58 protein-coding genes (1 of these 58 running past the window's edge) are annotated in these 55,160 nt (G+C 62.6%); 47 read left to right on the top strand and 11 right to left on the bottom strand.

Going from position 1 to position 55,160, the window contains the following annotated elements; translation table 11 throughout:
• Positions 1-216: the 5' portion of a DUF7674 family protein gene (locus tag NKH49_RS21015; RefSeq protein ID WP_352472071.1), read on the bottom strand. Its footprint begins 207 nt before the window's first position; only the first 216 of its 423 coding nucleotides appear in the window; the start codon lies at positions 214-216; its stop codon lies beyond the left edge, outside the window.
• Positions 217-314: 98 nt separating this feature from the next.
• Here NKH49_RS21015 and NKH49_RS21010 point away from each other — a divergent pair, with 98 nt between their 5' ends.
• The 13 genes from NKH49_RS21010 to NKH49_RS20950 all read left to right on the top strand — a co-directional run bounded on the left by NKH49_RS21010 (position 315) and on the right by NKH49_RS20950 (position 15,810).
• Positions 315-1,223 (top strand): hypothetical protein, encoded by a 909-nt coding sequence (locus tag NKH49_RS21010; protein ID WP_352927613.1) that lies wholly within the window; start codon positions 315-317, stop codon positions 1,221-1,223.
• 23 nt (positions 1,224-1,246) lie between these two features.
• Positions 1,247-2,236, top strand: coding sequence for a Coat protein (locus tag NKH49_RS21005; RefSeq protein ID WP_352755556.1), 990 nt, complete (start codon positions 1,247-1,249; stop codon positions 2,234-2,236).
• Positions 2,237-2,445: 209 nt separating this feature from the next.
• A complete protein-coding gene (locus NKH49_RS21000) occupies positions 2,446-2,691 on the top strand; it encodes a hypothetical protein (protein WP_352472067.1) in 246 nt (81 codons plus the stop codon).
• A 283-nt stretch (positions 2,692-2,974) separates the two neighbouring features.
• Positions 2,975-3,577 carry a phage connector family protein gene (locus tag NKH49_RS20995; protein WP_352770674.1) on the top strand — a complete coding sequence of 201 codons (603 nt, stop codon included), beginning with the start codon at positions 2,975-2,977 and terminating at the stop codon, positions 3,575-3,577.
• The gene (locus NKH49_RS20990) at positions 3,574-6,027 is read left to right on the top strand and encodes a phage tail protein (RefSeq protein WP_352927609.1); all 2,454 of its coding nucleotides are present in this window, start codon (positions 3,574-3,576) and stop codon (positions 6,025-6,027) included. Before NKH49_RS20995 ends, NKH49_RS20990 begins: the two co-directional genes overlap by 4 nt.
• A gap of 205 nt (positions 6,028-6,232) precedes the next feature.
• Positions 6,233-6,883, top strand: a complete 651-nt coding sequence (locus NKH49_RS20985) for a hypothetical protein (protein WP_352927606.1) — start codon at positions 6,233-6,235, stop codon at positions 6,881-6,883.
• 2 nt (positions 6,884-6,885) lie between these two features.
• On the top strand, positions 6,886-7,377 hold the full coding sequence (locus NKH49_RS20980) for a hypothetical protein (RefSeq protein ID WP_352927603.1): 492 nt from the start codon (positions 6,886-6,888) through the stop codon (positions 7,375-7,377).
• Complete coding sequence (locus NKH49_RS20975; protein ID WP_352927600.1) at positions 7,377-9,998, top strand: hypothetical protein; 2,622 nt, start codon at positions 7,377-7,379, stop codon at positions 9,996-9,998. The genes NKH49_RS20980 and NKH49_RS20975 overlap by 1 nt, the downstream gene beginning before the upstream one ends.
• A 7-nt stretch (positions 9,999-10,005) precedes the next feature.
• On the top strand, positions 10,006-10,302 hold the full coding sequence (locus NKH49_RS20970; protein WP_352472061.1) for a hypothetical protein: 297 nt from the start codon (positions 10,006-10,008) through the stop codon (positions 10,300-10,302).
• Positions 10,303-10,467: 165 nt separating this feature from the next.
• Positions 10,468-10,830, top strand: a complete 363-nt coding sequence (locus NKH49_RS20965) for a hypothetical protein (protein WP_352874774.1) — start codon at positions 10,468-10,470, stop codon at positions 10,828-10,830.
• A gap of 1,089 nt (positions 10,831-11,919) precedes the next feature.
• On the top strand, positions 11,920-12,294 hold the full coding sequence (locus NKH49_RS20960) for a hypothetical protein (RefSeq protein ID WP_352927597.1): 375 nt from the start codon (positions 11,920-11,922) through the stop codon (positions 12,292-12,294).
• 156 nt (positions 12,295-12,450) lie between these two features.
• Complete coding sequence (locus tag NKH49_RS20955) at positions 12,451-15,192, top strand: SGNH/GDSL hydrolase family protein (RefSeq protein ID WP_352927594.1); 2,742 nt, start codon at positions 12,451-12,453, stop codon at positions 15,190-15,192.
• A gap of 33 nt (positions 15,193-15,225) precedes the next feature.
• On the top strand, positions 15,226-15,810 hold the full coding sequence (locus NKH49_RS20950; protein ID WP_352927591.1) for an acyltransferase: 585 nt from the start codon (positions 15,226-15,228) through the stop codon (positions 15,808-15,810).
• Positions 15,811-15,838: 28 nt separating this feature from the next.
• Here NKH49_RS20950 and NKH49_RS20945 read toward each other — a convergent pair whose 3' ends face one another.
• From NKH49_RS20945 to NKH49_RS20930, 4 genes are all read right to left on the bottom strand, one after another.
• Positions 15,839-16,585, bottom strand: coding sequence for a hypothetical protein (locus tag NKH49_RS20945; protein ID WP_352474245.1), 747 nt, complete (start codon positions 16,583-16,585; stop codon positions 15,839-15,841).
• A 243-nt stretch (positions 16,586-16,828) separates the two neighbouring features.
• A complete protein-coding gene (locus NKH49_RS20940; protein ID WP_352452704.1) occupies positions 16,829-17,002 on the bottom strand; it encodes a hypothetical protein in 174 nt (57 codons plus the stop codon).
• A 154-nt stretch (positions 17,003-17,156) separates the two neighbouring features.
• Positions 17,157-17,324: a hypothetical protein gene (locus NKH49_RS20935; RefSeq protein WP_023675755.1), complete on the bottom strand. Its 168-nt coding sequence runs from the start codon at positions 17,322-17,324 to the stop codon at positions 17,157-17,159.
• 502 nt (positions 17,325-17,826) lie between these two features.
• On the bottom strand, positions 17,827-18,012 hold the full coding sequence (locus tag NKH49_RS20930; protein ID WP_352474196.1) for a hypothetical protein: 186 nt from the start codon (positions 18,010-18,012) through the stop codon (positions 17,827-17,829).
• Positions 18,013-18,164: 152 nt separating this feature from the next.
• On the opposite strand from NKH49_RS20930, the gene NKH49_RS20925 reads away from it, so the two are divergent.
• The 6 genes from NKH49_RS20925 to NKH49_RS20900 all read left to right on the top strand — a co-directional run bounded on the left by NKH49_RS20925 (position 18,165) and on the right by NKH49_RS20900 (position 20,427).
• Positions 18,165-18,962 (top strand): N-acetylmuramidase family protein, encoded by a 798-nt coding sequence (locus NKH49_RS20925; RefSeq protein ID WP_352686278.1) that lies wholly within the window; start codon positions 18,165-18,167, stop codon positions 18,960-18,962.
• A 1-nt stretch (position 18,963) separates the two neighbouring features.
• Positions 18,964-19,176: a hypothetical protein gene (locus NKH49_RS20920; RefSeq protein WP_352474200.1), complete on the top strand. Its 213-nt coding sequence runs from the start codon at positions 18,964-18,966 to the stop codon at positions 19,174-19,176.
• A complete protein-coding gene (locus NKH49_RS20915) occupies positions 19,176-19,445 on the top strand; it encodes a hypothetical protein (RefSeq protein ID WP_352927587.1) in 270 nt (89 codons plus the stop codon). The genes NKH49_RS20920 and NKH49_RS20915 overlap by 1 nt, the downstream gene beginning before the upstream one ends.
• On the top strand, positions 19,430-19,633 hold the full coding sequence (locus tag NKH49_RS20910) for a hypothetical protein (protein WP_352755538.1): 204 nt from the start codon (positions 19,430-19,432) through the stop codon (positions 19,631-19,633). Before NKH49_RS20915 ends, NKH49_RS20910 begins: the two co-directional genes overlap by 16 nt.
• The gene (locus NKH49_RS20905; protein ID WP_036245970.1) at positions 19,633-19,956 is read left to right on the top strand and encodes a hypothetical protein; all 324 of its coding nucleotides are present in this window, start codon (positions 19,633-19,635) and stop codon (positions 19,954-19,956) included. The genes NKH49_RS20910 and NKH49_RS20905 overlap by 1 nt, the downstream gene beginning before the upstream one ends.
• A 171-nt stretch (positions 19,957-20,127) precedes the next feature.
• Positions 20,128-20,427: a hypothetical protein gene (locus NKH49_RS20900; protein WP_352927584.1), complete on the top strand. Its 300-nt coding sequence runs from the start codon at positions 20,128-20,130 to the stop codon at positions 20,425-20,427.
• Between the two features lie 14 nt (positions 20,428-20,441).
• On the opposite strand, the gene NKH49_RS20895 is transcribed toward NKH49_RS20900, so the two are convergent.
• Complete coding sequence (locus tag NKH49_RS20895) at positions 20,442-20,717, bottom strand: hypothetical protein (protein WP_352927581.1); 276 nt, start codon at positions 20,715-20,717, stop codon at positions 20,442-20,444.
• A gap of 168 nt (positions 20,718-20,885) precedes the next feature.
• On the opposite strand from NKH49_RS20895, the gene NKH49_RS20890 reads away from it, so the two are divergent.
• From NKH49_RS20890 to NKH49_RS20875, 4 genes are all read left to right on the top strand, one after another.
• Complete coding sequence (locus NKH49_RS20890) at positions 20,886-21,182, top strand: hypothetical protein (protein ID WP_352474209.1); 297 nt, start codon at positions 20,886-20,888, stop codon at positions 21,180-21,182.
• A gap of 330 nt (positions 21,183-21,512) precedes the next feature.
• Positions 21,513-21,818, top strand: coding sequence for a DUF1236 domain-containing protein (locus NKH49_RS20885; RefSeq protein WP_352474210.1), 306 nt, complete (start codon positions 21,513-21,515; stop codon positions 21,816-21,818).
• 124 nt (positions 21,819-21,942) lie between these two features.
• Positions 21,943-22,155 carry a hypothetical protein gene (locus NKH49_RS20880; RefSeq protein WP_352452715.1) on the top strand — a complete coding sequence of 71 codons (213 nt, stop codon included), beginning with the start codon at positions 21,943-21,945 and terminating at the stop codon, positions 22,153-22,155.
• An 86-nt stretch (positions 22,156-22,241) separates the two neighbouring features.
• Positions 22,242-22,472 carry a DUF2934 domain-containing protein gene (locus NKH49_RS20875; RefSeq protein WP_352927578.1) on the top strand — a complete coding sequence of 77 codons (231 nt, stop codon included), beginning with the start codon at positions 22,242-22,244 and terminating at the stop codon, positions 22,470-22,472.
• 137 nt (positions 22,473-22,609) lie between these two features.
• Here the strand turns inward: NKH49_RS20875 and NKH49_RS20870 are convergent, their stop codons facing one another.
• Entirely contained in the window at positions 22,610-22,924 is a 315-nt protein-coding gene (locus tag NKH49_RS20870) for a hypothetical protein (RefSeq protein WP_352474216.1), read from the bottom strand.
• Positions 22,925-23,355: 431 nt separating this feature from the next.
• On the opposite strand from NKH49_RS20870, the gene NKH49_RS20865 reads away from it, so the two are divergent.
• On the top strand, positions 23,356-24,048 hold the full coding sequence (locus NKH49_RS20865; protein ID WP_352927683.1) for a hypothetical protein: 693 nt from the start codon (positions 23,356-23,358) through the stop codon (positions 24,046-24,048).
• A 141-nt stretch (positions 24,049-24,189) separates the two neighbouring features.
• On the opposite strand, the gene NKH49_RS20860 is transcribed toward NKH49_RS20865, so the two are convergent.
• The gene (locus tag NKH49_RS20860) at positions 24,190-24,522 is read right to left on the bottom strand and encodes a hypothetical protein (protein WP_352474220.1); all 333 of its coding nucleotides are present in this window, start codon (positions 24,520-24,522) and stop codon (positions 24,190-24,192) included.
• A gap of 275 nt (positions 24,523-24,797) precedes the next feature.
• Between NKH49_RS20860 and NKH49_RS20855 the strand changes: the two genes are divergently transcribed.
• From NKH49_RS20855 to NKH49_RS20845, 3 genes are all read left to right on the top strand, one after another.
• Positions 24,798-25,052 (top strand): hypothetical protein, encoded by a 255-nt coding sequence (locus NKH49_RS20855; protein WP_352927575.1) that lies wholly within the window; start codon positions 24,798-24,800, stop codon positions 25,050-25,052.
• Between the two features lie 200 nt (positions 25,053-25,252).
• On the top strand, positions 25,253-26,503 hold the full coding sequence (locus tag NKH49_RS20850; RefSeq protein ID WP_352927572.1) for an aconitase X: 1,251 nt from the start codon (positions 25,253-25,255) through the stop codon (positions 26,501-26,503).
• A complete protein-coding gene (locus tag NKH49_RS20845; protein WP_352927569.1) occupies positions 26,500-26,922 on the top strand; it encodes an aconitase X swivel domain-containing protein in 423 nt (140 codons plus the stop codon). The genes NKH49_RS20850 and NKH49_RS20845 overlap by 4 nt, the downstream gene beginning before the upstream one ends.
• Here the strand turns inward: NKH49_RS20845 and NKH49_RS20840 are convergent.
• The 3 genes from NKH49_RS20840 to NKH49_RS20830 all read right to left on the bottom strand — a co-directional run bounded on the left by NKH49_RS20840 (position 26,919) and on the right by NKH49_RS20830 (position 31,411).
• Positions 26,919-28,001: an SIP domain-containing protein gene (locus tag NKH49_RS20840; protein WP_352927566.1), complete on the bottom strand. Its 1,083-nt coding sequence runs from the start codon at positions 27,999-28,001 to the stop codon at positions 26,919-26,921. The two genes, NKH49_RS20845 and NKH49_RS20840, sit on opposite strands and share 4 nt — an antisense overlap.
• A gap of 2 nt (positions 28,002-28,003) precedes the next feature.
• On the bottom strand, positions 28,004-30,136 hold the full coding sequence (locus NKH49_RS20835) for a TonB-dependent hemoglobin/transferrin/lactoferrin family receptor (RefSeq protein ID WP_352927563.1): 2,133 nt from the start codon (positions 30,134-30,136) through the stop codon (positions 28,004-28,006).
• A 243-nt stretch (positions 30,137-30,379) separates the two neighbouring features.
• Positions 30,380-31,411 (bottom strand): LacI family DNA-binding transcriptional regulator, encoded by a 1,032-nt coding sequence (locus tag NKH49_RS20830; protein ID WP_352927561.1) that lies wholly within the window; start codon positions 31,409-31,411, stop codon positions 30,380-30,382.
• A 373-nt stretch (positions 31,412-31,784) separates the two neighbouring features.
• On the opposite strand from NKH49_RS20830, the gene NKH49_RS20825 reads away from it, so the two are divergent.
• From NKH49_RS20825 to NKH49_RS20730, 20 genes are all read left to right on the top strand, one after another.
• Positions 31,785-33,398, top strand: coding sequence for an extracellular solute-binding protein (locus NKH49_RS20825; protein ID WP_352474231.1), 1,614 nt, complete (start codon positions 31,785-31,787; stop codon positions 33,396-33,398).
• 78 nt (positions 33,399-33,476) lie between these two features.
• Positions 33,477-34,337 (top strand): carbohydrate ABC transporter permease, encoded by an 861-nt coding sequence (locus NKH49_RS20820; protein WP_352541114.1) that lies wholly within the window; start codon positions 33,477-33,479, stop codon positions 34,335-34,337.
• Positions 34,334-35,293 (top strand): carbohydrate ABC transporter permease, encoded by a 960-nt coding sequence (locus NKH49_RS20815; protein ID WP_352836236.1) that lies wholly within the window; start codon positions 34,334-34,336, stop codon positions 35,291-35,293. Before NKH49_RS20820 ends, NKH49_RS20815 begins: the two co-directional genes overlap by 4 nt.
• On the top strand, positions 35,290-36,381 hold the full coding sequence (locus NKH49_RS20810; protein ID WP_352686258.1) for an ABC transporter ATP-binding protein: 1,092 nt from the start codon (positions 35,290-35,292) through the stop codon (positions 36,379-36,381). Before NKH49_RS20815 ends, NKH49_RS20810 begins: the two co-directional genes overlap by 4 nt.
• 1 nt (position 36,382) lies before the next feature.
• Positions 36,383-37,444: an ABC transporter ATP-binding protein gene (locus NKH49_RS20805; RefSeq protein ID WP_352505507.1), complete on the top strand. Its 1,062-nt coding sequence runs from the start codon at positions 36,383-36,385 to the stop codon at positions 37,442-37,444.
• A 50-nt stretch (positions 37,445-37,494) separates the two neighbouring features.
• Positions 37,495-38,583, top strand: a complete 1,089-nt coding sequence (locus tag NKH49_RS20800) for a Gfo/Idh/MocA family protein (protein ID WP_352687650.1) — start codon at positions 37,495-37,497, stop codon at positions 38,581-38,583.
• Positions 38,584-38,609: 26 nt separating this feature from the next.
• Positions 38,610-39,524 carry a sugar phosphate isomerase/epimerase family protein gene (locus tag NKH49_RS20795; protein WP_352541111.1) on the top strand — a complete coding sequence of 305 codons (915 nt, stop codon included), beginning with the start codon at positions 38,610-38,612 and terminating at the stop codon, positions 39,522-39,524.
• 37 nt (positions 39,525-39,561) lie between these two features.
• Positions 39,562-40,503: a sugar ABC transporter substrate-binding protein gene (locus tag NKH49_RS20790; protein ID WP_352927556.1), complete on the top strand. Its 942-nt coding sequence runs from the start codon at positions 39,562-39,564 to the stop codon at positions 40,501-40,503.
• A 61-nt stretch (positions 40,504-40,564) separates the two neighbouring features.
• On the top strand, positions 40,565-41,569 hold the full coding sequence (locus NKH49_RS20785) for an ABC transporter permease (protein ID WP_352474237.1): 1,005 nt from the start codon (positions 40,565-40,567) through the stop codon (positions 41,567-41,569).
• On the top strand, positions 41,566-42,348 hold the full coding sequence (locus NKH49_RS20780) for an ATP-binding cassette domain-containing protein (protein WP_352835234.1): 783 nt from the start codon (positions 41,566-41,568) through the stop codon (positions 42,346-42,348). Before NKH49_RS20785 ends, NKH49_RS20780 begins: the two co-directional genes overlap by 4 nt.
• A gap of 34 nt (positions 42,349-42,382) precedes the next feature.
• Positions 42,383-43,564 carry an aldose 1-epimerase family protein gene (locus NKH49_RS20775; protein ID WP_352819332.1) on the top strand — a complete coding sequence of 394 codons (1,182 nt, stop codon included), beginning with the start codon at positions 42,383-42,385 and terminating at the stop codon, positions 43,562-43,564.
• A 91-nt stretch (positions 43,565-43,655) separates the two neighbouring features.
• The gene (locus NKH49_RS20770; RefSeq protein ID WP_352503654.1) at positions 43,656-44,744 is read left to right on the top strand and encodes a fatty acid desaturase family protein; all 1,089 of its coding nucleotides are present in this window, start codon (positions 43,656-43,658) and stop codon (positions 44,742-44,744) included.
• A gap of 44 nt (positions 44,745-44,788) precedes the next feature.
• Complete coding sequence (locus tag NKH49_RS20765) at positions 44,789-45,103, top strand: MocE family 2Fe-2S type ferredoxin (protein ID WP_023675786.1); 315 nt, start codon at positions 44,789-44,791, stop codon at positions 45,101-45,103.
• Positions 45,104-45,140: 37 nt separating this feature from the next.
• Positions 45,141-45,941, top strand: a complete 801-nt coding sequence (locus NKH49_RS20760; RefSeq protein WP_023675787.1) for a 3-methyl-2-oxobutanoate hydroxymethyltransferase — start codon at positions 45,141-45,143, stop codon at positions 45,939-45,941.
• 226 nt (positions 45,942-46,167) lie between these two features.
• Positions 46,168-47,610 (top strand): DHA2 family efflux MFS transporter permease subunit, encoded by a 1,443-nt coding sequence (locus NKH49_RS20755; RefSeq protein WP_352927551.1) that lies wholly within the window; start codon positions 46,168-46,170, stop codon positions 47,608-47,610.
• A gap of 280 nt (positions 47,611-47,890) precedes the next feature.
• A complete protein-coding gene (locus tag NKH49_RS20750) occupies positions 47,891-48,877 on the top strand; it encodes an ABC transporter permease (protein ID WP_352452739.1) in 987 nt (328 codons plus the stop codon).
• Positions 48,878-48,934: 57 nt separating this feature from the next.
• Positions 48,935-49,960 carry a sugar ABC transporter substrate-binding protein gene (locus NKH49_RS20745; RefSeq protein ID WP_352927548.1) on the top strand — a complete coding sequence of 342 codons (1,026 nt, stop codon included), beginning with the start codon at positions 48,935-48,937 and terminating at the stop codon, positions 49,958-49,960.
• Positions 49,961-50,177: 217 nt separating this feature from the next.
• Positions 50,178-52,301 (top strand): ABC transporter permease, encoded by a 2,124-nt coding sequence (locus NKH49_RS20740; protein ID WP_352927545.1) that lies wholly within the window; start codon positions 50,178-50,180, stop codon positions 52,299-52,301.
• Positions 52,298-53,356 (top strand): hypothetical protein, encoded by a 1,059-nt coding sequence (locus NKH49_RS20735; protein ID WP_352474242.1) that lies wholly within the window; start codon positions 52,298-52,300, stop codon positions 53,354-53,356. The genes NKH49_RS20740 and NKH49_RS20735 overlap by 4 nt, the downstream gene beginning before the upstream one ends.
• Complete coding sequence (locus NKH49_RS20730) at positions 53,356-54,852, top strand: sugar ABC transporter ATP-binding protein (protein ID WP_352927542.1); 1,497 nt, start codon at positions 53,356-53,358, stop codon at positions 54,850-54,852. Before NKH49_RS20735 ends, NKH49_RS20730 begins: the two co-directional genes overlap by 1 nt.
• Positions 54,853-55,160 lie beyond the last annotated feature (308 nt).

The following is a 55,160-nucleotide window of genomic DNA, read 5'->3' as shown; positions in this document are numbered from 1 at the left end:
GTCGCTGAAGCGATCTGTCTTTCCAGCTTCGAGATGGTGAATCAGGTGGAGAGCCAGCTCCGACAAGGCAAGATACAGCGGCTCTTCCGCCTCATCGCGCCATTCATCGTGGAATCTGTCCCATTGCCCACGGAACGACGGATCGGCCGCCATGAGCGGCTCGAACATGTTCGAGCCGTCGAAGGCGAAATCTGCGGCCTCGTTCTCTCCGGTCATGCTGCCTCTTTTCGCGCGGCAGCTCCGGACTGGCAAGCTTTAAGCCCGGCTGAACCAGCCGGCACTTTTCATTGAACCCTAAGTAAAGGAATCTTCTCATGACAGATCTGGCAGACGCCGGGTCCGTGGTGGCGGCGCCACCGGCGGGCAACCTTGCACGGCCACCGGCCAACGGGGACAACGGGTCCGCCCCGCCTGCGGCCAAAAGTTGGTTTGACGGTCTTTCCGAAGGCAACCGCAAGCTTGCTGAAACCAAGGGCTGGACCAAGCCTGAAAGCCTCGATCGGGTCTTCGCCTCCTATGCGGAGCTGGAGCGGCAGCAGGGCGAGTGCCTGCGCGTTCCGGCAGCCGATGCAGCCGCGGAAGACTGGGACAGGTTCCATGCCCGGCTGCCCGAGGCGATGCGTCCGCTGACCTCACCCGAGAAGGTCGAGTACCGGCGCCCCGACGGGCTCCCCGAAAACTTCGCCTATTCGGACGAGCTCGCCAATGCGTCCAAGGCCTGGGCGGTCGAGGCAGGTGCTACCCCGAAGGTCGCACAGGCCTATCACGACCGCTTCGTCGGCTACATGGCCGAGCAGGCCAAGGCACAGCAGATCGCCCTTGCCCGCTCGGTCGAGACGACGCATGACGACCTCGTCAGGGATTGGGGACCGACCGGCAGCGATGGCTTTCGCCAGAAGCTCGAGGTCGCCAACCGGGCGATGAAAAAGCTCGGACTGGTCAATGCCTACAAGGCGAAGGGTATCCTTCTGCCGGACGGCGCCTTGACCGACCCGCAGATCGCCAAGGCGTTCCACGCCATCGGCGAGGCGATGTTCCGCGAAGACACGATCGACGGCAATGCTGCCTTGAGCGGAGGCAATCCCTTCAAGCGCAATGCCGCCGGCGAGCGCAACCTGACTGGCATCTCGGCGCTCGTCAAAAGCGACCCCGCCCGCGCCCGGCGGCTGGCACGCGAGGGCGGCGAAAATCCCGACCTGTGGATGCCCAACAATCCTCTTTAACCCAAACCTGAAGGAAGACAAAAATGGCAGACGCCTATACCCGTATCGCGGACGCGATCGTTCCGTCCGTCTATGCGCAATACTCGTTCGAGGAGCACGTCCAGTCGCTGGAGATTTACCAGGCCGGGATCCTGTTTTCCGACCCGTCGATCGCCTCGAAGCTCAGCCTGGGCGGACGTTCCGTCGACATGCCCGGCTGGAAGGACCTCGGCAACGATCCGTCCGAGCCGGTCAATGACGACCCGGCCGACTCGATCGAGATGAAGAAGATCGGTGCGCGCCGCGAAGTCGCGGCCCGCAATGTGCGTGCGCAGGCCTGGGGCATCCCGGATCTGACCTCGATCCTTGCCGGCGACGATCCGCAGAAGCTTATCGTGCGCCGCCAGACCGACTACTGGCAGCGCGCCAACAAGCTGACGCTGCTGGGCATACTGAAAGGCGTGCTGGCCGACAACATCGCCAATGACGGCAGTGACCTGGTGCGCGTCACCGGCGCCTCCATCGTCGACACCGACATCATCGAGGCCGCCTACCTGATGGGCGACCGCGCCGACAAGTTCAAGACGATCTGGATGCATTCGAAACAGATGAAGGCGCTGAAGCTCGCCGACCTCATCGACTATGTGCCGTCGTCCGAGCAGGGCGGGCCGCTGATCCCCTATTACATGGGGCTCAGGGCCGTCGTCGACGACGACATTCCGGTTGCCGGCGGCGTCTACACGGCGTTCATGTTCAAGGACAAGGCAATCCTGTGGAACGAGCTGCCGGTCAACACCGAAGGCGGGCCGCTCGAGTTCGACCGCAAGCCGCGGCAGGGCCATGGCGGTGGTGTCACCGAAATGGTCGGCCGCCGGCATTTCGTGCCGCATGTGCCGGGCACCCGCTTCCTCGATGCGTCCTCGGCCGGCGAATTCGCCACCGATGCCGAGCTGGCACTGGCGGCAAACTGGGACCGCACGGCGTCGAGCGTCAAGCACATGACGTTCATCGCGCTGAAGACGACCGAGGCCTGATCGGGCGAAGGGGCGGGCATCAGACGTCCCGCCCCTTCTGGACGCCAGGTCGGCCACCGTGGCGAACCGCAAGTTCAACCGCTGCGCTGCGTCGGAGTGATCTGAATTTGGCGTTCGCTACAACATTCATGTTGCCTTTCGCTCAATCGACGGCACCAAACAGTTACAAGAAAGGGCGATGCTGCCTTGTCTTGGTAAGGGAGGTCACCATGAACATGAAGTACAAAACAGTTCAGGAAGTGCTCCGAAAAGCGGGCATTGTCATGAGTAAGAAGGGGGAAGTTCATCGCATAAACTTCTTCAGCGGCCTGGAAGACACCGCCTACTACACGCCAAGTCTTCAGGATGCCCTGGACAGGGGCTTGGCTTTGGCGGGAGGTGCCGGAAGGGTGAAAGCAAGCGTCTTTGCCACGTCAGCTGAAACAGGGATCTCGACCGGCGCACGCATCGGCTGACACAATTCATGCAAGACATCGCCGCGTTGCGCGGCAATATCGTGAACCGCAATAGCCGAAGCATTGCTTCCTTGCTTCGAACGGAAAAGACACGGATCACGCAGCGCCTGCCACCCGTGTCCTGACGGGCGGTTGGCGTTGTGACGCTCTATGCACGAGACGTGCAACGTTCTGCCCAAGCCACAAATCACAAAAAATCCCCAGCCGCTTCGAAGCGGCTTTTTGCCGTGGAGGCACCATGCCCCGTTTTCTCCGACCAACCATACAGACAGAGGACTGAGCCATGGCCATCACCCCGCTCGACATCGCCAACATGGCGCTCGCCGTGCTCGACGAGGCGCCGATCGACAGCCTCGACCAGGACGCCAAGGCGGCGCGCCTGCTCAATCTGCATTTCGACCTGACCCGCGAGGCCGAATTGACCAAGCATGCCTTTGTCTTCGCCATCCTGGCGGCCTCGGTCGCCGGCTTCGACACCTGCGGCGGGGCTGGCACGCTGAACTTCGCCTATGAGCTTCCCGCCGATTGCCTGCGGCCCTTGCCGCTGACCCATAATGGCGAGCCGGATGGCGTGCCGCTCTCATGGCGGCAGGAGGCCGGGCTGATCTATTCGGATCAGGCCGGACCGCGCGTCATCCGCTATGTCGCCAATCTGACCGATCCCAACGACTGGGACGCGCTGTTCAGCGAAGTGCTGGTGGCGGCGCTCGCCATCAAGATCGCCCATCCGTTGACCCACAAGGCCAGCATGATCGACGTCGCCCGCAGCGCCTATGACAGGGCGCTGGACGCCGCCTATTCAGCCAATGCCATCCAGCGCGGCGGCAGATTTTCGACGACGTCCTGGGCTTTCCAGCGCGGCGACAGCCGGGGCGTCGGCCGATGACCACGCTCTATCCGGTCCAAGATGCTTTCATCCGCGGCGAGATTTCTCCCCGCTTGCATGCTCGCGCCTCGCTCGATCTTTACCGGGCGGCGCTGTCCAAATGCATGAATTTCGTCACGCTGCCGCATGGCGGTATCAGGAAGCGTGGCGGCACCTATTTTTGCGCGGAGGTGAGGGACTCATCAAAGGCGACACGGCTGATCCCGTTCATCTTCTCGGCCGATCAGGCCTATGCGCTCGAATTCGGCGATCTCTACATCCGCGTCTATGCCTATGGCGCGCGTGTCGGCACGGTCGAAGTCGTTTCGCCTTATCCCGAGGCCGATCTGTTCGACCTGCAATTCGTCCAGTCGGCAGACCAGATGTGGATCACCCACAAGGGTCATCCGGTCAAAGTGCTGACGCGCACCGCGCACACGACCTGGACGCTGGCCGATTTCGTCTTTCTCGACGGCCCTTACGGCAAGATCAACACCACGGCCACGACGCTAACGCCGGCCGCAACCGGCAACGCCATGCCGGTCATGGCCTCGAATACGCTGCCAAGCGGCACGGTCAGCAACAGCAACGGCTCATCCGACGTGTGGCAGGTGTTCGATGGCGACAAGCAGAAGGGGGAGAACATAGCGGGCTTTCCGAGCGGGTATCTGCGCTACCAATTCGGCGGCGGGGCCAAGACGGTCGACGCCTACTGGATTACCGCGACGAATGATCACTCTGACACTGCATCGCCGACCCAGTGGCAATTGCAGGCCTCGCACAACGGCACCGACTGGACGACGCTCGACAGCCGGGACGGAGAGACCGGCTGGTCCAAGTCGGAAACCCGCTTCTTCGACGGCTTCAACAACACGGTTGCCTACGAATATTATCAGCTGCTGTTTTCAGGTGGCGGCAGCGACGGAACCGCTATCGCCGAACTGGCCCTGCACGAATACGCGCCGTCGCAAACGCCATTTGATCTCTCGGCCTCCTCGATCGTCGGCATCAATGACGGCATCGGCTTCCAGACCAGCGATGTCGGCCGCGCCATTCGTCTGCTTGGCGCGGATGGCTTCTGGCGCTGGGCCAAGGTCGTTGGCCGGACCAGCACGACGGTGGTCACGGTCCAGTTGTACGGGCATGCTCTGCCCGATCTCAGCCCGATCATCCGCTGGCGTCTCGGCACGTTCGTGCCCGGCAAGTATGTCCAGAGCGGTTCGCTTTACGAGGAGCGCCTGGCGTTCAGCCGAAAATTCTCGGTCTATGCCTCGCAAACCGGCGATTTCGACAACTTCGCCACCGGTGAGAAAGACACCGACGCGCTGGAATTCGTGCAGGCAGGTGGCGGCCAGGCCAACGACATTACGTGGGTGGCGGAATCGGACGGCGCGCTGATCATCGGGACGCTTGGCGGGGTGAGGGCGCTGTCGGGTTCCGGCATCGACGAGGCGCTGACGCCGTCCTCGTTCAAGAACCGCCGGTCCCGGACTTTCGGTTGTGCCCCGCTGCGTCCCGTCGATGCGGGGCAGTCGTTCCTCTATGTCACCCGCTCCCGCAAATCGATCGCCGAGCTGACGCAAAACGCCACCGGCCGCTTCACCTCCGACGATGTCGGTCAGATATCGGAGCACATTCCCAAGAAAGGCGTCGTCGAACTCGCCTTCCAGACCGACCCCGATCCGCTGCTCTGGTTCCCGCTCGGGGATGGCGAACTCGGCGGCTACACGCACCAGCCGTCGCAGGACGTTCGCGGCATGCACATCCACCAGATCGCCGGAAGCTTCGCAGGATCGAACTGGGCCGTTGTCGAAAGCGCCGTGGTGACGCCCGGCCAGGACGGCAACGACGATCTCTGGCTGATCGTCAAGCGCACGATCGGCGGCGTGACCAGGCGCTATATCGAAATCAAGACCGCGCCGTTTGAGTATGGCGGGATCGGCGATGCATTCGAAGTCGACTGCGGCCTGACCTATTCGGGCGCCGCTGTGGGCACGGTCTCAGGGCTTGATCATCTCAACGGCGAAACACTCGACGTCTTGGCCGATGGCAAGGTCTACAAGGGCCTTGCTGTGGCTGCTGGCGCGGTTTCGCTGCCCGGTGGGGCTACGGCAGCCAAATGGCAGGTCGGGCTCGGCTACCAGTCCGAAGCCAACACGCTGGAGCTCGACGTCGGCGGTCGCGACGGATCGATCGTCGGGCGGCGCAAGAAGGTGGCCAAGCTCATTCTTTCGCTGCTGGAAACCGACACAACCGGGCTTCAGGTCCAGTCGTTCATCCGCGGCCGCTGGGAGCAGGTTCGCATTCCGTCTGTGGTTGCACCCGACGGCATGGCGAAATTGTTCACCGGCAATGTCGAGGTGCCGATCGACGATAGCTGGGAAGGGCAGGGGCGGGTGAAGATCCGCCACGTCAATCCAACGCCCTGCACGATCAGGGCGATGACACCGGTGTTCGACGCCGAGCCTTAGAAACTGCTGATCTCCCCCCTCGAGGGGGAGATGTCGCCGAAGGCGACAGAGGGGGTCGGCACGTCCTGACGCGGCCTCCCATCGCAAACTGAGGGGGTTGGAGCTCCACGCGAGACGACCCCTCTGGCCTACCGGCCATCTCCCCCTCGAGGGGGGAGATCACCCGCTCCGTCTTCCATCGCTTCCCCAACCAAGGAACCCACCCGTGACCCCAACCCATGCCGAGCAACTCGGCAAGGCGCGGACGGCTGCCGATTTTGTAGCCATCCGCGCCTTGCTCGACACCGACCTCAACGATGCGATCGCCCGCAAGGGCGAGCTGGAAACGGAAAAGTTTGAGGCGATCTTCGGCGCCGGCAATTTGACGGCGGCGCGTGCCGCATTGGACGACTGCAACGCTGAAATCGCGCTGATCGAGAAAACCATCGAGGACGCGGACGAGCGCCGCATTGGCGCCCCCGCCGAAGCCGTCGCCGCCACGCCGGCGCCGGGCGACGCGGTCAGGACAAAGGCCGAGGCGCTCGGCGAGCGCTGGCGCACGATCCACTGGCTGATCGAACAGCTGCGCCAGGAACTGTTCGCGGCCGATGCCTTGAGCCGCGCCATCATCGCCAACGGCATGTTCGATGCCGACGGCGCTGCCGGGGTCAGAGTCAACCTGACCACCATCCGGCGCACTGCCATGGCCGGCCCGCGCGCCGCCGCGCCATCGCGTCTCAGCCGGCCGGCGATCCAGGCCGACCGACTGCTTTTGTCCTTCCTCAGCCCGGGCGGCGTGCTCGACCGGCGGCCTTCGATCGGTGCGCCGGTCGACGGCATCAAAAGCAAATTCATTCCCGCCGGCGAACGAGGCTGACCATGTGCACACTAGCTCTTATCGGTACGGCGCTTTCGGTCGGCGGCGCGCTGGCGGAAGGCCAGCAGTCCAGGCAGATGGCCGAGTACCAGGCCAAGGCCTATGAACAGCAGGTGCGGGCCGACGCCCAAAGCTCGGCCTTCGAGCAGGGCCAGGAGCGCCATAAGCAGGATCTGCTGCAGGCGCAGGCGCGCGCCCAGGCCGGCGCTTCGGGCGTCGCTATTTCTGGTTCGCCGACCGAGGTGATGGCGGCCAATGCAAGGCAGGGCCAGCTCGACCTCAAGGCGATCCAGTACGGCTCGCAGCTGCGCCAGAACGGTCTCGCCACGCAGGCGGCGATCGCGCGCTTTTCCGGCAGGCAGGCGGTCGGCGCCTCGATCTTCAAGGCCGGCGGCAACCTCGTGTCGGGCATCTCCGGCCTCTACGACCCGGCCAAGGCGGTGACGTTCGGCAGAAGCGCCTTCCCGCCGGCGCCGGGTGGAGGCCTCTACTGATGGCCACCATCCCGCTCCAGCTTGCCCAGCGCCGCCTCGATACCGGCACTGTGGCCTCCTATCCCAGCGGCTCGCCGGTGGGCGCCGCCATGCAAGGCTTTGGTGACGAGCTGTCGGCGATTGCCGAGCGCTTCAAGCAACAGAAGCAGCAGCAGGACGCTTTCGATGCCGACATTATCGGCCGCGAGCTGAACGCACGCATCGCCCACGCCGAGGCCGTGGCGGTGCAGACCGCGCCGGCCGACGGCAGCGGCCTGCACGACTTCATGTATGGCCAGCTCGATCCGCGCAGCGACGGCGTCGTCAAGCCCGGCCTGTTCGACCAGATCTTCGACGACACCGTAGCGAAAGTGCCGGAGGGCGAACGCGCCAATTTCCTGGCGCAGAAGCAGGCGTTGCGGCTCGCCGGCTCGGCCCGCATGGCCGCGCAGCAGCACGCGCGGCGCCAGAATTATGAGCGGGCCGAGTGGAGCAAGGTCGAGGACGGCTACACAAGCGCTATCGCGCAGGGCGATCCGGACGACACAGGAACATTCGAGGCCATCAGGCAGAGCGGGCTCGAGCTGATCGGCAAGATGGGCAACCCGGTGGCCCGGCAGGCCGCCGAGGCCGCCTGGCGCGCCAACACGGCAAAGGCGCTCGCCCAGGCGATGATCGCCAAGGACCCGAAGGGTGCCGCGGAGGTGCTGGGGACTGGGCCGGTCTCAACGGACGGCAGGACTAAGGACGATACCATCGAAGCTGTGGGCGGACCTCGGGCGAGTGGGTCCAGCGTGCTGGCGACGCGCGAAGCGCCCGTAGGTGGCCTTCCGTCCGACGAAACACCTATCCGCACGGGTTCCGTGGGGCCCGTCGGAAATACGGCTTGGGCTGCCGCAGGACCCTGGATTGCCGACTTGTCGCCGGACACGGTTCAGGATCTCGGCCAGAAGGCGCAGGTAGCGACTGTGGCAAGCCTGGTCGATGCGCGCACGAACATCGACATCGCCTTGCAGAACGCGCCGGCTGCCATTGCCAATACCGGCAGCTATTCTGGCAAGACACCGAGTGCCGAAGACTTCACTGCCGTGTACGGCGCCGAAGATGGCGGCAAGCGTCTCCAAGCCTTCGACATAACGGCTGATATCGGCCGCGCGGTTTTCGACATGCGACCCGTCCCGAACCAGGCGATACACGCCCAGATTCGGGATTTTGAACCCGGCCCCTACGGCTCGCCGGAAGAGCGGGAGCAATATGAGATAAGGGCCGGCGCCGCGCAATTGGTGCTGGGTGCCAGGCGCGCCGATCCCGCCGGTTACGTCGGCCAACTGTTCCCGAACCATGCTCCGGACTGGGATAAGATCACAGCTCCTGAGGATTATAAGGCTGCCGTCACCTGGGCCGTCGCTGCTCAGCAGGAGTTGGGCTTCGACCGAATACTGCCAATGCCCTGGGCTGTAGCTGGCCAGCAGGCGGCGAAATACATCGACCAAGGCGTGCCGTTCGAAAAGCGCCTTGCCAAGTTGAGTTCGATCGTCCTGGCGGTTCGCGATCCTGATGCCCGCAAGGCGACAACCCAACAGATTTCTGTGGCGGCGGAAGCCCAGTGGCGAGCCAAGGCCGCCCAAGATCCGAACGTCGCGCCAGAGTCGTTGGAAGCCCAGGTTGCAGTGCTCAAGAACGGGCTGGCGTGGATCGGGGAACATCCGGCCCAAGCCCAGTACAGCACCATGCCGTGGCTACAGCAATTCGGCTTGGCGTTCTCGGATGTCGGCCGCCTCACGGCTAAGGGCGCGGCCGCCGGCGGTGCGGATGCGATCTCCGCCGGGCTGGACTCCGCTTGGTCCGGAGGAAACTACCAGAACCTCCTCGAAGATGAACAGGCCAAGACCGAGGACGCCGAGGACCGGGCCGGTTCGGCCGGTTGGGCGGCGGAAGCCCTCGGCACCGGCTTAAGCGGATATGGCCTGGCGGAGAGTTTGTTCGGTTTGCTGGGCCGGGCAAGCGTTGGCGCGGCGGCAGAGAACGGCTTGATCGGTCTTGCTGCCCGAACTGGCGTCGGGGGTGTGGCGGGTGGCACTTATGGCGGGGCATACGCCTTCAACACAGGACAGAGCGTCCCCTGGGGAATTGCCAACGGCGCGCTTTGGGGGGCGGGCGGCAATGTCCTTGCCGAAGGGCTCAGTGCAGTTGGCAGCCAGGTGTTGGCAAGGCTTGCCGGGCGTTCTGCGAATGCTAAACCTGATATCGTACTGGATAGTGGGGCTCCCCCGGTTTCTGTCAATGCAGAAGAGATTCCGATCTCGACCGGCAAGGCCCGAGAAATAAGGAGGCCCTATACGCATTTGGAAGATCCTCCCAACGTTGCGTCCGGCAAGGATCCAACAAAGAAGCAGAGGATAGCTATTTTCGAGGAAAATAAAAGGGTGAATGATGGAATTTTGAGATCGGATGAGAGTGGTATAGAAATAATTCCAGCAAAGAAAAGCAAAAGAGGCGTAACTCCTCCAAAAAACGAAGCTCATATCGATCACATAGATCCGGTTAATCCCGCTGACAAGACAAAATCGTCAGGATCAAATAGCTATAAAAATCTTCGTCTTACGGCTGGGTTTGAGAATATAGAAAAATCGAACAAATAGGTGACATATGACCGAATGGAAGTTCGAAAACCCAAAAAACACAGCCGTTATTTCGACTCGGAAGATATTTAGGGGGGGCGGCTGGATTGCGTATGTGTCACATGATGATGACGGCGACGATAATGAGTCGTGGCAATTCTACGGAAATGAAGCTGAAGTTGATCAAGATGACCTAATTTTAGTGGCCTTGGTCGAGGTGGTCGAGCTTGATGGAACTGTTGCACAGTTGGCGGATTTGCCGTTAGGCTGGCGTGCGTGGCGCGATACAAAGTCTTCGCCATGGAAGCGCGACAAAATCACCTAAACACATTCTGAATGGTAGCGGAGTTTACTCTGCTTTGACCCGGTGAAAGTAAAAAAAGGCGTTACTCCTCCGCCAACGAATCACAGTTTGATCACATCGATCCGCTTATTCCAGTTGATCCGACAAAGACTCCCGGATCGAATAGTTACACCAATGCAAGGATGGTTGCAAGAATTCGAAACAGAGAAAGTGGAACAAATAGGCGCTGTGATGACTAAATGGAAGTTTGAAGACCCCCAGAACGTAGCTGTTTTTGTAAACAGGAAAGCTATACGCAATGGTAGGTGGGTTGCTCGCGTCGTGCATGATGATGATGACGGATCATGGCAGTTTCACGCGGATGAATCCGAAGATTTCGATGAAAGCGATATTATGATCATAAGCCTGAAAAATATGGTTGAAAAAGACAAGACTATTATGCAGTTGGCTGATTTACCTTACGGCTGGTATGCTTGGCGCGAGACAAAAACCTCCCCATGGAGGCGAGGCAAAACCCTCGACGAACACCCAGAATCGGAGCGGAGTTAGTTTCGACTTCCAATTGTAACGGTTGACATGGGTGATTGCGACGCTGAGCGGCGGAGCCGACAGCGGTGCAAGAAACCGGGGCGTCACTTCGCACGGAGCGTTCTGGCAAGGACCAATCAGCCCACGGGCCGGAATATGGATGTGTCTCACGAGAAAGCGCTGGCCGACGGGGGGCAGATCACCTCTCAAACATCACGCATCGTGCGAGAGCAGATCATATTAAACACCATGGCGATGCAGGAGACTATGCTCGCTGGGCAAGAAGAAGATGGCTCAAGCAAGAAATGAAAGGGAACACAAGTGGTCGAGAGAAATTATAGCGACGTCAAACCCGACTTGACCAGCGTCACCCGCTTGCCGTCGACTGACAAAAGCACAGGCGATGAAGAGCTTGATGCTGCACGTCTGGAAGCCCTGAAAATATCTTGATTTCTATGATTGGGTTTCAGACATCAAGGGGGAATACCTTGGATACGGGGCCGACGGCATAACCTATATTTTTCTCTTCGAGATTGTTCCGGGCAGGCCGGAAGTTGACCCATGGATATGGGTAATCGTCGGCGATGTGCCCCCGACATATCTGCCGGCGGTAGACGCCAAGACTCCATACGAGGCGCTGGATGGATATATCGGCGCCATGGAAGAGTGGGTCGAAGCTGCGCGACGGGGGACTCGGTGGCAGATCTAATCCCGGTCAACGTGCCGCCTAGCCCAGCCAACGCCGAAATGTTGGATAGCCGTCTCAAATTTCTCGACGAAAGGGTGTTGCCGGAACTTCGAGAGTGATCGGCTGCCGCTTGTCGGCAAGCGCCGTCAGTTCCTTGACGAGAACGTGCTTTCGTTGCTCCCGAAGTGATGTACTGGCGTGCTCCGTGGCTCGTCGCGGATGCAAGCCCGGCACTCGGTTCGACCGGATCAGCACTGGCGCAATCACTGGTGAGTGCGCACGCCGGAAATGGCGACCAGGCACGCAACGTGCCGTCGGTCTGATTGTGGTCACGATCCTGGCTTATGGCCTGCTAACCGCCGAGCGGTCAGTTTGGCGGTGCCTCCTGGATCGCCTCCTGTTTAAGATGAAGGATTGACCTGTTGCGCACAGACACTTTTCCGACCATGGCAAGGATCGCTTTTCTGCTTACCTTGGCCGGTGTTCTCCTGCTCGCGCTTTCGCCGGTGCGCTTCCTGCAGGAGTTGGACATGGGCTTCACCTTCCAGCACGACAAGCTCAATCACGCCGCGGCGTTCGCTGTGCTGGCGGCTCTCGGAAGCCTCGGCTGGCCGGAACACAAGACGAGGCTGGTCGTGCTCCTTGCCATTACCGGCGCGGCGATCGAGCTGCTTCAGGGCGTGCAGCTGATCGCGCGCGATATGGATATCCTCGACTGGATCGCCGACTGCGCCGGCATGGCCTGCGGGCTGGCGGCCATGAGGGGCACAAGAAGGCTGATTGGCGGGCTGCTGTAGTCTCGACCGCGTTGCCGCTCTCCGTCCGGAAAATGTAAATCGCCGGCTGCGCCGGATAGCGCGGTGTCCGGCCGCGTAGCTTAAGTCTCCCACCGACAGCACCGAACCCCCTTCCAGCCTCGCTTATGCGGGGCTTTTTTTATGGAGCAAGCCCTCATGTCCCGACCTGCAACTGCCGCCGTTCGTCTCCTGACCGGTGAACGCGAACCCGTGCGCCTCGCAACCACGGCCGACATCCTCCTGCACGGCCTGCAGGCCATCGACGGCGTGCCGACCGAAATCGGCGACCGCGTGCTGGTCAAGGACCAGGCCGACCCGACGCAGAACGGCATCTACACGGCGAGCGAAGGCGACTGGTTCCGCGCCGCCGACGCCCGTTCTACGCGCACCCTGCAGAAGGGCACGACCGTTCACACCCAGGTCGGGTCGGTCAACGCCGACCGCGTGTTCGAGTTCACGGCCGACGAGCCGGCCATCGGCGCCGATGCCATCACCATCGCCGCATCCGTTCCGCCCGACATCGCCGATGTGGTCGAAGAGGTCGAAGCGCTGCGCGATGAAACCCAGGCGCTGAAGGATGCCGCCGCTGCCAGCGCCGGCCAGGCAACCGCCAGTGCCGCCGCTTCCGCCGCGAATGCCGGCCAAACCACTGCCGACCGGGCTGCCACCAATTCCGATGCCGTCGCCGCCGCCGCCGCAGTCGTCAGCGCCCAGGCTGCACGCGACGCTTCGCTCTACGGCAAGGGCATTTTCCCGACGACGGCGGCGGCAATCGGCTTCGGCGTCGTCGGCAACGGTGCGATCACGCCAGGCTCGGGCGGCGCCAATGGCACGTTCGACCTGGCGTTTACCGGCGGGACCGGTTCGGGCGCCGCCGGCCGCTTCGTGGTGGCGGGCGGGGCGCTGACGCAGATACTGATCACGGCGCCGGGCTCCTACACAGTGGCGCCGACGTTCAGTTTTGCGGCCTCGGCAGGGCTCGCCGGCGCCGCCGCCGCGGCGGTGCTGGGCAGGAATGTCGATGTCGGCGAGTATTTCTGGACCGAAGTTTCGACTGGCGGCCTAGGGCTGTACAATGTCACTGCCGGACCGGTGGCGGCCGATACGGGCGTTCGCGCGGCAACGGCTGCTCTCCTTTCGAGCGTCGATAGCCTAGCAATGATCGAAGGCCTTAGCGTTCCGACCGCCAGGCTAACAGAGGCGGCCGGATCAGTCAGCCCATCTGTATATCGATCCTACTCTTTTGTGTCGGGCGACACGATCGAGCACATTGCCATTGCCAAAGCTGGAGAGCGAAGCATTCTGCAGCTTATCCACGCGGGGGCTGGTGCGGCCTATACAGCCAACTTCAATCTTGAGGAGGGTATCGTCTCAAGCAGTTCTGGCGCGAACCTCGTCAGCGCTGCCATCACGGATATTGGCTCCGGCTGGTACGAGTGCAAGGCTGTCGTCCTGGCTGCAGCAAATATTACGAACAATGTGCAGGCACGCATGTCGGCTGCTGGCGTTTTTCCGTTCACCGGCGATGGAACCAGCGGTATGTACATTCGCAGTATCGTGCTCCGCAAGCAGGGCCTGCCGGCTAACCTGTTCCCGAGCAGCGACCCCGCCAACGCCGCCTTCACGAAGCAGAACGTGACGGTTGCCACCACGGTCAGCCCTTATGAACCGGTGCTGATCTCCCTGCCTCCGCTTGTCGATGGCCTCGACGTGACCGTCAGAGGCCGAATGACGGCATCGAAGCTTGTCGAAATGGTTGGCTCTGGCAATCCTTCCGTTTATCAGGGCAGGTCCGTGGTCAATGGCGACAATATCGTCTGGAAAGTCACCGCCAAAAAGGCCGAACGCAATCGTCTCAATCTCTACTCCAACAACGCCGTCATCTTCGACTGCACCTTCAATCTCGACACCGGGACTGCGACCGGTACGGGCGCGAGCATCGTCGCTCTTGGCAACGGCTGGTACGAATGCACGGTCACGAAGACGGCAACGGCCACGGCCGCGACGAACTGGCAACAGCGTATTTTCCCGTCTGCTGGCGGTCACCCGTATGTCGGCGATGGTGTGTCTGGATTCTATGTCCAAAGGTCGGCTCTAAGCATCAATGGTGGGCCGAATGTCTTCTCGTCTTCGGAAAACCTCTCCAACTCGGCCTGGACCAAAAGCGCCGGCGTGACGGCAGTCGCCAATGGCGCTCTGTATCTTGGCCTACTGTCGGATCCGGCCAACATCGGCGGCGATCCCTATGACGACGGCTCGGCCGCCCTGGTTGGTAAGAAATTGACGCTGATCGGCTCTAGTATTTCGGCCGGAGCCTACTACGTTCCCGTCCTCGCCGGTCTGACCGGTATGGTCCCTACCAATCTAGCCGTCAGTGGCTCGGCCTTGGGGCTGAGCACCACCGCCTATCCGAGCTACGGAATGTCCAATGCGATCACCAACATTCCGGTCGACGCGGAGTTGGTAATCCTGGAGCCGGGCCCGAACGCCTTTGGCGCGCAGGAGACGCCCCTGGGCGCTCTCGGAGACACGACCTACGCCACTCACTATGGTTCGCTGTGGGCGGCCTGCGCCGCCATCCGAGCGCGTGCGCCGAACGCCAAGATCGTCATGATTGGCACCTACAGCGGCGGCCCTGGACACGCGACGCACCGGATAGGTCGGGTCAATGGCCAGGGCAACACCATGGACCAGTTCTTCAACGCCGAGCGCGAAGTGGCGAAGCTGCTGTCCATACCGTTAATCGACGTAGGTGGTGAGAGTGGCATCGGCTACCTGACCTCGTTGCTTTACATGGGCGATGAGCTCCATCCGAATGCTGCGGGCAGTCTGCGTCACGGAACTTTCGACGCTGAGGAACTCCGTCGTCTGTCGCGCCGGGGCTTCTTCGGAGCCTAGACTGGAATGGTCCTGTGTGGCAGATGTTCGCGAATGCGCGTCTTCTCCCTCGTTCTCACTCTTCGCCGCCGCTTTTGGTCGTGGATCGCCACGGGCGCCGCTAGGGAGAATGCCGTCATCGGGCCGCGCACGAAGTTCGGCGCCGGGGCAGAGATCTTCAATATCCACGGCGACCGGTCTCGCGTCTCAATCGGCGCGGACAGCCATTTGGATGGGCATTTGCAGGTCTTTGCCCACGAGGGTCGGATCAAGATTGATGATTGGTTCTATCTTGGCCCAAGCTCGACGATTTGGTCGTCAGACCCGGTGGGGATCAAGATCGGAAAGCGGGTACACGTCTCATGGGGTGTGGCGATCCACGACACCAACTCGCATCCTATGGACCCGAAGAAGCGCTTCGCGCAGATGCAAGCCATCTTCAAGCGGGGCCATCCTAGAGTCGACCCTGGCATCCGCTCCGCTCCGATCGTGATTGGAAACGATGTCTGGATTGGGAACAGTGCCATGATCATGAAGGGTGTCACGATCGGCGATCGGGCGATTATCTCCGCCGGTTCCATAGTGCGAACCGACGTCCCTGCTGACGCCCTGGTGCGGCCTGACCGGGTCGTGAAATGATGCCTTTGGGTTAATGCTCATCACACGGTTAGCTCACAGTCACGAAGGGCATGTGCTTGATCCGCTCCCATTGCTCCTTCGCCGTGGTTCCTGACCAGCCGTTGCGAAGTGCACTCTCGCGGTACGCCTCCACAGGCTCTAGTCCGGGCAAGGCCACAGTCTGCGGCAAGAAGAACAGGTTGCCGCCAGCCGCCGAGACAGCGACGAGTTTGTAGCCGTGGCTATTGCAGAGCTGCGTCAGAGCGGTGATCGAGGCGCCGTGATACCAACCGCTTTCGTGCTTTGCGGCCCTATCGAACGACGGATCGTATGGCACGGTGACGGGGTTGAGCCCAAAGCTGGCATTGTACTCCGCGACAATGACGGCCGGGCGCACTGGCAGCAAGGCTTGCAGAAACCAGTAGTCGTTTCCATCGACATCGACGGAAAGCACTCCAAGTTGCGGAAAATGCGTGGCGAGACTTTCGATGTTGTTGAGATCAATGAAGCTCTGGCGCACTTCAATCCGCTTTGGAAGCAGCGAGCGCGCCAACCGCACGGTCGTTGCGTCGCCGTCGACGAGCAGACCCCTGAATTCACTAAGCCCAATGCAGTTGTACTCCGTCGGATGGAAACCAAATTCCAAGAACGTTTTCGGGCTTTGGCCAACAATCTGCGACAGGATCACACTTTCGTCTGATTGCGGAGACCCGGCAAGGCGAGCCTTTGCGAGGTGAAAATAATATCGGAGCGGGCTTGAGCGAAGGAAAGCATGCATGCGCGATTGGACATTCATCAATGGATGACTCCTGATCGCCCGCCCGCGGACAATTATTTGCGACAAGCGGCGGCGGTTTGCAAGCTTGCGAGACGACCGCGTCCGCCACTGTAGACGCTGCTTGAAAATCGCCGAAAGACGTCAGAAGAATCGGGAGCCGCGCGAGTCACACCAACATGGCGCTGCAACTCGACCAGAAATCCTGGGGGAGAGGTTTCGGCTAGGGTTCATCGCCGACGCAGACCCACCGCGGCGGAGCCGCTACCGTCTGCTGTCCTGCGGCTTCTGGTGAGGGTCCTGGCTTTTCGACCACCAGACAAAATACAGCGAGCCCATCTTCATCACAGGCACGCGGCGGTCGCGTTCCCGGGCCCGCAACTCACGATAGGTCTTCATCTTCAGAGTGCCGCCAGGCAACCTGATACGCACTGCCATCGGTTCAACTCCCGTTGTGCAACGCAGCAATTTTCGTGCAATGCGGTAAGTAGAGACCTTCCGTTGCGGAAGAGTCAACAGCAGGATCATCAACTTATTTTGCGAGCTGCGGAGGCTTCGCGGTGCCAGGCGGGCAGGGCCGGCCGAAGGAGCTTCATCCTGGCGACTGATCATCAATCAGGCGCTGGCGGTTCGACCACCAGGTGAAATAGATCCGGCCGATCTTGACGACGGGTATGCGGCGGGCGCGTTCGCGGTCGCGCAATTCGCGGTACACCTTCACCTTCAGTGTGCCGCCCGGCATCCTGATACGCACCGCCATCGATTCCGCCACCCCATTGTGCAATGCAGCATCAGAGACCTTCCGCTGCGGAAGAGTCAATGCCTGCCCGCTGACTATTTCTGGGGCTAGTCGAGCGGTCTCGGAAGTTTGGTGCGCGCGGCCGTTCCCGATCCCGCACGGAGGCGTCATTACCCAGTCGGCATCGTCTGGTGCGCGGGCTATTTCCTGGGCGAGGATTTTCTGGGCGAGGATGGGCGATCGGACACGCCGCTCGGCCACCAGATGACAAAGTAATTGCCGACCTGCCAAACCGGCACCTCGCGATTCTGCTCGCGACGCCGCAGCTCGTCCCTTTTCTTGATCTTCAAAGTCCCGCCTGGAAGCCTGATTCTTATCGTCACGTGTCCTCCCGTACCCGCTACAGGTACGAACGATAGACGGGAACAGTTTCATCCCGGCTAAGCAATTTCATCCAGGCCGAGCAATTTCGGCGCGGGTAGACGCAGCGCGCCGGACCGCAGCGAGATCGCCGGAACTGGCTTCATTTGAAGAAATCCGCAATGCCGTTGATGGCCAGTACCGCATAGACGATCGGTCCGGCGATAAACGCACAATAGAGGCAGAGGATCGCCGCCAGCACCGCGAGCAACGGCTTGTCGCGAGCGACGGCGCGGAGCTCGGACTTCACCGACCAGCGTGCCGCAGCGGTTTGTTCATCATCAGACATGTGCACCATCCCGCGGCCATTTCACACGGCGGGTCGAAAACATCAACCTTCCTTGCCACATCGGCGCGGGCTGCCGCCAAATTCTGCTTTGCCGCCGCGCATCTGCTTTTTCAACCTCAAAACCTTGCCCGCGAGGGCGGAAAGGACTGCCCATGGACATGACGTTCAGGGGCGCCGCCAGGCGCCTCGATGATATAGACTTGCCGAAACTCGGTGCCCGGATCGGCGTCGGCGAGGACGAGATGCACGCGTTCCTCGATGTCGAGACCAGCGGGCACGGCTTCGACGCCGTTGGCCGGCCGGTCATCCTGTTCGAACCGCACGTCTTCTACCGCAACCTGTCGGGTGCCAAGCGGGCACAAGCGGTAGCCGCCGGCCTCGCTTATCCGAAGTGGGGCGCAAAGCCCTATCCCAGGGATAGCTACCCACGGCTCAGGGCAGCTTGTGCGATCGACGAAACCGCGGCGCTCAAATCCGCTTCGTGGGGCTTGGGCCAGGTTCTCGGCGAGAATTTCATGGCGGCAGGCTTCCTTACCGTGCAGGCGATGGCCGAGGCGATGATGGCGGACGAGGCGCTGCAGCTCGGCGCGGCGATCGATTTCATCGTCGAGAAGCGGCTCGACGACAATCTGCGCAATCATGACTGGTCGGGATTCGCCAAGGGCTACAACGGCGCCGGCTATCGCAAGAACGCCTACGATACCAGGCTTGCCGAGGCCTATCGCAAATGGTCGCGCATCAAGGACACGCCCTGGCCGTCTGCCGGTCCGGTGTCATCGGCGGTCACTCCTGCAGTCCCGCCAGAGCCCGCTAAGCCAATTGCCGTTCCCCAAGCGACCGCTACGCCCTCTGTACCTCCCGTGGCTGTCGCCAAGCCCGGCCTCTGGGCAGCGCTGATCGCCGCCATCCTCAAATTATCAGCCATCCTCAAACTGTTCGGAAGGAAATGACATGTGGACCCGGATCAAGAGCTTTTTCCGCGACAGCGAGACAATATTCTGGGCGCGGCTTCAGGCGGCCATCGGCGTCATCGCGACTATCGTCACCTATGTCGACCCGCAGGTTCTTTCGCCGGTCGTTCCGGGGGAATGGTTCCCCTGGTTTCTTGTGATCAACGGCGTTTTGACCGAGTTCCTGCGCCGCCGCCGCGCGGAGGACTTGTGATGGCAGCGCTTCTCAGCATTCTCAGCGCCATCATCGGCAACAAGCTCGTCATGACGGTATTCGCTGCCGTGGCGGGCGGCATCGGCCTTTACGTTGCCGGCGGCATCAACCGGGCGAGGAAGGAGGCGGTCAAACAGGCAGAGGCAAAAGTCGCGGCCGCCGAGGATCGTCTGGAAATGAGGCGCGAGGCCGCCGCCGAAGAGCGCAAGGCCGCCGGCATGGCCGATGCGGCAGCAAGAGCGGAGGCTGCCAAATGGGCAAAGCGCTGATCCTCTGCGTGGTGCTCGCCGGCTGCACGACAACCGCGCCGGCCGGCAATCCGCGCCAGGTCTGGTGCGACCACAACCAGCCGCGCCGGCCATCCGCCCCGGTCGTTGCCGCCATGAGCCGGCCCGAGCTCGACGAGATGAACGCCTTCAACGGGCAGGGCGCCAGATGGTGCGGGTGGACGCCATGATGCACGAATTGCTCGACGTCCTGGGCATCAAGGCGCCGGTGTTGGTCGCCGGCCTGTCCGGCGGCATTTTGCGGGCCTTGTCGCGCCACCGCTACAAGGTCCGCGAAATGGTGGCCTCGCCGATCTGCGGCGCGCTGGCGGCGGCCTATCTGACGCTGCCGGTCGTGCATTATTTTCGCGCCGCCGGCCTGCCCATTCCTTCTCCGGACGACGACACCACGACGCTGGCCGCGGCGTTCCTCATCGGCGTCTCGGCGATGTGGATCTCGGACATCGTCTTCGAGGTTATCGTGCGCCGGTTCGGGCCGGTGAAGGAGGAATAAGCCGCCCAAGCCCGCCGAAATAGTGACGTTCAGTTGGAGCCCGCCGCGCCGAAAGGTGCGGCGGGCTTTTTGCATTTTTGCTCGCATTCTGTACGATCTTTCTTTCGCGACAGGGCGGCTCGATCCGGCGCTGCCCGACCAAGATGCGCGTTAGGCATGGGAGATGGTGTCATGCTTGCCAAGATCCAGACACAAGCGGCAGTCCTGACAGCCGGGGCGCTTCTGTTTGCCGCAACGGCCGACGCGCGGCCGGACAGCCGCGCGATGACATGCGAACAGACGCAGCTTCTGATCCAGAGGCATCGCTCTGTCGTGCTCACCACCGGCCAGAACACCTACGACCGTTACGTCCGCCAATTCGGCAATGAATGCGACTGGCCGCAGGTGCCGCGCGCCGCGTATATCAAGACGCGTGACGGTCAATGTCTGGTCTATCGCTGCCAGGAGCCGCTCTTCGACCTCCCGAATTGAAAGCAGGCGGCGGCTCATTCCTCGTCGAAAGGGCCACCTTCGCGTGCGAGATCGCGCGAAATGACACGTTCATCCGTATCGTCCGGCAAGGCCTCGTCGCTGTCCTGGTAAGCGTTATCGTCGTCCTCCTCCGGCAGTTCGCCGCTCTTCTCGACGTCATAGCGAATATCGCCGTTTTGCGGCACGCCGTCCGGGAGGATTCTCCCGCTCCGGATGGCATCCCAGTCCTGCTGCTCGATCGTCGGGCTCTCCGTCTCGTCGTCGGTTCGTTCTTTGCTGCGCGGTTCCATCGCCGGTTCTCCATTATGTCAGCGGCCCTGAATTGGCTCAGTGATTGAACTCATAAGTCTGGCGGCCGGTTCCGGGCCGCTGCGGTCCGTGCGCATTGCCGCACGACGGAACCAATCGCGCCGGCCCGCCTTCACATTCAGAAGATATTGGCGCGAAAGGAGCTCGACATGAGACCGCTCATTTTCTTGCCGTACATGCTAGGTGCGCTGCTGCTGGCAGTGCCGGCGGCCGCGCAGCCGGGCGAACAGGCGCAATCCGACCGCTGCAAAGTCGAGCCGCCGGACCAGAACAGCCAACAGCAGAAGCCGGCCGGCAACAATTTGTCCGATACGCTCGAGCCATGCGGTGGGGTCCTGAAGCCCCCGCCAACGGGCGATCAGGGCATGGCGGCGCCACCGCCGGATGAGGGCAAGACCCCGGTGATCAAGCCCGGCGAGGTGCCGCCACAGCCGCCAAAGCAGTAGCAGCGACGAGCGGCAACTTCGCGCCGCTCGCGCCGGCAGGTTTGTTGCACTCGCTGAGGAACATTAGCTTGTCCTAAATGTTATTTCAGACGCAGTAGATATCACCCCCCTCCGGTATCGCTGCTGATCGGGAAACCGATCGGCCCGCGTCTTGCGACGCGGGCCACCGCAAGCTCATTCCCAGTCGCGCGGGCACTTCACCGCTGTTCGATTAGCCGCCACTTACGGAACAACAAGGTGGCGTGGGCGTTTGCCTAGAGGGTTCGCCGCTTCGACCGGAATGCCGCGTCGCAATTGTAAGGGCGAGGCCCGTAACAACAGGAGTAGACGATGAAAATCCACCTTGTTCCTGCTGCGGCGGGATTGGCGTTGCTTGCCGGCGTCGGCGTGGCCACCGCGGACCAGGTGATTGTCACGCCCAAACAGCAGACGGTCATCCGCGAATACGTCCACAAGCACCCGCTGGCGTCGATCAGTCTTCTGGGGGTGGAGCTCAATATCGGTTCCACGTTGCCCGATACGGTCGAGCTGCAACCGATCGATGTTCCAGACGTGCGGTACAGATACGTCGTCGTCGGCAATCGCACCGTGCTCGTCGACCCAGACACCCGCAAGATCGTGCAGGTCATCGAGTGATCGGCGTTGCCAAACCGCGAACCGGATTTGGAAGGTCATGGCCTAAATTATCAAATGAGAGCTCCATCCCGAGGGATCGGGATGGAGCCGCTGTCGTCTCGAAACAAGGAAAGGAGCCATTCCCATGCTGCCGCATGTCGAGCCGGTCAACGTGGCCGCAGCCGTCGACAAACTGCTTGCTGAACGAGGCGATGGCCTGCTGTCGATGAAGGCGGCGATAGCACTGTTGCGCGAACGCACCGGAACCGAGCGCTCGGACGCGGACCTTGAAGGGCTGATCATCAAGAAGGCGGCGCTCCTCGGGGTCGCCGTCCTGTGTGACAGAGAGGTTCAATGACGGTGTCGCCTGCCGCTCAAGACGCCGGTCGAAATTTCAGCTAGAACAAGGTTGCTTACGCATCAACCGAGCCGACGGAGGCAACAATGACGGACAGGCAGGAACGGATTCGCCAGCGAGCACACGCGATCTGGGAACAGGCAGGCAGGCCCGACGGGGCGCATCAGCAGCATTGGGATCAGGCTACCGCCGAAATCGACGCAGAAACCGCCGCGCCGGAGACCGCCAGCCGACCGAAGCCGAAAGCACGCCAGCCTAGGCCGGCGCCCGCCACCAAGGACGGAAGCAAATCCAAGGCGCGACCACGTAAAGCGTGAACGCAAGCGGATTTGATTCCAACGCTGGATCTCGCGGGTGGTCGGCCCATACATCGTTCCATGATCGGCAGCAAAACCAGTCCTGACCGGTCCTGCTGCCGCAAGCCCGCGATGGCAAGCCCGATTGGCGCGGCTAACTACTTACCGCAATTGTTGTCGTTGACAGTCGGTGAAACCGTCCCGGCAGGCTTGTTGGATGCATCGGGTTGAGCTCCTTGCGGGGTTGCAGGGCAGTTTTCATCCGCATTGGAGTTCATGGTACCCGTCGTGCCCATCGTGCTGCGGGTCGTGCCAGGGTCAATACCGTTCGGCTTGGGCTGGACGACGATGCTCTTCTCGCTGCCAGGCGCATTGTTGTCCGACCCGGCGTTCTGGGCCATCGCCGCGGTCGCCAGACCGGCTGCAAGTATGGAAGCTGTCACGATTTTCGTAAGCATGTTGATCTCCATCATTGGGTTATCATCATGTGACGACTACAGAAAAAACAACCCGGGTGATGGAAAGGTTCCGGCAAAAATGACGCAGCACAGTGAAGCAAACCCGCGCAGCGCGGATCTTCTCGGCCCCTTGTTCTATTGCCGTAGGTAGGTTTGATGTTGTGGTTTGCTGATTAGGAATTCGCCTTCTTTGGCCGCCGACCGTCGCAACGTTCGTCTGTTGCGGCGCCATCAGCTGAGTCTCGCATCGCTTCAATCGGTAGAGGCCATCCCAAGTAAAACTTTCGGAAAATTTCACTACAAATTTCACGCGGCTGTTATTTGAAAATATACCATGAGGCCAGCGAGCTGATCGGCAACGAAACCGATCATCTTCTTGCAAATTAGTAGGTATGCAACCGGCGACGTCGCGGGCTGTTCAGCGCAACTACAGCAAGGAGAGTGTTATGACCACCTTAATCAAAACAATCACCGATGCGGTGGCAGGCAGCGCAGTTATTTTCATGCTCTCGATGCCCGTGAATGCCGCGGACGGAATTGCCGTTGGTGTTGGAACATCCATCGGCGGCAACGGCGGCATCAAAGCCGGCCTCGGCGCGACGGTTGGCGGTCGCGGCGGCATCAACGCCGGTGCCGGCGCGACGGTTGGCGGCAGCGGCGGCATCAAGGCAGGCCTCGGTGCGTCGTTGGGCGGCAGTAGCGGCATCAACGCCGGTGCCGGCGCGACGGTTGGCGGTTCCAGCGGAATCGCGGCGGGCGCCGGCGCATCGGTCGGGGGCAGAAGCGGCATCAACGCCGGTGCCGGCGCGACGATCGGCGGTTCCGGTGGCATTGCTGCCGGCGCGGGGGTAGGTATCGGCAGCGGCGTTGGGGCTGGCGCGGGGGTCGGGATCGGCAGCGGCATCAATGTCGGCGCCGGTGTCGGGATCGGCGGTGGTACCAATCCGAGCAATCCGTCCAACCCGGGCAGCCCTTCCAATCCCAGCAACCCCAGCAATCCCAGCTTGCCTCAGGTCGTTGCCGACATGTCGGGCGACAAGTTGGCCAGGATGAAGAAGCGCTGCGTTGACGTGCTCAGCAGCGAAGGCACTTACGACAGCGATCTGCGCCAATTGTGCCTGCTGATCGCCCGCCGCTAAGGCGAATACATCGGATGAATGTCGGACCAGGCCGAGAGGCCTTCGTCCACCAAAGCTCCAGCAGTCCAAAGCCCGCCATTGCGGCGGGCTTTTTTCCGAGCACGTGGCGTCAGCATGGCGGGGGCTCACACGAGCACGCGCTCAGTGTGTTTGACGGCCAGGATCCGGCGAAGCGGACGCTTCGTCTTCCAGGGAGTCCCAACCCGCGGCGGGGCTGCTTTGCATCAGCTGAGGGCACGCAAACTCCGCCAGATCGGTTTCCGCGAAGCCATCGAACTCGATAGCCGCCCCGTAGAGCTGGGCTGCTTGCATGACGAGCCATTCGATGTCCTCGCGCGCAACATTCTCGGCGAGGTTCTGCAGTCGCGCGGCTTCGGCGACAGCAGTCAGATTGATGGCAATCCCGGACCGCAATACAGCCCGAACTCGGGAACTGACGTCTTCGTGCAGGCGAACCGAAAATCCGTAGCGCATGGAAAACCTTCCCTTCAGGAGCGGTTTGTCCCTCATGTTCCACGATGCGCCCAGGATTCGCGATTGGCAAGCGAAATTCCTTAAAAACTCGTTTTATGTCAAATAGTTAGCGTATTTTGTTGATTGCCTATCTGACGCTTGATCCGCTTCATCTGACTTCTGCATGACTCGCTGATCCGAAGGCCTTGACGCATTCTGCTCACGTACCTAACTCTACAGAAAATTAGGAACACACTAACTCAGCTGCATTTAGGCTGGTGTGACAGGAGGCCGAGATGTCCGAACTGGAACGCCCGGAACGATTGCAGATCATGCTGACCGTCGATGAACTGGCGGCGTTGGAGAACTGGCGCTTCGACAAGCACATGCCGAGCCGGTCGGCCGCGGTACGTGAGCTTTTGAGACGAGGTCTCACAGCCGATGGTTTCCTGACGGCGGCGCATGGGACCAAGTCGCGCGATTTCGGCATTCTGCCGCATTCTGCAGATGGTGACCGCAGCGCGTCCGACGGACCGTCCCAGAAGGAATAGCGCCGAAAGAATAGCGCCGTTTCCGCCGCGGATCGCCCGCTCTGCGACCGTGCTTCGCGTCTCTCTTGCTTCGCGATGAGCTGTGAACGTCTGGTCTGCTGACGGCTGCGAATTAGAAGAGATCCAAAGCTGTGTCTTGCCAGACGCTCCGTAATCAGGGAGTGCTTGATCGGCATAGTGCGGGCTCGGGAATATTGCCGATGACGCTGGAATTGACGGCCGGCGATCAGTCGATGCTGCATGGCGAGCAAGGCTCGGCAGCGGCTGCCGCCATGACGATCCTGGTTGCCTTTTCGAAGGCGGTCGGCGCGCGCAAGTTGCTGGACATTGCCGGTGCCCATATCGACGGCTGCCTCTATCACGGCCAGGCCAGCCTCGATTTCGTCGAAAGGCTGATCGAGGGCGGCGGCCGCGTTCGGGTGCCGACGACGCTGAATGTCGGTTCGTTCGACCTCATCCATCCCGGATTGGTGAAGATGCCGGTGTCGCAAGAAACGCCGGCGCGACGCCTGATGAAGGCGCATCTGGAACTCGGCTGCCAGGCGACCTTCACCTGCGCACCCTATCAGACCCGGTTCCGGCCAAGGTTCGGCGAGCAGATCGCCTGGGGTGAATCCAACGCCATCGTCTTTGCCAATTCGGTGATCGGGGCGCGGACCAACCGCTATGGCGATTTTATCGATTTGTGCTGCGCAATGACCGGGCGCGCGCCGGCATGGGGGCTGCATCTGAGTGAAAATCGACGAGGCCAGGTCCTGTTCGAGCTGACTGACGCTGCTTTCGAGCCAAGCGACGCTCTGTTTGTCGGCGTCGGGCTGATCATCGGGCAAAGGGCTGGCGACCGCATCCCTGTCATATCGGGCCTGCCGCAGCCGCGCGACGAGGACCAATTGAAGGCGCTGGGGGCGGCGGCGGCAACGACGGGTGCCGTGGCGCTGTTTCATGCCGTCGGCATCACGCCGGAGGCGGAGACGCCGGATGAGGCGTTGCACGGCCTGGCGCCGGAGGAAAAAATCCGGATCTCTCGCGCTGACATCCACCATGCGCTGGCCAGGCTGTCGAGCGTTCCCGACGGCGTGCAGGTCGCAGCCGTGTCGTTAGGCACGCCGCATTTCTCCCATGAAGAGTGGATGCGCCTGTTGCCGCTGCTGCGCCAAGTCGGTCCAGGCAAAGGTGTCCCGATCTATGTCAACACAGGGCGCGCGACGCTGACGCGGCTGCAGGACGAAGGCGCACTGGCCGGCATGGAAGCATTCGGCCTCGTTCCGGTCGCCGACACCTGCACTTACGTCACCACGATCATCGAGCGGCTCGACGGTGTGGTGATGACCAATTCGGGCAAATGGGCGCATTACGCACCTGGCAATATCGGTGTCTCGGTGGCATTCGGTGACATGGAGGACTGCGTCCGCTCGGCTGCTGCCGGCCGCGTCGTGCGAGGCGCGCCATGAGGGGGCCGGACAGAACAGGTACATTCCACCTTGCCGGCTCGGCGCAAGGCCCGGCGCTGGTGCTTTCGCAGGCGCTCAGCTTCTGGGGCGGGATCGACGTCGAAACGGGCGACATCATCGATCATTCGCACCCGAACCTCGGCGGCAACATCGCCAGCAAGATCCTGGTGATGCCGAGCGGGCGGGGGTCATCGTCTTCGTCTTCGGTTCTGGCCGAAGCGATCCGCAGGGGCACGGCGCCGGCCGGCATTATCCTGGAGCGGCCGGACCCGATCCTTGCCGTCGGCGCCATCGTTGCCGAATTCCTCTATGAAATCAGCATGCCGCTGGTCGTCTGCGAGATATCAGGCATTGTCTCCGGCGACCGGATCTCAATCGGTCCGGGCGAGGGTGCCCAAGCGGTGGTGAGCAAGATCTAGCCGGCCATCAGTCCCGCCGCGCCCCGCCGCCAATAGGCTGCTGCCAGCGTCTCGTTGCGGCCGAGCGTCAGCGTGCCGCGCCAGTGTTCGCGCACCGTCCTGGCGGCGGCTGCTTCGGCCGCGAACCAGCCGAATGCCGAACCGGTCGGCCATGCGACCGACCGGATGGCGCGCGCCAGCCTGTCGTCGAGTCCGGCCGGCACACCATTTCTCGGCAGCCAATGCAGCTCGATACCGGTCGCGTTGTCGATGGCCTGCCGTTCGCCATCGTCGGCGATCTCTATGAAGGCCACGCCTTTGGTCTCGGCGGGCAGCGTCTCCAGCATGCGCGCCAGCGCAGGCAGGCCGGTTTCGTCGGCGCCCATGAGATACCAGGACGCCGGTCGTACCGGACGGCCGACCGGCCCCATGATGCCGATCTTCATGCCGGGCGCCGCCTGCATGGCCCAGCGGGCGCCGACGCTGTCGCCGGGGTGGATCAGGAAGTCGACCTCGATGAAGCCCTTTTCCACGTCGAGCTTCCGGATCGTATAGACGCGCGCGACGGGACGCCTGTCGCCCGAGGGCCATGCCGGGAGGCCATTGCTGCCGAGCACGGGCCAGAGCGGATCGGGGACGTCCCCGGTCGGAAACAGCATGCGGATATGCATGCCGCCGAATTTCGCAAAACGAGAGAGATCCTCGCCGGCGAAGCGGATGCGGCGCATATGCCGCGTCAGGTCGCCGACTTGGGTGACGACCATCTCACGGAACTGCGCGAGGCGGGTTTCTTCGGCGAGATCGCCGGTCCAGACGATCTCGGGACTTTCTTCCTTGGCATATACCTCTACGGCGGTGGCCAGCAGGTCCTTGATGCGGGCCAGCCCATCGCGGTCGGCGGCGTTGGCCCGCATCACCAGCCGCTCCATGTCAAGGGACGCGTCGCCGAAGGCGAAGCGGAAGTCGAGCCGCTGCCCCTCCCGCGAGGCATCGGCATCGAAGCTCTGCAGCCTGTCGCTGATGCGGTCGATGTAATGCGGCAGGTTGCGCAGGTTCAAGCGCGCTTCGCAGGCCAGTCCGCTCACTGAAGCTTCCCTCATTCTCAACCTCCGATCCTGCCTGTGAGCGCCACCTTGAAGGTGCGGCCCTTGCCCTGTTCCGTCGCCGCCGTCGTCGACCAGGCGCTTTGCGGGTCGGTGTAGGCGGTGTTGAAGATGTTATCGACGCTGAAATCGAGCTTGGCGTGGTCGTTGATGCGCCAGTTGGCAAAGACGTTGACCAGGTCGAAGCCGTCATCGACCGCGACCGGCGCGTCGGGATTGGTGCGGCTTGTCCGGGTGATCTTGCCGACGCTGAGGTATTGCGCACCGACGGTGAGCTGGTCTTCCAGCATGCGGAAGCCGACGGTCGCCGAGAAGCGGTCGAGCGGCGTGTTGTTCAGCGTCTGGCCGGAATAGACGCCGCTGACGACCTTGGCGTCGATCAGGGCGCCGGCGAGGTTCGCGAACCCCCAGCCATAGTCGTAGACGGCTTCGGCCTCGACGCCCTTCAGCCGCGCGTCGCCGATGTTGATCGCCATGCGCGGCAAAACGGTGAGGTCGACGTCGATGTAGTCTTCGACGGCGGTGTGGAAGACGTTGACCTTGGCACGAAACAGGTCGCCCGCGGCCAGCACATCGTCATATCTCAGATTGATCCCGGCTTCCCAGTTCTTCGCCGTTTCGGGCTGCAGAAGCAGGTTAGGCTGGTAGCTGTCGCCGCCGACATGCGCGCCGCCGCCGCGATAGACGTCCTGCAGGCTCGGTGCCCGGTAGCCTTCCGAATAGGTGCCGTAGAGCTGGAAGCCATCCAACGGCATCACGCCGACGGTGAGGCGAGGCGACCAGCGATCGCCCGAAATCGAGGCTTCCGCCGGCGGCACGGTCTTCGTTTTGCCGTCGAGCTGGTAGCCGTCATAGCGCATGGCGGCGATGAGCTGCAGCCAGTCGCTGTAGTCGCCCTGCCATTGCAGGAAGCCGCCATAACCCCGCTGCTCGCCCGAACCGAAATGCGCGGCCTCCGACGTGGCCTCCAGATAGTAGTAGTCGAGGCCGTAGGTGAGGGTATGTGCCAACTCCCAGGCGTCGAAACGCGAGGAGTTCTTCAGGTTGAAGCCGGTCGTGGCGACGTCGTAATAGCGGAAGTTGCCGATCGCCGTTGCCGGCCAGACCTGCGTCTGCTCGGCGCGCGTGCGGTTGTGGTATGCGTTGACACTGAGGTCGATCAGTTCGTTGTCGTCCGGCCTCCACATATAAGCAGCCGTGTAGGTCTGGTTGGTCGTGTCGGTGTCGTAGCGGCTCAGCGTTGGCGAGGTCGAGCCGCTCGATCCGGTGATCTGGTCATTGTAGCGCTGCAGGATCGCGCCGAGCTTGAGCTCGTGGCCGTCGGCCGGCCGCAGGGTCGCCTTCATATAGCCGCTGGTGATGCTCTCGCCGGTCCATGGCACGGCGTCGCCATTGCCATCGGTGTAGCTGTCGCGGTCGCGATAAATGAGGTTGCCGATGATGTCGGCGTCGTCGCTGAAACGGTAGGCGCCGGTGGTGCTGGTGGTGAAGCCGTCGTCATTATCCTCATAGCCCAGCTTCTCGCTCAGCGCCCAGCGTTCCTCCTGCTTGAGGAAATCGCCGGCATCCCTGGTTTCGAAGGAGACAACGCCGCCGATGCCGCCCGAGCCACAGGCGTTCGAGACCGGGCCGCGAATGACGGTTGCTTCCTTGATTAGTTCCGGCTCGACATAGAACGAGCCCGCGCCGTGGCCGACGCGCCAGTAATCCTGGCGGGCGCCGTCGAGCGTCACCACCACGCGGCCATATTGTTCGAGGCCGCGAATGTTGATGGCGGTTGCCGGATCGTCGCCGTTCATCGAAGCGGCAACGCCGGGCGTGGTGCGGAACATGTCGGCGGCGGTGTCAGGCTGGATGCGTTCGAGCTCTTCCTGATCGACGGCGCTGATGGCGGCCATCGATTCGATGATCGCCGTCTTGATCATCGTCGCCGAGATGGTGATCAGGTCGAGCACAGTCGGCTCGTTCTGCCCAGTTCTAGCCTGCTGGGCGACCTTGACCGGCCGGTCGGCCTTGGCGGCGGCGCCGTTCTTCTCCGGCTTCTGCGCGGCGGCCAGCGGCGCGGCACACAGGCCGAGCGCGAAGGCGAGCGCGGTGCTCGCCATCAAGGTCTTGTTGCTTGTCTGTTTCATGCGTGCAGCCCCGGGAAAAGCAAAGATTGCTGGCGGCGGCCGTTGGCCCTGGCTGGCATGATGGAGAAGCCTCGACACACGGCCGGGCAGGGGTACTTATTAAAACATGATGATAGTAGTCAACTTAATTTTACGCCGAATGCGATCGGAGATTCTCAGTTGGACTGTCGAGTTTTGCCGCCAAACATTTCGCCCGAGCGTCCTGATTTCCAAAGAACACCAGGTCTCACTTGCACGACTGGTTCAGATCTCCGGAATGCTTTCCCTGAAGATCACCTGCAGCCTTGGCTGGTGCAATTCGTAAGGCAAGCCCCTGACCGCATGGCTCAAGGTGTTGAGCGCCTCGCGGGCTTCGACGCGCGGGTTCTGGTCGATGACCGCGTCCAGCGTGCCGTCGAGCAGAAGCTCCTTGGTGCCTTCCGTCACCTCATGGCCGAGAAAGACCGTCGACAGCGCGCGCCCGCGCTCCTTGAGTGCGCGGGCGATGCCGGTGTTGCCGGCGCCGACATTGTAGATGGCGGCCAGGTCCGGGTGCCGGTCCAGCAGGGCGGAGGCCTCCGAATAGGCCTTCTCCCGGTCGTCGAGCATCTCGCGCATCTCGACGATCTGCAGATTGGGCGATTCTTCCGCCAGTATGTGGCGGAAGCCCATCTCGCGCTCTTCGTGGCCGCGGTAGGAGAGCGAACCTGCGAACAGCGCGACCTTGCCCGGACGCCCGGCACCCATGAAGCGGTTGAGCAGATAGCCGGCGAGCCGGCCGGCGGCGCGGTTGTCGATGCCGATATAGGCAACCCTCGGCACATGCAGGATGTCGGAAGCGATGGTGACGACCTTGACGCCGCTGGCCGAAAGCGAGCGGATCGCCTCGCGGACCGTCGGATGGTCGAGCGCGATCACACCGACGCCCTGCGTCTGCCCGTGCAGTTCCTGCAGCAGACGCGCAAGCCGGTCCGGATTGAAGCCTTCGATAGTAGCGACACGGACGTCGAGGTCGGGCCGCGCCTGCGCCTGCGCCTCGATCTGGCGGTGCAGCATCTTGATGAAGGAATTGGTGCCGGCGGGCAGGGCGAAATCCAGCCGTATGACCTCGCCAGTAACCGCGTTGAGCGAGCTCGGATTATTCGAACTTTCAGCGATATAGCCAAGCCGCTGTGCCGTTTCGAGCACGACCTCACGGGTGCGCGCCCTGACCCCGGCGCGGTTGTTGAGCACACGGTCGACCGTGGCGGCCGAAACGCCGGCCTCCCGGGCTATGTCTGTCAGGGTGGACCGCACTGTCGATCACCTCATTCCAAAACGCGCCAGGGGCGCATCGAGATCACGCATTTCATGGGTCCACCGTCGGAGAGCGGCTTCATCGCCGTCCGCGATTCTGATGGGAAATGATGTAACCGGCCTTGGCCGATGCGCAAGCCGTTGCGCTACACCAGAGTGCCCAAGCAGACCAAAGCGGGGAGGTGGGCAGCCGGGCTCCCTCAAATTCAAGCACCGGCTTCAGTATGAGAGCCCTTACAAACGCCATTCTTCCCCTCCCGTGAGATGTTATGATGTATTTTGATTATTTATGATGTTGACAGGCTTCGTATAGTGCCGTCAATATCCATCATAAGGGCCGTGGAGGAAACAAGGCCCTGAGGGAGGAGTTCCAATGTCGAATTTGGTCCGCGTGTCGCGGCGCCGTTTGCTGGCGTCCGGTGGAAAGGCGGCAGTCCTTGTTGCCGCCGCAGGTATTGCACCGAAATTCATTCGCCCGAGCCGTGCCTATGCGGCCGATGCCCTGGCGCCCGGCATGATCGGTGGCCCGACGGGTTTCGACGGTTCGGAGCGCTATCAATATGGTGCCGATACGCCGGAGGGCCGCGCCATCGAGGCGGCCAAGGCGATGAAGGGCGCCGGCAAGGCGCCGGCCAAGATCGTACTTGGCCTGTCCGACGGCTCGATCGGCCAGTTGACCCAGCCGTTTCCGGCCGGCGCGCCGTCGATCAAGGATCTCTGGGAGAAGGAAACCGGCATTCCGTTGGAAATCGTCGGTGTGCCCAACGGCCAGGAATTCACCAAGACGATGCAGGACATCTCCACCAAGGGTGGGGCGTATGACATCTACGCGGTCGAATGGAACCGTCTTGGCGACCTCGCCGAAACCGGCGGCATCCTCAAGCTCGACGACTTCGTCGCGCAATACAAGCCGGAATGGGACGATCCCGAGCGCGGCTATGTCGACGGCGCCAAGGGCGTCTCGCTGCTCAACCAGTATCGCGGCTCGACCTACGGCGTGTCGCTGGATGGCGATTTCCAGACCTGGGTCTACCGCACCGATCTGTTCGGCGACGCAGCCGAGAAGAAGGCTTTCTCCGACAAATACGGCTATGAACTGGCGGCGCCGAAGACCTGGAAGCAGCATGACGAGATCGCGGCTTTCTTCCAGCGCCCGGACAAGGGCCTGTTCGGCTCGACCGATCTGCGCAACCAGGGCTGGGGCTACACCAACTGGTATCAGCGTTATGTCTCAATGGCTTCGCCCAATCAGTTCTTGTTCGACGATACCGGCAAGCCGCTGATCAATTCGGAGCAAGGTATCGCGGCGACCAGCGAGTACATCGCGTCGCTTTCGCACCATTCGCCGGATGCGATCTCCTGGGGCTGGCCGGAGCAGTACGGCAATTTCGCCAAGGGCGGCGCGGCCATGACCTGCGCCTTCTCCAATCTGCCGAAATTCCTCGACAATGCCGGCAACAAGGATTCAGCTGTCACCGGCAAGATCGGCTCGATGCTGCCGCCCGGCCGCGAAATCGACGGCAAGCTGGTCAGCCGGTCGGTGCTGTGGCTCAATCTGTCGGCGTCGGTGTCCTCGCAAGCCAAGAATCCGGAGGCCTGCTACCTGTTCCTGCAGTGGCTGGGCTCAAGCCGCATCTACGCCTGGATGACTGCCAATCCGGGCGGCTACTTCGATCCGTTCCGGCTATCGGATTTCTCGGATCCGCTGGTTCGCCAGACCTATCACGCCTACCACATGGACGTGGTGCGAGAGACGGTCGCCCGCACCGTGCCCACCATCAACTATCCCGGCGCTACCGCCTTCCACAACGCGCTGGACGAGAACCTCGTCGCCGCGCTGACCAAGGCCAAGACAGCCGAGCAGGCGATGGCCGACACCGAGGCCGAGTGGAAGAAGATTGCCCGCCGCACCGGCGAGGAGAAGCTTCTCGAAGCCATCAAGACCAACAAGGAGGCCTGGCCGACCGTCCTCGATCCGATCGCCTGATCCTTCCAGGATCCTACCAAGAAGGGGAGGAGCGGTCGCTCTTCCCCTCGGCAACGAAGGGCCCAGCAAAGCCGCAAGATGAAGCGTTCAGTTCCTTTCGAGATATTCCGCTATGCCGCGATCCTTGCGGCGATGGCGGTGACGCTGGTGCCGATCCTGTGGATGGTGTCGATGGCGTTCAAGCCGATCGCCGAATGGTCGGCGACCGGCGCCGACCTGACATGGTGGCCGAAGAACCCGACACTCAGCAATTTCCGCTTCGTCTTCGGTGAATCGACCAACAATCTGATCGTCGCCCTCGACCGCACAGCTTTGAAGCCGATCCTGTCGTCGCTGCTGTCGGCCACATTCGGTACGGCAATCGCCATGTCGGCGGGCACCGCGGCGGCCTACGGGCTGTCGCGCTTCGGCTCGGGCCAGAACCTGCCGCTGGCGCTGATCCAGCTTCGCCTGTTTCCGCCGATGGCGGTCATGACCCCGGTGATGATCATGTGGGCCTTCCTCAATTTCACCGACAGCTGGTGGGGGCTGTCGTTGATCTACGGCATCGTCACGCTGCCTTTCGCCTTCTGGCTGATGAAGACCTTCTTCGACGACATGCCGCGCGAGATCGAGGAGGCGGCACTGGTCGAGGGCTGTTCGCGGTGGCGCGTCTTCATCCGCATCACGCTGCCGATGATGCGCGCGCCGCTGGCCAGTGCCGCGCTGTTCGTCTTCATCCTCAACTGGTCGGACTATCTGATTGCGCTGCTTCTGACGACGCGCGAATGGGTGACGGTCCCTGTCTACATGGCCTCGCTGTCCTCCTCGATGACCGGCCAACTCTACGGCGCCAAGGCAGCCCTCGGCCTGATAGCCGCAGTGCCGCCTGTCATCATGGGCATCGCCATCCAGCGCCATCTGGTGCGCGGGCTGACCTTCGGGGCGCTCAAGCAATGAGCGCGGTGACTGCGACGATTTCGGAGGGCGACATGCAAGCCTCCAAAGCGGCGTCGGTGCTGCCGGACGAGGGCGCAAAGCTCGGCTTCCGGCTGACGCTGCCGGCGCAGATCCTGGTGCTGTTCATCGCCGTCTTCCCGCTCCTGATGCAGCTCTACATCAGCCTGACCGACTGGTCGCCGCTGTCGGGCACCGGCTGGTGGAACGCCTGGTCGATGTGGAACAGTTTCGCCAACTACACCGACCTTGCCGCCGATGCGCGCTTCTGGAGTGCGCTGAAGCGCACGGCCATCGTCATGATCGTCTGCGTGCCGGCGGAGTTCCTGCTCGGCTTGGCGCTCGCGACACTGTTTGCCGACGAGTTCCCCGGCAAGCGGATCTTCTACTCGATCCTCTTGATGCCGATGATGGTGGTGCCGGCGGTGGCCGGCTACATGTTCTTCATGCTGTTTCAGTCAGGCGGCCCGGTCAACGACATCCTGTCGGCGATCTCAGGCTTTCCCGTCACCATCGCCTGGCTGTCGGACCCGACGCTGGCGCTCATCGCCGTCATGGTCGCCGATATCTGGCAGTGGACGCCGCTGATGTTCCTGATCCTGCTTGCCGGCCTGGTCGGCGTGCCTGAGGACCAGATCAAGGCGGCGACGCTGCTCGGTGCCAACCCTAGGCAGCGCTTCATCACCATCGTGCTGCCGAAGATGAAGACCATCATCGTCATCGCGCTGGCGATCAGGGTGATCGAGAACTTCAAGATATTCGACACGCTTTACATCATGACCGGCGGCGGTCCCGGCGTCGCTACCGAAACCATCTCCGTCTACATCTACAAGCTCACCACCCAGGACCTGATCTGGGGCTATGTGGCGGCAATCGCGCTGGCCATACTGATCGTGCTGTCCATCGCTGCGGTGTTTGCCATGAAACGCATGGCCCGGGTACGCGAGGTGGCGGCATGAGCACCATCCACCTGCAGAACCTGGTCAAGAAATTCGGCGACTTCACCGCGCTGAAGACGATGGACCTGGCCATTGCCGACGGCGAGTTCATGGCGCTGCTCGGACCCTCGGGCTGCGGCAAGTCGACGACGATGAACATGATCGCCGGCATGGAAGGGCCGACCAGCGGCAAGATCCTGTTTGGCGAGCGCGACATGGCCGGCGTGCCGATGGGGCGGCGCGGCGTCGGCTTCGTCTTCCAGAACTATGCGATCTTCACTCATATGAGCGTGCGGCAGAACCTCGCCTACGGGCCGAAAATGCGCGGCGCACCAAAGGCCGAGATCGGCCGCCGTGTCGGCGCCATTGCCGAGATGCTGCAACTGACGCCGCTGCTCGACCGCAAGGCGGACAGACTGTCGGTCAACATATTGCAGCGGGTGGCGATCGGCCGTTCGGCGATCATGGAGCCGGCGATCTTCCTGCTCGACGAGCCGCTGTCCAATGTCGATGCCGCCTTCCGGGCGGTGATGCGGACCGAATTGAAGCAGTTGCAGCGGCAGTTCCGGCAGACCATGGTCTACGTCACCCACGACCAGCTCGAAGCGATGACCATGGCCGACCGCATCGCGGTGATGGACCACGGCGTGCTGCAGCAGGTCGGCACGCCGCTCGAGGTCTATAACAATCCGGCCAATGTCTTCGTCGCCCGCTTTATCGGCGCGCCGGGCATGAACCTGCTCAAGGGCAGGCCGGCGGAAAGCGACCGTGGTCTGGTCATCGATCTCGGCCCGCTCGGCGTGACACCGCCGCTGCCGGTCGAGATCGCCGATGCCGTACGCAGGATGCGCGGCGAGGTGTTTTATGGCTTTCGACCGGAGCAGGTGACGCTGGCTGAAGGTGGCCGTGGCCTGTCCATGCCGGTGAGTTTCGTCGAGCGGATCGGCGCGCGCACCATCATCCACCTTGGCGACGGCGAGACTGCGGTGAAGGCGGTGTTCGACAATGATGTCGGGCTGGCGATCGGGCAGACAGCTGTCGTCGCGCCGGCGGCGGAGGCGGTGCGCGTCTTCGACGCCGCCACCGGTCTTGCATTGAGAGCAGGTTGAGATGGCCGATATCGTTTTCCATAATGTGACAAAACGCTACGGCAACACGCTCGCCGTCGACGACGCCTCGTTCACTGTCAACGACAATGAGTTCTTCTGCTTCTTCGGGCCGCCGCTGTCGGGCAAGTCGACGATACTGCGTCTGGTGCTCGGGCTGGAAACCCCGGACGCGGGCGAGATCCTGATCGGCGGAAAGCCGGTCAACACGGTGTCGCCGGCCGAGCGCAACGTCGCCATGGTGTTCCAGAATTTGGCGCTGTTTCCGCATATGAGCGCGCGCGCCAACATCCGCTTTCCGCTGGTCGAACGCCGGGTCGCCGAAGCCGAGATCGAAAAGCGCGTCGCCGACGTCGCGGCCAAGCTGCATATCGGCCATATCCTGCACAAGCCGCCGGCACAGCTTTCAGGCGGCGAGCGGCAGCGCGTGGCGATCGCCCGTGCGCTGGTGCGCGACCCGGCCGCCTATCTGATGGACGACCCGATTTCGGCGCTCGACGCCCGGCTGCGCGAGGAAACGCGGGTCGAGCTGAAGCGCATCCAGCGCGAGCTCGGCAAGACGCTGATCTATGTCACGCACGACCAGGAAGAAGCGATGTCGGTCGCCGACCGAATGGCCATTCTGGAGAACGGCAAGATCAGGCAGATCGGCGCGCCGGCCGAGATCTATGACCGGCCAGCCAGCACCTATGTGGCGCGGCTGCTCGGGTCGCCGATGATGAACATATTGAAGTCGGTGCACGGCGCCGAAGGCGTGGAGGCGGCGGAAGGCACGATCCGCATCGCGGATACCGGCGCCCCGGCCGATGCCGTGGAAATTGGACTCAGGCCGGAAGACATCAAGGTCAAGGCCTGGTCGGAGGGGGGCGCGGGCCGCCCGGCGCGAGTGTTCGAGGTCGAGCCGCTCGGCGGCTACACCGTTGTGACGCTCGCCGCCGGGCAGGCGCGTCTGCGGGCGCTGTTGCGCGGCCAGCCAGACATCAGGCCGGACGCGATGGTGGCGATATCCTGCGAGCCCGGCAGGGTGCATTATTTCGGACAGAGCGGGGGAGCGCTGGCAAGATGACGGCGGCGGCAAGGAACGAGCTTCGGGAGGAACATATGGCAAGCCAAGAAATGGCGGGCAACGGCTTCGAGCCGGACGTCGAAGTCCGTACCAGGGAATACAGGATCGGCTGCGTCGGCGCCGGCATGATCATGGCCGAATGTCACCTTGCCGCCTACAAGGAAGCCGGTTTCCCCGTGGTGGCGATTGCCTCGCGGACCAAGGCCAGCGCCGAGAAGGTCGCCAAACGCTGGGATATCCCAACCGTCCATGACACGCCGGAACAGCTCATCGAGGACAAGAACGTCGAGATCATCGACCTTGCCTTTCCGCCCGACCAGCAGCCGGCGCTGATCCGCCATGCTCTGAAGCAGGCACATATCAAGGCGATCCTGGCGCAGAAGCCATTGGCGCTGTCCCTTGAAGAGGCCGTCAAACTTCGCGACGAGGCGGCCAAGGCAGGCAAGATCCTCTCGGTCAACCAGAACATGCGTTACGACCAGTCGATGCGCGTCTTGAAGCAGGTCATCGATAGCGGCGCGCTCGGCGACATCGTTTTCGCCCAGATCGACATGCATGCGATCCCGCACTGGCAGAGCTTCCTCGAGGACTATGACCGGCTGACGCTCGCCAATATGAGCGTCCATCATCTCGACGTACTGCGCTTCCTGTTCGGCGATCCCCTGGAGATCACCACCCTGACCCGCAGGGACCCGCGCACCCGCTTCGACCATTCGGACGGCATCACCGTGTCGACGATCAAGTTCCCGTCCGGCGTGCTCGCCGTATCGCTGGAGGATGTCTGGTCCGGGCCGCGCCAGGAGGGCTACAAGGACGACCAGCACATCAATTGGCGCGTCGACGGCACCAAGGGCGTCGCCAAGGGTACCATCGGCTGGCCGACTGGCGCTGCCTCGACGCTGACCTACGCCTCGACCGAGACCACCGGTGGTGAATGGGTGACACCCAGCTGGGACACGATGTGGTTCCCGCATGCCTTCATCGGCGTCATGGAGCAGCTCCAGCACGCGGTCAAGACGGGCGAGCCGCCGGCGCTGTCGGTCGCCGACAACGTCAAGACTATGGCGCTGGTCGAAGCCGGCTATCGTTCGATCGACAAGGGCCGGACAGTCAAACTTTCCGAAATATCAACTGACTGAATTACTTACAGGGAGGACTTCACACCATGATGCAGGCAGGTATTTTCACGGGTTATTTCCCGTATAGCCTCAAGGAAACCGCGCAGAAGATCCGTGCGCTCGATTTCAACACCGTGCAGCTCGACCTGCATTTCAAGGACATAGATCTGTCGGCCGGGCAGATCACCAGGGACAAGGCCAAGACCGTCCGCGATACGTTTCGCGATCACAATCTGCCGATCTGCTGCGTATCGGGCTACACCAACATCATCCATCCGGATATGGGCGAGCGCGAGAGGCGCGTCGGCTATTTGAAGGAGATCATCCGCAACGCACGCCATTTCGGCACCCCTTACGTGATCTCGGAAACCGGTACCTACAACACCGAGTCCGACTGGGTGCATCACCCGAAGAACAAGACCGAGGAAGGTTTTGAGGAATGCCGCAAGGTCATCGCCGACCTTGCCCAGACCGCCTATGACCACGGCGCGGTCTTCCTGCTCGAAACCTATGTCAACAATGTCGTCGGCTCGGTCGAAGAGACGGTGAGGATGTTCGCGCAGGTCGACCACCCAGGCCTCGGCCTGCTGATGGACCCGACCAACTATTTCGAAACGCACAACATCGACAGGATGGACCAGATCCTGAACCAGGTGTTCGACACGTTGACCGACAAGATCAAGATAGCCCACGCCAAGGACGTCAAGCGTTCCGGCGGCGACAAGTCGGAAAAGCACGCAGATATCGGCGACGACGATGCGCTGGAGAGCCACACTTTCCGCGGCGTCGGCGAGATCGAGCTGCCGGCGCCCGGTCTCGGTTCGCTGAACTACGACCTCTATCTCAAGCGGCTGGCCGAAAAGCACCCGAACATCCCGGTCATCATCGAACATCTTTCGGAAGACGACGTGCCGCGCGCCAAGAAATTCCTCGACGGGAAATTCCGCGCCAACGGACTGTGATGGCGCGGTTCGGCTACGAAACAAGGGAGGAAGAGAAATGTTGAAATTCGCGTTGAAAATCGCTGCCGCGGCGACCGTTCTCGCCGGTGTTGCGCTGGGTACGCCGGTGCTGGCGCAGGACGCCCAGAAGACGTTCTATCTGCTGTCGCATGGCGGCCCGTCGGATGCCTTCTGGATCGACTGGAATGCCGGCGCCACCAAGGCCTGCGACCAGCTCAAGGTGACCTGCAAGATCTCGTTCAGCGGTGGCGACATGGCGGCGCAGAAGGAGGCCTTCAACTCCGCACTTGCCGCCAAGCCGGACGGCATCGCCACGACCTCGGCGCAGCCCGGCCTGTGGACCGAGGAGGTCAAGGCAGCGAAGGCGGCCGGTATCCCGATCGTGTTCTTCAACACCGACGATCCGGCAACCGGCCGTCAGGCCTATGTCGGCGCCGACCTTAAGGAAGCCGGTGTCATCTGGGCGAAATATCTGGTCGACCACAAGATGGTGAAGCAGGGCGACAAAGTGTTCCTGCCGGTCGAAGTGCCGGGCGCCAGCTACCAGCAGCTCGAGACCGAAGGCATCGCCAGCGTCTTCGATCCGCTCGGCATCAAATATGATGTGGTCGATTGCGGCACCGATCCGGCCGGCATCATCGCCAAGATGACCGACTACATGGTCGCCAACAACCCGCCGGCAATCATCGCGCTCGGCGATTCCGTCGCGGCCAGCGTCAAGCGGGTGTTCGACGGCGCCGGCGTGCCGGCCGGCAAGATCCCGGTCGTCGGCTGGGGCAATTCGAAGGAAACGGCCGAGTCAGTGAAGTCTGGGTTCATCAACGCGGCTGCCTGGCAGTTCCCATCGGCGCAGGGCTTCATGCCGGTGGCGCTGCTCGGGTTGGCCGCCGCTGGCGAACCGATCGGCTACGACATCCACACGTTCAGTCTCTACGACGCCTCGAGCGTCGAACCGATCCTGAAACTCTACAACAAGTGATTGGAACTGACGCTCGCCGCGCAGGCGGCGGGCGTCACCTTGAGATATGGTCGAAACAGTCATGACAATTGCCGCAGAAGAGGAAATGCCGCGTGCCAAACGCAGGTCGAGCCTGATGCGCTCGCCGCAGTTCTCTTCGCTCGTCATCCTGATTGTCCTGCTGGCGGTGTTCGCGATCGCCGACGCCAATTTCCTGTCGCCGCTCAACATCTCCAACATGATGGCGTTCCTGCCCGAGCTCGGCATCATCGCGCTCGGCATGACGCTGCTTCTGACGGCGGGCGAGTTCGACCTTTCGGTCGGTGCCGTGTTCGGGCTGGCGCCGGTCGTCGTCATGCTGCTGGTGCAGAACGGCGGCTTTGATATTGGCGTCGCGCTGCTGGCCGGCCTGCTGCTCTGCATAGCCATCGGCGCGATCAACGGGCTGATCGTCACCAAGATCGGCATTTCGTCCTTCCTGGTGACGCTGTCGATGTTGCTCGTCGTGCGCGGGGCAGCGCTCTACATCACGCAAGGATTTCCGCTGAAATCCTGGGACCGGCCGGGCTTCTTCGTGACGCTGCTGGCCGGCAGCTTCAATATCGGAACGTTCCGTTTCTATACCTCGCTGTGGTGGTTCATCGGCCTGTCGCTACTGGCGATCTATGTGCTGCGCTACGCCAAGCTCGGCAACTGGATCAGCGCTATCGGCTCGAACCGTAACGCTGCCGTGGCGCGTGGTGTGCCGGCCGATGCGGTCAAGATCTGGCTGTTCATCCTGACCTCGGTGCTTGCCGGTCTCGCCGGCATGATCAGCGCCTTCCGCATCTCTGCCGCCTCGCCGGTGGCCGGCACCGGCTACGAGCTCGAAGTGATCGCCATGGTGGTGGTTGGCGGCACCGCGCTGACCGGTGGACGCGGCACCATTTTAGGCACCATCGTCGGCGCGCTGATGCTGCGCAGCATCCGCAACGGCATCGTGCTGATCGGCGTGCCTGGGCTCGCCTACAACATCTTCGTCGGCGTCATCATCCTTGCCATGCTCATCCTGCACGCTTTGCTGCAGAAGAACGCCGCCAGGAGCTGATCATGGAAGTGCTTCGGCTGCAGAATTTGCAAAAATCCTTCGGCAGCGTCCGCGCCCTGAAGAACGCGTCCTTCGCGCTCAACGAGGGCGAAGTGGTGGCCTTGCTCGGTGACAACGGCGCCGGCAAATCGACGCTGATCAAGGCGATCTCGGGCGTGTTTCCGGTCGATCGCGGCGAGATCTATGTGCGCGGCCAGAAGGTCTCCATCCGCTCGACGCGCGACGCGATGGATCTCGGCATCGAGACCATCCACCAGGACACCTCGCTGGCGCCCGACCTCAGCATCGCGCGCAATCTTTTCCTCGGCCGCGAGCCGGTCAATCTCAAATGGATGGGCGTGTTCGCACCGCTCGATCTTGCCAAATTGCGCGATGCCGCCTCGGCGCTTTTGAAGCGCGTCGGCATCTCGAAGAAACTCGACGCCGATGCGCTGGTCAGCACGCTGTCGGGCGGCGAGCGCCAATCGATCGCCATTTCGCGTGCCATGCAATTTGCCGCCAAGGTCATCATCCTCGACGAGCCGACCAACAATCTCGGCGTCGAGGAAACGCACGGTGTGCTGCGCTTCGTCAAGGAAGTGCGCGACGCCGGTCACTCGGTGCTTTTGATCACCCACAACATCCATCACGTCTTCCAGGTCGCCGATCGCATCATCGTCATGCGCCGCGGCGAGATCGTCGCCGAGCAGACAGTCGCCGACACCGACCTGCTGACCGTGGAAAGCATCATCACCGGTGCCGACATGTCGGCCCTGCTCAAGGAGACGAGAGCGAAGTGAAGGACGGGAGCAAAGTGAAAGAACTGGCCGTCACATGGTAGAGCTTTACGGCAAAACGCTGTCGCGCCGGCAGGTCTCGGAACGCTCGGGCATGCTGTCGCAGTTCGCCGGCGTGCGGCTGATGACGCTTGGCGACGGCGTCGAGCGCGGCATCCGCATGCTCGAATTCCGCACCGGCTCCGGCCTGCGCTTCACCGCGCTGGTCGACCGGGCGCTCGATATCGCCGATTGCGACTTCAGGGGCCAGGCGATCGGCTGGCACTCGCCGAGCGGTTTTCGCCATCCCGGCCTGCACGAATATGAAGGCGAGGAGGGATTGGCGTGGGCGCGGTCGTTTTCCGGCCTTCTGCTGACCTGCGGCCTCGACCATATATTGTTCATGAACGAGGTACCCGCCGATACCTACAACTACCCGCCGAAGAAGACGGTGCGCCATTCGCTGCACGGCCGCGTCAGCACCATTCCGGCGCGGCTGACCGGCTATGGCGAGACCTGGGACGGCGACCGCTGCGTGTTGTGGGCCGAAGGCATCGTCCAGCAATCGACTGTATTCGGCGAGGATCTGCACCTGCTGCGGCGGATCGAGGCCGATGTCGGCGGCAACGAGATCCGGCTTTCGGACCGTGTCGTCAATCACGGTTTCAACCTTACGCCGCATATGTATTTCTACCACATCAATGTCAGCCATCCGGTGCTCGACGAGGGCGCGCGCTACCTGGCGCCGATCCGCGACGTCATCTGGGCAGGCCATGCCGGCGAGCGCTATGAAGCGCAGAAGGTCGGCTACCGCACGGTGCCGGCGCCGCAACCGGGGTTCAAGGAACAGGTCTGGCAGCATGAACTCGGCGCCGACAGCACTGGCGAAGTCCCGGTGGCGGTGGTCAACGACAGGCTCGGCCTCGGCTTCGAGGTCGTCACGCGCAAGGACCAGTTGCCCTGCGCCTATCAATGGCAGAATTTCCAGGCCGGGCAGTACGCGCTGGGCATCGAGCCGTCGACGCATCATGTGCTGGGAAATCTGGCGGCGCGCGAACGCGGCGAGATGATCTGGCTGGAGCATGGCGAGAGCCGCTCCTACGATGCGGCGTTCCGGGTCCTCGACGGCGCCGGCGAGATCGCCGCCGCCGAAAGCCGGATCGCTGCAATCGCCAGGCAGCCGCAGCAGGATTATCCGCAGCCGTCGGGCCGTTTTCCTGTTCTTGGAGGCAGGTCGTGATAATGGCGAAGACGATACGGGACACCAGTTGGGAGGCTGGTTCCGGCCGGAGCGGGGAGGGTTCGCGGCCGATCGGGAATTGGAGGTCACAATGGCTGGCACGGTAAAGCGCGATTACAGCCTGGTCGGCGAAAGCACGCGCAGGGCGATCGAGACGGGACTGGCCTCGGCGGAGTGGTACCACACGGATGTCCCCCGCAAGGCGATCAAGGAGCTGATGCAGCGCTCAGACGGCCCGGCGATCCGCGACACGATCATCTGGATCGTCGCCATCCTCGGCTCCGCCGCCGGCGCCATCTATTTCTGGGGTACCTGGTGGTGCGTGCCGTTCTTCTTCGTCTACGGCGTGCTCTACGGCTCGTCCAGCGACTCGCGCTGGCACGAATGCGGCCATGGCACTGCCTTCCGCACGCGCTGGATGAACGATGTCGTCTACCAGATCGCCAGCTTCATGCTGATGCGCAACCCGGTGACCTGGCGCTGGAGCCATGCCCGCCACCACACCGACACCATCATCGTCGGCCGCGACGCCGAGATCGCCGTGATGCGCCCGCCGGACCTTTTGCGTGCGGCGCTGGCTTTCACCGGCATCCTCGATTTTCGCTATTCGCTTCCGGCACTGGTACGCCAGGCGTTCGGCAAGCTGACGCCCGACGAGAAAAGCTACGTTCCCGAGATGGAACAGCACAAGGCCGTCATCGCGGCGCGCTGGCATATTGCCATCTACATCGCCACGATAGCACTCGCCCTCTACCTGCAGTCGTGGGTGCCGGTGGTGCTTATCGGCGTGCCGCGCCTTTACGGCACCTGGCACATGGTGATGACCGGCCTGCTGCAGCACATCGGTCTGGCCGACAACGTCGTCGATCACCGGCTCAACACCCGTACCGTGTACATGAACCCGATCAGCCGGTTCATCTACTGGAACATGAACTACCACGTCGAGCACCACATGTTTCCGATGGTGCCCTATCACGCGCTGCCCAGGCTGCATGAACTGATCAAGCACGATCTGCCGGAGCCGAACCCGTCGATATGGCATGCCTATCGCGAGGTCTGGCCTGTCCTGCTCAGGCAGCTCAAATACGAGGATTATTTCCTCAAGCGCGAACTGCCGCCAACCGCACGGCCCTATCGTGGCGAATTCCACGAAGTGAACATGTCGGCAGCGGCTGAGTAGGTACTGCGCACAAGCGCAACGCAGAAATTTCAGGAGAGATAGAGATGGCCGATTGGGTCGAAGCGTGCGCCGTGGACGATGTCGAAGAGGAAGATGTCATCCGCTTCGACCATGGCGGCCGCACCTTCGCGATCTACCGTTCGCCGGACGATGAATTCTTCGCCACCGATGGGTTTTGTACGCATGAGAAGGCGCATCTGGCCGATGGGCTTGTGATGGACGACATCATCGAATGCCCCAAGCACAATGGCCGCTTCAATTATAAGACCGGCCAGGCGAAGGGCGCTCCCGTTTGCGTCAATCTCGCGACCTATCCAGTCAAGGTCGAAGCTGGCAAGGTGATGATCCAGATCGCCTGACCGGCCTTCTGTCACGTAGCAAAGGGGACCAAAATCCATGAGCCGGAAAAGACCGACCGTCGCAGATCTGCGTGCCATGAAGGGCAAGCGGCAGCTGACGATGCTGCGCGTGCTGACGATGGACGAGGCCGAGGCCGCCGAACGCGCCGGCGTCGATATCGTCTCGGTGCCGCCGGAGCTGGTACTCAATCCGCAATACCGCGATGCGGCACCCAGCCTGTTCACCATGCCGGGCGAGAATTTCTTCGAAATCGGCACCGCCGATGATTTCGTCCGCTGGGCGTTCCGGCTCTACAAGGCCAGCGCCGATGCGGTCTATTGCAGCGCCGGGTACGCCACCATCAAGCGGATGGCCGACGATGCCATTCCGGTGATCGGCCATGTCGGCCTCATCCCGTCACGCGCCACCTGGACGGGCGGCTTCAAGGCTGTCGGCAAGACCGCCGATACCGCCATGCAGGTGTTCGAGGCGGTGAAGCAACTGGAGGCCGCCGGCGCGATCGGCGCCGAGATCGAGGTGGTGCCGGTCGAGGTGGCCAAGGCGATTTCGGAACGCACGTCGCTGATCATGCTGTCGATGGGAGCGGGCACCGGCTGTGACGCGCAGTATCTGTTCGCCGACGACATCCTCGGCCAGAACCGTGGCCACATGCCGCGCCATTCCAAGGTCTATCGCAATTTCGCCGCCGAATACGATCGCCTGCAGGCCGAACGAATCGCTGCCTTCTCCGAATATGTCGCCGATGTGAACAGCCTGGCCTATCCCGAAGACAGGCACGTCGTGCACATGGACCCGGACCAGCTCAGCCTGTTCCTGGAGAAGATCGAAGCCGCATAAGACGCCCCGGCAGCGGCACAAAGCATCATCGCGGATCGTGAAAGGCCGGTTCGGCGCCAGGGCCGGGTCATCGCATGGCCGGCTGCGATGCCACACGAAAGTTTGTTGGACCAGGTCTGGACGGCACCGGCCAGATGCTGTTGAAGCCGGTGCGTCATCGGTTTGCCGGACAATTGTGCGGTTGCCGATGGAGCGGGTGAAAATTCCCCTTCGGACAGTTCTGTGCATGACCGCCATTCCCGAAAACAAAGCCTTGCCCGAAACCGCGCCGGCGGCGCGGCAAGCCCGGCGGGTGGCGCTGATCGTCGCCGTCGCCTTCTTCATGCAGCTTCTGGATTCGACCATCATCTCGACGTCGCTGCCGCAGATGGGAGAATCCTTCGGCGTGCCGGCGGTGGCGATGAGCATCGGCATCACCGTCTATATGCTGACCATGGCGGTGTTCGTGCCGCTGTCCGGCTGGGTTGCCGACCGTTTTGGCGCGTGCAACATCTTCCTCGTGGCGATCGCCCTGTTCACATTGGCCTCGCTCGTTTGCGGCATCTCACAGAACCTGGCCGAGTTCGTCGCCGCACGCGCGGTTCAGGGCCTGGGCAGCGCGCTGATGACGCCGGTCGGCCGCATCCTGGTATTGCGCAACGCGCCGAAATCCGAGCTTCTCAACGCCACGGCGCTGATCACCTGGCCGGCGCTGTTTGCGCCGGTGGTCGGGCCGGTGCTTGGCGGCTTCATCACCACTTATCTCTCCTGGCACTGGAATTTCTTCATCAACATCCCGCTTGGCGTTGCCGGTTTGGCACTGGTCGCCCGCTTCATTCCCGGCGACCGCGAAGCCGGAGCCAAGCCGCTCGACTGGCCGGGCTTCCTGCTGACCTCGGTGGGGCTCGCCGCGATGCTCTATGGCCTCGAGCGCATCGCGCATCCGGAAGAGGGTGTGTTGCCGACCGTGGCACTGCTCGGCACGGGCATTTTGGTCGGCTGGCTGGCGGTGCGGCATCTGCAACGCGCCAACCATCCGCTGCTCGACCTCACAGCTTTCAAGGTGCAGACCTTTGCCATCTCGACGCTGTCGGCCGGCACGATCTTCCGCATCGCCATCAACGCCACGCCGTTCCTGCTGCCGCTTTTGTTCCAGGTCGGCTTCGGCCTGAGCCCGGTCGATGCGGGCATGATGATCCTGGCCTATTTCCTCGGCAATCTCGGTATGAAGGCGGTGACGACGCCGACGCTGAGGCGCTTCGGCTTCCGTTCGGTGCTGATCGTCAACGGGGTGATCGCTTCCTTGTCGATCATGGCCTGCGCGGCGCTTTCGCCGCAGACGCCGCAAGCGTTGGTGGTGGTGCTGATGCTGATCGCCGGCCTTTCGCGCTCGATGCAGTTCACCGCGCTCAACACACTGGCCTTCGCCGATGTGGCCTCACAGCAGCGCAGCTCGGCGGCGACGTTGTCCAGCATGCTGCAGCAGATGGCGATGCTGTTCGGCGTAGCGGTCGCCGCGGCACTGCTCAACCTGTCGCAGATCGCCAGGGGCGCTGCGGCGCTCGATCTCGTCGACTTCCGACTTGCCTTCGTGGCGATCGGCGCAATCGGGCTCGTCGCCTCGTGTCGCTTCCTGGCGTTGCCGAAGGCTGCCGGCGCCGAGGTCTCGGGCCATGTTTTGCGGATTTGACGCAGGAATCCAGCGGCAATCGCGGACATAAATTATGCCTGCTTCGCTCGTTCCGGAGCAAACCTTTGCCGGCGCTTCGATCGGCGCGATCAATTGCAAAACAGCTTGAGTTCCCGGCATTGCGCCAGCCTCGCCAATCGGTGCATCCAAGCGCGGAATTTCCTCGCAAGCCGGCCTGCAATGCGCGGATTCATTTGACGAATTGGTCTTGAGCCGATTAGCTTTCGTTCCGATGGCCGCAGAGGGAGCAGGGCGTAGCCATCGCGGGTGAAAGCGGGCAATGAACGCGACCGGCTGGCTAAACTGGAGAAGCCTTAACCAGGAGGGCATTGTCTTTGCCATCGCGGTTGTGCTGTTCATTGCCGCCGCCATCGGACTGCCTGGGTTTATCAATTCGAACAATCTCGTTGCCATCGTGCGCTCGGTCTCGGTGCTGGGCATATTGGCGCTCGGCATGGCGGTCGTCATCATCGGCAGGGGCATCGATCTCTCGGCGGTGGCGATCATGGCGATGTCGGTCGCGTGGTATCTGCAACTGCTGAATTCGGGGATGCCCGACGGGCTGGCCTTCGCCTATGTGCTCGCCGGCGTTCTCGCCATCGGGCTGTTGAACGGAATCCTGGTCGCCTACGCCGAGGTCCCGGCGATCTTCGTGACGCTGGCGACCGCGTCCTTCGTCTTCGGCTATGTGCGTTCACAATTGATCACGCAGGACGCCGTGCCGGTGCCGCCCGGCCATTGGGTCGAGCTTCTGGGCGGGCTGCGTTTCCTCGACATCCCGGTCGAGGTGTTTGTCTTCGCCGGGCTGGCTTTCGCCTTCTTCCTGTTCCTGCGCTACACCAAATGGGGCCGCTACGTCTATTTCGCCGGCGACAACCCGGTCGCGGCGCGCAATATCGGCATTCCAGTGCGCCCGATGCTGGTGCTGCGCTACGTGCTGTCGGCCCTGGTCTCGCTGGTTGCCGGCCTGCTCACTGCGGCCAGCCTGCATTCGATCAACACCCGCATCGTCAATTCCACGCTGCTCTACGACATCGTGCTGGTTGCGGTGATCGGCGGCATCGGTCTGTCTGGCGGGCGGGGCGGGGTGCGCAACGTGCTGGTGGGTGCCGCGCTGATCGGCATCCTGCTCAACGCCATGACCATCATCGACATTCCGCTGCTCTATCAGAACCTGATCAAGGCCGCGATCCTGCTGGCGGCGATCATCGTCGATGGGTTCATCAATCCGCGCGACGAGCAGACCGCGCAGCAAGGCGACATTTAGACTGACGCGAACGGTTGGGGCCGGCCGCGAACGACATACCAAACCAGAGGATGTGACATGAAAATCATCAGGACATTTATGGCTGCCGCGGCAGCGCTTGCCATCTCCGCCTTCGTGGCGCCGGGCTTCGCTGCAGAAGATCCGGGTCCGGCCGCCTATTCGCAAGCGCTCAAGGGCAAGCGTGTGATGCTGGTGCCGATGGCGATGGGCTTCGACCTGGCACAGGGCTGGGCGCATTACCTGAAGACGGAGGTCGAGGCCTGGGGCGGCGTGTTCGAGACGCGTGATCCGAACTGGGTGGTCGATGCCGGCGCGCAGGCGATAACCGACGCAATCTCGTCGGACGCCAGGCCGGACGTGCTGATCATCCATTCGCCGGACCTCAATTCCTATGCCAAGCTGATGAAGAAGGCGCAGGCGGCCGGCACCTATGTGCTTTTGGTCGACAATCCGGCGAACTTCCCGGCCGATGCCTTTGTCGGCAGCGACTGGGATCGCCTCGGCCAGCTGGAAGCCGAAGCGGCGATCAAGGGTTGTGGGCCGAACTCCTCCAAGAAGATCGGGCTGGTGCAGGGCGACCAGGCCAACTCATCGAGCCTCTACCAGTATGCCGGCATCATGAAGGTGCTGGACAAGAACCCCGACTTCAAGGTCGTGGCCAAGCCGGACTCCAACTGGGATGCGACGACCTCGCGCAACGTGACGACGACGATGCTGCAGCAGAACCCCGACATCTGCGCCATCATCGATTTCTGGGACGGCGACGCGACCGGCGCATCGGCTGCGATCCGCGATGCCAAGCTCGAGGGCAAGGTGTTCCTGGTCACCACCGGTGGCGGCGAGAAAACCGCCGACTGCGACAAGCTGCAGGACGGCACCTATGGTGCGGTGGTGATGACCGACCTTGCCCGCCAGTCGGGTGACATGAACGCCGTCATAAAATTCCTGTTGCAGAGCGGCAAGCCGGCCGGCACCTCGCACACCTATATCTACACGCTGGAGAAGGCGACGACCAAGGCCGACCTCAAGCCGGACAGCTGCTGGGATTTGAAAGCACTGCAAGCCGAAGCTGCGGCCAAGTAGGCCGGCTTTCCTGAGCTTCGCGCTGCCCCTCATCCGCCTGCCGGCACCTTCTCCCCGTATAATGACGGAGAGAAGGGATACGCTCCAACGCTGGCGACCCCCTCTCCCCGTCTCTATACGGGGAGAGGGTAAGGGTGAGGGGCAGCGTAAACCTGAGGCGATTGTTCTGCGGATAGCCCGGCCCCTTTTTCCCTTTTCTCTCGAATAGCAGCAACCGATGTCCTTTCGCGAACGCCTCCAGTCCTGGCGCTACAATCTCGTGCCCGACCATCTCGTCGGCGAGATATTGAGCAAACGCTGGACCGACAACGCCATTCCGTTCCTGGCGCTGGTGGCGACGCTCGGCGTGTTCGGTTCGATCATTCCCGGCTTCTTCAAGCCGATGTCGCTACAGGAATCGACCCGCCAGCTCGGCGAGTTCTCGCTGGTCGTCACCGGCATGACGGTGGTCATGCTTGGCGGCGGCATCGACCTTTCGGTCGGCTCGATCTTCGCGCTGTCCTGCTTTTCCGCCGTCTTCGTCTTCTTCATCCTCGAACAATCGGTGTGGCTGGCGCTGGCCGCCTCGATCGCCACCGGCCTGCTGTTCGGCGCGATCAACGGTTACCTGATCGGCTATTTCAGGCTGCGCGCTTTCCTGACGACACTGGTCACCTTCATCTTCGGGCGGGCGTTGTTCGACATACTGGTCACCACCTATGCCGCCGACGTCCAGCTTTCCGATGCCACATCGGATGTGCTGGACTTCATCGGCGACGACACCTTCTGGGGCCTGTCGGTTGCGGTGTGGGCGGCGATTATCCTGGCGATTATTACGCACGTCGCGCTGACGCGCTCGCGGCCCGGCTGGCATGTGCAGGCGGTGGGCGGGTCGCGGCGATCGGCTCACAATGCCGGCATCCGCGTACGCCGCACCGTGTTCATGACTTATGTGTTCTCCGGCTTCTGCGCCTCGCTAGGCGGCTTCCTCATCGCCTGCCGGCTGAGCGGGGCAGGGCCGGGCACAGGCCTCAACCTCGAGGTCATGGCACTGACAGCGGCGGTCGTCGGCGGCGTCAGCCTGGGCGGCGGCCGCGGTTCGGTGATCAAGGGGCTGATGGGCGCGATCATCGTGCTGACGATGACCAACGGCCTGATCCGGCTGGGCTATGGCACCGGCACTAACCAGATGGTGCTGGGCATCATGCTGGCCGTCGCCGTCACCATCGACATTCGCTGGCTGAAGAACCGCCACAAGGTGCTGGACGAGGTCTATGTCGCACCGGTCTATCTGAAAATGGGCGCAACGCAGTCGGCCGCACCGGGCTTCGGCACGCCTTACGAGCTCGACAATCGGCTGTCGGAGGCCGACCATATCGGGCTCGGCGAGCTGGAAGGGCCGGAAGACGTCATCCTCGACCGTGACGACAATCTCTATTGCGGCACCAGGCATGGCGAGATCGTCCGCTTCTTCGCGCCGGACTACAAACGCTCGGAGGTCTTTGCCCATATTGGCGGCTTTCCACTCGGCCTGGCCTTCGACAAGACAGGCAATCTGATCAGCTGTGTTGGCGCGATGGGCCTCTATTCGGTCTCGCCGCAGCGCGAGGTGAAGCGGCTTTCGGCGGAAACGTCGCGCTCCTGGACCTCGATCGTCGACGATGCGCGGCTGCGCGATCCCAATGATTGCGACATCGCGCCGGACGGCCGCATCTACTTCACCGATTCCACCAAGCGCTATGACGCGCACGACTGGGCGCTGGACTCGATCGAGAACCGCGCCACCGGGCGGCTGCTCGTCTATGACCCGAAGGACGGTTCGACCAAGACATTGCTCGACGGCTACCGTTACACCAACGGCGTCTGCATGGCGCATGACGGCAAGTCGCTGTTCTTCGCCGAGAGCTGGGCCTGCCGCGTGCATCGATATTGGCTGGAAGGGCCGAAGGCGGGCGTTGCCGAATGCGTCATCCGCGACATGCCTGGCTACCCCGACAACATCAACCGTGCCTCCGACGGCAATTACTGGATGGCCTGGCTCGGCATGCGCACGCCGAGCTTCGACCTGTCGCTGCGCCATCCCGACATGCGCAAGCGCATGACGCGCCGGCTGCCGCAGGACGAATGGCTGTTCCCCAACATCAACACCGGTGGCGTGGTGAAATTCAACGAGAAGGGCGGCATCGTCGAGGCGATGGGCGACCTGTCGGGCGCCGCGCATCCGATGGTGACTTCGATGCGCGAGCATAAGGGTTTTCTGTTCGTCGGCGGCATCCTCAACAACCGCATCGGCCGCTACCGGATTGCCGGCGCCGACCCGAACTGGACCAGCCCCGCTTCTTACTGGGGTGCCAAGCCATGATGCTGGACCCGATCCTCGACATCTTTCGCGGCAAGGCAGTGACCATCCCGCCGCTTGATGGCGCCTTCAGGCCGAACACGCTGCTGGACGATGTTGCAGCCTTCGCCGAACTGCCCGAGCCCGACAATCTGCTGGTCGCCGACGGCCGGCTGCTGGCGTCCAGCGGCAATGCCCTCTACGCGCTCGCCGCCGGTGGCGCGCCTGTTCTGGTCGAGACATTTCCCGCCGCCGTCACCGCGCTCGCGCGCTCGCCCGCCGGCGAACTGACGGTCGGGCTCGAAAGCGGCAGGCTGCTGATTGCAGGCAAGGAGGCCGCCCTGCCGGCCGAGATCCGCTGCATAACAGCACTCGCCTACGCGGAAGACGGCACGCTTTGGCTGGCCAATGGCTCGGCCGAACACGCGCCGTCGGAATGGGCCGCCGATCTGATGAAGAAGGGTGCGTCGGGTTCGCTGTGGAAGCGCGATCCGGCAGGCAGCGAATTCCGCAAGCTCGCCGGTGACATCGCCTTTCCCTATGGGCTGCATCCAACCGGCAAGGACGTGTTGGTCGGCGAGAGCTGGCGGCACCAACTCGTCCGCTTCGACGGCGCGACAGGCAGCCGCTCGACGGTGCTGGCGCATCTGCCCGGCTATCCCGCGCGGCTGTCGCCCGCCGCCGATGGCGGTGCCTGGCTGGCGCTGTTTGCGCCCCGCAACCGTCTGATCGAATTCGTGCTGCAGGAAACGCACTATCGGAACGACATGCTGGCGCAAGTGTCGCCGCAACACTGGATCGCGCCGGCGCTCGCCTCCAACCGCAGCTTCCTCGAGCCGCTGCAATGCGGCGGCATCCGCACCATGGGCATCCACAAGCCGTGGTCGCCGAGCCGCTCTTACGGGCTGGTGGTCAGGCTCGATCGGGAGATGCGGCCGCAATTCAGCCTGCACAGCCGCGCCAACGGCACGCGCCACGGCATCTGCAGCGTGGCGGAGACAGACGGTCGCCTTTTCATTGCCTCGAAAGGCGGCGATTGCCTGCTGGCCATTGATCTGGCTTCAGGAGGGCATCGCTGATGGAACCGATCGTCCGACTGGAGAACGTGACCAAGACCTATCGCGGCGTGCCCGCGGTGAAGAATGTCAGCTTCGAACTGCGCAAAGGCGAGATCCACGCGCTGCTCGGCGAGAATGGTGCTGGAAAATCGACGCTGACCAAGATCATCGCCGGCGTCGTCGACGCGACATCGGGAACGATGTTCCACAAGGGTCAGGAGATCGCCTACGCCTCGCCGCATGCGGCACTTGAAGCCGGCATCGCCATGGTGTTCCAGGAAACCAGCCTGGTGCCGTCGATGACGGTGGCGCAGAACCTCTACCTCGGCACGGAGCGCTTTCTCAACCGGCTGCGCGGCACCTATATCTCGGCGCAGCAGTTCCTGCAGTCGCTGAATTTTCCCGTCGACCCCAATGCCATGGTGGCGACGCTGGGCGCCGCCAAGCGGCAGATGGTCGAGATCGCGCGCGCCGTCCACCACAATGCCGAGATCATCATCTTCGACGAGCCGACGGCGACGCTGACGCCAGAGGAAAAGCGGCACTTCTTCGCGCTGATCCGCCGGCTTAAGGCAAGGGGCGTGTCGATCGTCTTCATCAGCCATGCGCTCGAGGAGGCGCTTGATATCGCCGACCGCATCACCATCCTGCGCGACGGCGAACTGGTGATCACCGACGATACCGCCGCCTTCGATCGCGACAAGATCGTCGCGGCGATGGTCGGGCGCACGCTGTCGGGGCAGCTCTACAGCCAGCGCGACGAGGCCAAGCTGCGCAGGGCCGGCAGGAAGGTGCTGTCGGTACAGGACATCTCGATGAGCAATGTCGTGCGCAACAATTCCTTCTCGATCTTCGAGGGCCAGATTACAGGGGTGTTCGGGCTGATCGGCTCGGGCCGCACCGAGACATTCAAGATCGTCTCCGGCATTTACAAGCGCGACTTCCTGCGCGGCGGCACCATCGAGCTGCACGATCGGCCGGTGCGCTATCTCGTGCCGAGCGAGGCGGTGGCAGACGGCATCGTCTATGTCACCGAAGACCGCAAGAGCGAGGGGATTTTCGAGACGATGGACGTCGCCGAGAACCTGTTCGGCGGCTTTTTGGCGGCTGGACGGGAAAAGAGCTGGGTGATCAATGCGCAGGAGATGCGGGCGCTGTCGGCCGAATGGACCAGGACGCTGAACGTCAAGGCGATCAACGATAATGCGCGCGTGGTCGAGCTTTCCGGCGGCAACCAGCAGAAGGTGGTGATCGGCAAGGGGCTGGTGCAGAAGCCGCGCATCGTCATCTTCGACGAACCGACGCGCGGCGTCGATGTCGGCGCCATCGCCGAGATCCACCAGATCATCAACCGCCTGGCCGACGAGGGCCTGGCCGTCGTCGTCATCTCGTCCTACCTGCCGGAGATCATGAACCTCTCCGACCGCATCCTGGTCTGCCGGCAGGGCCGCATCGTCGAGGAGTTCTCGCCGGCGGAGGCGACAGAGGAGAAGATCATGTACGCGGCGGTGCACTAGGTTCCCGGGCGCGGAAGGTTGACATTTGGATGGTTTTTGCGCCGGCGGATCGTACACTTTGGAGATTGGCCGAGGCGCCCGTCGTTTCGTCATCCTGGGGCGAAGCAAGGAGCGAAGCGACGCGGCGCAGACTCCAGGATCCATGCCGCTACATCAGAGCGCTGCTGCGGTGCAGAATTCTGTTTCGCTGCGTTCTTCGGCTAAGGTCACGGCATGATGGGGTGGACGGCGCCCGACGGCATCGGATGTGCCAGAATGAGTTCGTTGAGATCTCAAACAAGGGAGCCGTCCGTGGAACACCTTATCCG

It is taken from the genome of Mesorhizobium sp. M1088 (assembly GCF_040318575.1).
In the GTDB taxonomy this organism is placed as follows: Bacteria; Pseudomonadota; Alphaproteobacteria; order Rhizobiales; family Rhizobiaceae; genus Mesorhizobium.
The sequence above is the reverse complement of the archived record's forward strand: the minus strand, read 5'-3'. Positions and strand labels throughout refer to the sequence as shown.

What these genes read in the sequence shown, in the direction of transcription:
- NKH49_RS21005 (WP_352755556.1), top strand. Translation starts at nt 1,247, where the DNA reads ATGGCAGACGCCTATACCCGTATCGCGGACGCGATCGTTCCGTCCGTC.
- NKH49_RS20795 (WP_352541111.1), top strand. Translation starts at nt 38,610, where the DNA reads ATGATGCAGGCAGGTATTTTCACGGGTTATTTCCCGTATAGCCTCAAG.
- NKH49_RS20835 (WP_352927563.1), bottom strand. Translation starts at nt 30,136, where the DNA reads ATGAAACAGACAAGCAACAAGACCTTGATGGCGAGCACCGCGCTCGCC.
- NKH49_RS20820 (WP_352541114.1), top strand. Translation starts at nt 33,477, where the DNA reads ATGAAGCGTTCAGTTCCTTTCGAGATATTCCGCTATGCCGCGATCCTT.
- NKH49_RS20800 (WP_352687650.1), top strand. Translation starts at nt 37,495, where the DNA reads ATGGCGGGCAACGGCTTCGAGCCGGACGTCGAAGTCCGTACCAGGGAA.
- NKH49_RS20850 (WP_352927572.1), top strand. Translation starts at nt 25,253, where the DNA reads ATGACGCTGGAATTGACGGCCGGCGATCAGTCGATGCTGCATGGCGAG.
- NKH49_RS20855 (WP_352927575.1), top strand. Translation starts at nt 24,798, where the DNA reads ATGTCCGAACTGGAACGCCCGGAACGATTGCAGATCATGCTGACCGTC.
- NKH49_RS20815 (WP_352836236.1), top strand. Translation starts at nt 34,334, where the DNA reads ATGAGCGCGGTGACTGCGACGATTTCGGAGGGCGACATGCAAGCCTCC.
- NKH49_RS20755 (WP_352927551.1), top strand. Translation starts at nt 46,168, where the DNA reads ATGACCGCCATTCCCGAAAACAAAGCCTTGCCCGAAACCGCGCCGGCG.
- NKH49_RS20945 (WP_352474245.1), bottom strand. Translation starts at nt 16,585, where the DNA reads ATGAATGTCCAATCGCGCATGCATGCTTTCCTTCGCTCAAGCCCGCTC.
- NKH49_RS20760 (WP_023675787.1), top strand. Translation starts at nt 45,141, where the DNA reads ATGAGCCGGAAAAGACCGACCGTCGCAGATCTGCGTGCCATGAAGGGC.
- NKH49_RS21000 (WP_352472067.1), top strand. Translation starts at nt 2,446, where the DNA reads ATGAACATGAAGTACAAAACAGTTCAGGAAGTGCTCCGAAAAGCGGGC.
- NKH49_RS20730 (WP_352927542.1), top strand. Translation starts at nt 53,356, where the DNA reads ATGGAACCGATCGTCCGACTGGAGAACGTGACCAAGACCTATCGCGGC.
- NKH49_RS20765 (WP_023675786.1), top strand. Translation starts at nt 44,789, where the DNA reads ATGGCCGATTGGGTCGAAGCGTGCGCCGTGGACGATGTCGAAGAGGAA.
- NKH49_RS20735 (WP_352474242.1), top strand. Translation starts at nt 52,298, where the DNA reads ATGATGCTGGACCCGATCCTCGACATCTTTCGCGGCAAGGCAGTGACC.
- NKH49_RS20885 (WP_352474210.1), top strand. Translation starts at nt 21,513, where the DNA reads ATGAAAATCCACCTTGTTCCTGCTGCGGCGGGATTGGCGTTGCTTGCC.
- NKH49_RS20950 (WP_352927591.1), top strand. Translation starts at nt 15,226, where the DNA reads ATGCGCGTCTTCTCCCTCGTTCTCACTCTTCGCCGCCGCTTTTGGTCG.
- NKH49_RS20775 (WP_352819332.1), top strand. Translation starts at nt 42,383, where the DNA reads ATGGTAGAGCTTTACGGCAAAACGCTGTCGCGCCGGCAGGTCTCGGAA.
- NKH49_RS20940 (WP_352452704.1), bottom strand. Translation starts at nt 17,002, where the DNA reads ATGGCAGTGCGTATCAGGTTGCCTGGCGGCACTCTGAAGATGAAGACC.
- NKH49_RS20990 (WP_352927609.1), top strand. Translation starts at nt 3,574, where the DNA reads ATGACCACGCTCTATCCGGTCCAAGATGCTTTCATCCGCGGCGAGATT.
- NKH49_RS20995 (WP_352770674.1), top strand. Translation starts at nt 2,975, where the DNA reads ATGGCCATCACCCCGCTCGACATCGCCAACATGGCGCTCGCCGTGCTC.
- NKH49_RS20935 (WP_023675755.1), bottom strand. Translation starts at nt 17,324, where the DNA reads ATGGCGGTGCGTATCAGGATGCCGGGCGGCACACTGAAGGTGAAGGTG.
- NKH49_RS20845 (WP_352927569.1), top strand. Translation starts at nt 26,500, where the DNA reads ATGAGGGGGCCGGACAGAACAGGTACATTCCACCTTGCCGGCTCGGCG.
- NKH49_RS20895 (WP_352927581.1), bottom strand. Translation starts at nt 20,717, where the DNA reads ATGGAACCGCGCAGCAAAGAACGAACCGACGACGAGACGGAGAGCCCG.
- NKH49_RS20745 (WP_352927548.1), top strand. Translation starts at nt 48,935, where the DNA reads ATGAAAATCATCAGGACATTTATGGCTGCCGCGGCAGCGCTTGCCATC.
- NKH49_RS20955 (WP_352927594.1), top strand. Translation starts at nt 12,451, where the DNA reads ATGTCCCGACCTGCAACTGCCGCCGTTCGTCTCCTGACCGGTGAACGC.
- NKH49_RS20870 (WP_352474216.1), bottom strand. Translation starts at nt 22,924, where the DNA reads ATGATGGAGATCAACATGCTTACGAAAATCGTGACAGCTTCCATACTT.
- NKH49_RS20975 (WP_352927600.1), top strand. Translation starts at nt 7,377, where the DNA reads ATGGCCACCATCCCGCTCCAGCTTGCCCAGCGCCGCCTCGATACCGGC.
- NKH49_RS20750 (WP_352452739.1), top strand. Translation starts at nt 47,891, where the DNA reads ATGAACGCGACCGGCTGGCTAAACTGGAGAAGCCTTAACCAGGAGGGC.
- NKH49_RS20770 (WP_352503654.1), top strand. Translation starts at nt 43,656, where the DNA reads ATGGCTGGCACGGTAAAGCGCGATTACAGCCTGGTCGGCGAAAGCACG.
- NKH49_RS20740 (WP_352927545.1), top strand. Translation starts at nt 50,178, where the DNA reads ATGTCCTTTCGCGAACGCCTCCAGTCCTGGCGCTACAATCTCGTGCCC.
- NKH49_RS20970 (WP_352472061.1), top strand. Translation starts at nt 10,006, where the DNA reads ATGACCGAATGGAAGTTCGAAAACCCAAAAAACACAGCCGTTATTTCG.
- NKH49_RS20790 (WP_352927556.1), top strand. Translation starts at nt 39,562, where the DNA reads ATGTTGAAATTCGCGTTGAAAATCGCTGCCGCGGCGACCGTTCTCGCC.
- NKH49_RS20930 (WP_352474196.1), bottom strand. Translation starts at nt 18,012, where the DNA reads ATGTCTGATGATGAACAAACCGCTGCGGCACGCTGGTCGGTGAAGTCC.
- NKH49_RS20875 (WP_352927578.1), top strand. Translation starts at nt 22,242, where the DNA reads ATGACGGACAGGCAGGAACGGATTCGCCAGCGAGCACACGCGATCTGG.
- NKH49_RS20810 (WP_352686258.1), top strand. Translation starts at nt 35,290, where the DNA reads ATGAGCACCATCCACCTGCAGAACCTGGTCAAGAAATTCGGCGACTTC.
- NKH49_RS20910 (WP_352755538.1), top strand. Translation starts at nt 19,430, where the DNA reads ATGGGCAAAGCGCTGATCCTCTGCGTGGTGCTCGCCGGCTGCACGACA.
- NKH49_RS20840 (WP_352927566.1), bottom strand. Translation starts at nt 28,001, where the DNA reads ATGAGGGAAGCTTCAGTGAGCGGACTGGCCTGCGAAGCGCGCTTGAAC.
- NKH49_RS20980 (WP_352927603.1), top strand. Translation starts at nt 6,886, where the DNA reads ATGTGCACACTAGCTCTTATCGGTACGGCGCTTTCGGTCGGCGGCGCG.
- NKH49_RS20915 (WP_352927587.1), top strand. Translation starts at nt 19,176, where the DNA reads ATGGCAGCGCTTCTCAGCATTCTCAGCGCCATCATCGGCAACAAGCTC.
- NKH49_RS21010 (WP_352927613.1), top strand. Translation starts at nt 315, where the DNA reads ATGACAGATCTGGCAGACGCCGGGTCCGTGGTGGCGGCGCCACCGGCG.
- NKH49_RS20900 (WP_352927584.1), top strand. Translation starts at nt 20,128, where the DNA reads ATGCTTGCCAAGATCCAGACACAAGCGGCAGTCCTGACAGCCGGGGCG.
- NKH49_RS20925 (WP_352686278.1), top strand. Translation starts at nt 18,165, where the DNA reads ATGGACATGACGTTCAGGGGCGCCGCCAGGCGCCTCGATGATATAGAC.
- NKH49_RS20890 (WP_352474209.1), top strand. Translation starts at nt 20,886, where the DNA reads ATGAGACCGCTCATTTTCTTGCCGTACATGCTAGGTGCGCTGCTGCTG.
- NKH49_RS20805 (WP_352505507.1), top strand. Translation starts at nt 36,383, where the DNA reads ATGGCCGATATCGTTTTCCATAATGTGACAAAACGCTACGGCAACACG.
- NKH49_RS20860 (WP_352474220.1), bottom strand. Translation starts at nt 24,522, where the DNA reads ATGCGCTACGGATTTTCGGTTCGCCTGCACGAAGACGTCAGTTCCCGA.
- NKH49_RS20920 (WP_352474200.1), top strand. Translation starts at nt 18,964, where the DNA reads ATGTGGACCCGGATCAAGAGCTTTTTCCGCGACAGCGAGACAATATTC.
- NKH49_RS20825 (WP_352474231.1), top strand. Translation starts at nt 31,785, where the DNA reads ATGTCGAATTTGGTCCGCGTGTCGCGGCGCCGTTTGCTGGCGTCCGGT.
- NKH49_RS20865 (WP_352927683.1), top strand. Translation starts at nt 23,356, where the DNA reads ATGACCACCTTAATCAAAACAATCACCGATGCGGTGGCAGGCAGCGCA.
- NKH49_RS20785 (WP_352474237.1), top strand. Translation starts at nt 40,565, where the DNA reads ATGACAATTGCCGCAGAAGAGGAAATGCCGCGTGCCAAACGCAGGTCG.
- NKH49_RS20880 (WP_352452715.1), top strand. Translation starts at nt 21,943, where the DNA reads ATGCTGCCGCATGTCGAGCCGGTCAACGTGGCCGCAGCCGTCGACAAA.
- NKH49_RS20905 (WP_036245970.1), top strand. Translation starts at nt 19,633, where the DNA reads ATGCACGAATTGCTCGACGTCCTGGGCATCAAGGCGCCGGTGTTGGTC.